This is a genomic window from Fibrobacter sp., assembly GCA_012523595.1.
In the GTDB taxonomy this organism is placed as follows: domain Bacteria; phylum Fibrobacterota; class Chitinivibrionia; order Chitinivibrionales; family Chitinispirillaceae; genus JAAYIG01.
The window spans coordinates 1-40,631 of sequence record JAAYIG010000241.1 but is presented as its reverse complement, the minus strand read 5'-3'; the positions used below and the strand labels follow the sequence as shown (position 1 = coordinate 40,631).

The window sequence follows — 40,631 nt, the reverse complement described above, 5'->3', positions numbered from 1 at the left end:
CAACACACCTGTCAGAGCAATTACACATGACAGGCTCCGGCAAGAAATCTTTTTTTTCTTCATATAACACCTGTTCCTTAATGTTAAAAGTGACTTGCCGTCGCCTGATATTGTATTTTAAAGCATGGAGACGGCAATGGCCTGACCTGAGCCGTTATTCTCTGACTGCCGGTTCCTCCTTGCCGGGAACGCAACCGGCAGCTCTTTTTCACAAATCCAAAACGACCATCACATTCCTGCTCTACCTGAACTCCACCAGCCTGTCCTCTTCTTTCTGGTTCATATAACAGAGTCGTATCCAATCGGGGCTTAAAGCGTTACTCATTACCCGTACCTCATCGATTTTCCCCCAGAAATGACACCATCCCTCGTTTCCAGGGATTGTCACCTGGCGCGCATGTTTTCCTATTGTGAAGTCATCGCTGCTGACCCTGGGGTAACTGCCGGCCATCAGCGAAGTCGAATCGTTAACCAATACGCCATTTATATAGAGATACTGCCTGGTTCCCGATCTTACCCCTGTCAGATACACCCATTCTTTTGCTCCAGGTGAAGGCGGAATAGAATCCTCGGAATACTCCCATCCCAACTGATCCTGAAACTCCACAAATTCCCAGGTCCCTTTCCCATTGGCAAAACATTTCATCTTCAGATAGTATTGTTCATGTCCTTTACCTGCTATTGCATGCCAGAGCGTATCAATTGTATCTGCGTATGCCCAGAGCGAGATTGAGTAATCACTGTTTTGCGGCATATCAAGTTTACCCGATGCACTGTTTGGTACTGTGATATAACTTGAACCCCCATCAAAATACCTCGCACTGCCAATTACACCTTCAATCTCCGTATCGGGATTCATATTGAAAGGGATACCATGATAACAGTTTTCAGTTGCATCGAAAGCAGTGTCAGTTCCGGAGAGATGCCATACTGACTGAAATCCAGACAGAGTATCAAACACCGGAGATCCATCTGTAACTGAGACATCAGGAACCGATGCGCCCCAGTGCATGACTATATATTGACTGTCATTATCACCCAAAACCACCGGCACCCGAACCCATACAGCAGCTCTTTTCTTTACCGCATCCCACTGTTCAATTTCATGGGCAATGCGGGTACCGTCTTTTACGGAAAAACCCAGATCTTTACCATCAGCCCGTGCCTGCGCAAAATCAAATGTGCTCCCCGACAGTCTTACCAAAACCGGAAAATCTTTAACATCCTCCGTTACACCAGCACCCGATGCGGTAGTGTTGAGATAAATCTTTTTTGAATACCGCAATTGAGGATAAGGAATAATTGTGGTATCCGCTGATGTAACCTCAACACCCGAGATAAGAACTCCGGAAACAGTTCCGGTGTTGTAATTAACCGAAGGTAAAACACCCGCAGGAACATTATTGAGAAGTATCATTCCGCTACTGTTTACTTCTGCAGCAATACCGGTACCCGGAATGTAAACATAACCGCCAGCCGCTGATTCCGGTACCACTACCATGATTGCCCCCGGTACTGAAAGTACCGCATCCGGAACACTTGTGGTATCTCCACTGACAACAATACCGCTGAGCATTGCCAGGTCCCCGGATTGCTGGCTTGTCGCGACAATGGATAATTCCTTTGCAGTATCAGGTGCAGCTATCCGGTAATATCCGCTGGAGTCGGTAGTATCCGCAGGTATTCTCAACAGTGAGCTGACAGCTATGGGATCATAATCTGCCGGATACAACGCCACTATTGCAGAACAGGCCGGAGACCCGTCGCTATTGACGACACGGCCTATCACTGTTTCCGAGCTGTTACCTTCTGTTAATTGAACAGGCGCCATGCAGAACATAAACGTCAAAAACAATGAACCCATCAGGGAAACCAAAAGGCAAACTCTATTTTTCACCCTCAGCCTCCTTGCCAGGGCATCTCTCTGACAGAGGAAAGAATTGCATATTGAGTTGAAAAACGCGGTCTGCCGCTGCGTCTTTTTCCGCAAGCGCAGCTATTTTATCCCTGAGAACTGCCAGTTCCTCTTTGATCACCTTTACAGAAGCCTCGGAAATCCCGAGCGTAAGGGTTGAAAGATTAATCAGTTCGGTGCCAAACCTGTCGAGAGATTCATTGGCCAGAGCAGTTACTTCTTTCTGAAAATTTATCACATTCAAAGCAGCTATTCTGGTATCCGGCTTCAGCACACCGGTGGTAACTGCCTGATCAGTCAGCACAAAAACACCCTCATTATTCTTATGAATAAAGCCCAATCGCTGGAGAACTGAAAGTGCCCGCCTGGCCTCATCTGAACGTATGCCGGGATTCAGAATTGACGCGATTCTCCGGTAATCACTCTCAGTATCCCTGAACTTTCCCAGAGAGATCAGTGACCGAACTGCACTGTAGTACCATTTCTGATAATACTCATATTTGGTGCTGTCAATTATGGATGCTTTTACTTTTTGGCAATTTATCATCCGTTCAAAATACAGAGTCCGCTCTTCAACAGTATTTGCTTCATTGAAGAAAACCATGTTTTCAAAGTACTCTGCCTCTTTTTTTGTATGCCCTATGGCAGCGGAGAATTTAAAAATCAGTGCTCTTCCGAGGCTCTGGCGCCCCTCGACCACATCTTTGTAAAGCCCGACGGAATTAATTCCGGCTTTTCTCGCAAAAAAACGGTAGGAAAACGCTTTGCTTTCACGCTTACGCGCCTTGTAATAATCAGAGAGATACCTACGGTAATCGGTATAGTTAAAAACAGAGACAGAAGAACTCTGCATATCTCCCTTTTTATTCATGAGAATTAATATAAGGTGAATCTAAGAAAAACCGGAACAAAAAGTGCGGTACCCGCTAAGAAAATGTTCCATTATAACGGAACACCTGATTTGCTGTATAATAGCTTTAACTCATTGATTTATAGCCTGTTACGCATTTTCCTGAATCGCATATATACCAGTAATGGTTGGTATTATACGGAACAGTACCGATCTAATGAATATGGACAGAACAGGCTGCTGGCACGCAGCCTTTCTGTCCGGAGGTTTTAATAATAATGGACCCGCTCCCGGGTTGAGAAAGAATTACAGATCATTGAATCAAATTAACCCTTGTCGAAAACAGCTTTTCTCCTGATATAACCTTTAGTATGTATATACCCGGTTTTATCTGATTATTGAGGGGGACTGTCAGATGTTGAGCAGAAGGATAGCCCTGGAACAGATTCATCATCAACTGTCCATTCATGCCATACAAACAAACATTCAGGCGATCATGCGGAGGCTGTCCGGAGAAGGACAAATGCAGAGCCCGGTCCCTGATGAAAATATCGGACACATTGATTGTGTTTTTATTTGTGAGCCCCTTACGTTCCGTTTCACCCGCTGCAGTCGGCTGATTAAATTTCCACCAGTTAAAATTGAACAAAAACCCGCTTTCTCCTGTAAACTTCAGGAACAGATCACGCTTTCCAGTTGCCCCACTGACCTCGCAGGTACTGGTAACCCAGTTCTGCCAGCCCCCGGTCCCCGTAACATCACAGGTACCAGCCAGTGTTCCTGTCAGACTGTCAAGGTGCAGTTCTATTTTCCCGCCATTTGTATTTGAAGCCACTCTGGCATCAAATGATGTTGCACCCGTACCGAAATCCACCCCTTTCACCTTTATAAAATCCCCGTTTTCTATGAACCCCACATTGAGTCCGCCTTCTGTACAGGCCTCTGTTTCGACCCCCTGTGACCAGCAGATCGTTTCTGCCTGAACTGTGTCATACGGGTTGAGGCTTCCCACCTGCTCAACTCCTGCAGAGGAGGGCATTTTCCCTCCCCACCATGGAAGCTTAGGAATTGTACCATCCTCCTTGAAAGTGATTTCTGCAACACAAATCGAGCGCCTCTCGCGATGAACCGTTGTCTCGGAAAAATTGATAGCATAATTGAAACCGAAGCAGTATGTTTTTCCCTTGTAATCAATTATTCCCGGATGATTTCCTGAGGAGCCCGGATTTCCATCCATAATTGATCCCTTGTAAGTCCATGGACCGGTGGGACTGCTGCTGGTTGCATATCCTATGCCCTCAGGGCAGCAGGTTGACGCAAATGCCATGTAGTAAATATTATTGCGTTTGTAAGCCCAGGGACCCTCCTGGTAGGTCTGGATCTTGGGGAATTTGACAATGCTGCCTGAATATGAAATCATGTCATTATTCAGTTTCACATAGTAGCAATCAGGATTTCCCCAGTAGAGGTAAGCCTGCCCGTCATCATCGATAAACGGTGAAGGATCGATATCAGCAATACTATTATTGATCAATGGTCTCCCGATGGGATCAGTAAAGGGACCATACGGACTGTCTGAAACAAGTACACCGATTCCTTTGAGCTGCACGGTACAGTAGAAATAAAACTTTCCATTACGATAAATACATTGAGCAGCCCAGGCGCCATTGTTGCCGGCCCATTTGAAATTTTCCAGTGATGCCACAACACCATGATCTCTCCAGTTAACCATATCAGTTGATGTATAAAGCATCCAGTTAAGCATCTTGAAACTGGTGGCATCATCTTCATCATGACTCGTGTAAAGAAACACAGTATCATTGTGAACCATCGGAGCCGGATCAGCGGTAAACTTTGTCTGTATGATCGGATTTTCGGCAAAACAGACAGATGATGCAAAAAAGAATATTAAATTCAGCACAAGAATCAGCAGGTCAGACACCTTCCTGTTCATTCTTTAACCTCCATTCAGTTAAAGCGCGGGTTTGCTGTGCCAAAGACAGAACCACAGCAGATTGAGAATTAATATAAGGTGAATCCGGGAAAAACCTGAACAAAAAGTGCGGTGTTACTATAAAAGTGTTCCATTTTATGGAACACTTTATCTGCCGAATTAAAGCGTTAACTCATTGATTTTCAGTATTTCGCATATTTTCCTCTATTGACAGATATGCCAGTATTGACTGGTCTTTTACGGAACAGTGCTGGTCTCCTGAATATGCGCAGAGCAGATCATAACATACGTACTTATCAGAAGAACTCAAAGACAGATGGAGAAAACAACTGTAATGATCAGGCAAAATAAAATTCACCTGATCAATTATTGAATGCAGGAACCCGTAAAATAATTTCCGGATATGTCAAAAGTTAAGGGCAGAATTCCACTATCTGGTTACCAGCACCTTTGACCTGAGGATAATGTCTCCGTCTTTGTCAACTTTCAGAATGTAAAATCCAGTCGGTATATCAGACAGATCATAAGACCTCGAATAAACTCCGCCCGCACGGGTCTGGATTACATTTGTCTTCACAATACTGCCGCTCAAGCTGTAGAGGTTAAGAGTGGCGGATCCGCTCCCGGCCACTGTGAATTCCACTTTCAGCAAAGATTTGCTGCAGTTGACTTTCACTTTGGAAGTCCGTGCAGCATACGAGGACACAGATCTCGCGGTTGGCCCGGCCAACAGAACTGCAGTTGTAGAAAGCGCAGGCACGGATATGGTAAAAGAATTTGAGTTTAATGAAATCTGGTTCTCCTTCAGTGCATTTTGCGTGTGTGACACAAAGGTTTCAGTTCCGGGAAGCGATGACAACTGCAAAGTCCTGTAATTTCCATCAGCAGCCGAAAAGTTGTCAAGGTTAACAGTCACATTCCGCGCAGAATTCATGTCGCGATTTACAATAATCACAGTCATCGAATCGGCTGACTGATTTACAGTAGTGTAAGCAGATACCGTGTTTTCAAGCGAAGAAGTACTTGCAACGCTGTAACCCTTTGCATACCGGCTGAACAGGTGCAGAGTTTCCCACATGCCTGTGAACCAATTCCATGGAGTAAAAAAGTCTACTCCGTTATTGCCGAAGAGGCCCAGATGTGATGCATATATTACTGAGGCAAGATTCGGATCTGAAGGGCCCGGACTCCATTCACTGAGCCCTAACTTAATACCATGATCTGCACCGAAATACTGATCGAGCCAATTGTTGATCCTCTTGAAAATGTACTCTTTTGTTTGTGTATTATCCCAGCCGCCATTAATAGTCTTCAGACCGTTAGCACCCGGATAATCGTACGTTTCATCGTAATAGACCCGATGGAGCTGCAGTGCCGCCTCATCCGAGGGATAATAAGGATAATTGTGAAGGTCAACAACATCCAGCACGCGGATACCTGTTGCTTTTTCCTCATCAGCACATCGCTTGATAAAATACTCAAGGAAACAGTAATATCTTCCATTTACAGTTATGTTTTCATCTCCCCATCTGAACCATTGCCATTCACTGGTCGTTACCGGTCCGCAAATTTTGATCTCCGGGAATTTGGCACGGGCTTTTTTTGCCAGATCGATGTACCTGTCCATGAATTCACTGACAGGTATCAACGACTTCATCACATCATCATGGGTTCCATTCCAGATATCCGGTTCATTATCCATGCTCCAGTATAGAAATTGATTCTTATTGAGCCCAAAGCCATCGGAACCAAACCAGTGATCTAAAATGGCAACAGATGAATCGGCCGGCCAGGGTTGAGTGTAAAGATTGGCATCGCCCTCCACCAGCGCCCCTTCCTTTGGATTTTCTGTATTCGGGACACCGCCTCCTGCTAGGTTCTGATTATAACCTTCCCAGTATTGGGACTGATTAAACTCCCAGTCATTAAAGTTGTATTCTGTAGTGGAAGCGACTCTACCGAGCAGTTGAAAAGCCCACATCACCTGCATCTCAGGATGATCAGCAGCGATTTTCTGCGAAATCTGATCCCAGTCATTTTCGTAAACATTGTTGTACCAGTCAGGGTGCGATGAGATCTTTTTCCGCCAGTTATATTTAGTTGCATTATTACCACCATTCATCCGCACAAAACGCAAGCCGGCGTCGTTATAAAATGATGCAGGCTTATCAAAAGTGTTGTTACGGCCGTAAAGATATGGCGATATGGGCTTTTTATCTTTTGCGGCATTGACTGTTACAGTGACATTCTGAGCAAACAGGGAATTTATTCCGAAGATACAGAGCAATACCACCCAAAACCAATTACATCTCATTCTTCAATCCTTTTATATTGTTTCTGCACCTGTACGAGGCAATTCCATAGACTGAGAACTGCCTGTATTGGTATATATATAACTTGAAAAGTTTAATCGGTTGTATTATCTGTTGTATTAGAGGATGATGGCAGAAAAAGTGTTCCAAAAACTCAGAACAATTTCGAACAGCACAATTTCCGGTTTAATTTTTTTTAAGAATTGAGCACTATCAATACAGGTATTTTCACCACATTCTATTTTGTTAATAATAATATTGACCATCGAGAATCGATGCCCTTTATGGAACCACTGTTCACAATATAATATCCATTGGTAAGATCATGTAAACCACGATTACTGAAAGCTGAATTCCTTATAAGATTCCCTCTCAGATCATACACTCTGGTGATACTCCGGTTTCCAACTGCCTGATCTCTGCTCCTTAGATTCATAACTATCTTTGTGCTGCCGCCTCCCTTGACCTTGGAAAATGCCCATTTTGGCAATAACGGGTTGTGATTTGCATTTAAGCGGGCGGATTCATGATCTCCACCGTTGAACATCTGAAAAATAAAGCGTTCACCGGATTCAATCGCTCTGACCAGAGAATCATAGGATGGTCTGGCATTCTTGAATATAATATCCTCTGGTTTTGTACCTTTCCGGATCTCATTTCGCCAGCCCGCCGGTGAGTTTACTACCTGATCAACTGTCACCCGAAGCACCGGGTAGCCATGATTTTCCAGTGCGGCGGACATCCTCTTGAGTGCTGCTCCATCCATATCGTTAGACCCATGATGATGCCATATAGGGGTCCGGGCCATTAATTCGATCTTGCTGCTGTCACCCCCGGCTGCGCAAGGCACTGCCGCAGCCCAGAAATCCGGTTTCATTTCTATCATATGATAAGTGCCAGACCCTCCAAGAGAAAAACCACCTATTATAAAACGATTGGTATCGAGAGAATACTGTTTCTTCAGATCCTCGATAGCCTCCAGCACTGCTTTTGCTGCATCAGAGATTTTTCCCGTAGAAGCACCCATTCCACCCCATGTGCCCGATGGGCACTGAGGAGCCATGATAAAATGAGGCCATTGCGCCTGGACATCATCTTCAATCCAGGGATGAGCCTGATCATTATTATCCACCTGATAAACATTGGTGGAGCCACTGCCATGTAAAGTAACTACCAGCGGATACTTCACTGATGCATTGTAGTTTTCAGGAACGAACAGAAGGTAATTAAGAGTAACTCCAAAGGAGGTGCGAAAGGAGAGGCTCTTCATCAGGTCACTGTCACGGGTTTGCTGTGCCGAAGACAGAACCACAACAGATAAAAGTAATATACATGTGAGATTTTTCATATTCAGTCCTTGAGATACGTATTCAGGAAACCTTCAATGTGTAAAACAGATCAATTCAGTGCAGCAGTGATTAGATTTCACACTTAAGAACTCCGCTGAGGAGGGTATTTCACCTCCTCAATCGGAAGCTCCGGGATTGTGCCGTCATCCCTGAGGGGTTGTTTTCAAGGCACTTATTAAACTATTGTGCAATCATTATATTTGACGAATACTGTAAATCTTTTCCATTGCCGATTCTGACAATGTAATACCCGTGAGGAATACCTGATAAATCGACAGTTCCTGACGCTCTTTCCAAAACTGCAGTTTTAACAAGCTGTCCTTTCATGCTGTAGACCTTAAGAAAATGTCTGCCCTGTAAAGAAACAGGAGATTCTATACTAAGGACAGAACCACTGAGATTCACTTTTACCATTGAGGAACGTTTTACCTGAGTCTTCTGGAAAACTGTTCCGGTCATGTCAAACAGCTTTACAGAAACATTGTCGATATAGACCGTGGGAGTACTGTTGCCCATATTAAAGCCCAGTCGCCCATTGACATCGGTTGTATTCTCCATGGTAAACGTGAAGGAGAATGTCTGTTTTTCAGTTGTGAGATTAAACTGCTTGAGTTCCGGAAGGTAGCTGGTCCATGGACTGTTCGCCATTTCCACATTAACTTCAATGCTCCTTTCCGATGAAGCATAAGCATCAAATGTCACCTTGTAGCTTTTTCCTTTTTCCAGATAAATACCCGGCTGAACAATCTGAATATCATGATTATTGGTAGCTGTGCTTGAGATCGATATCCTGTATTCCCCGCCTGTTACACCTCCGGTCGCACTTCCGCTCCATGTATTAAGAGTCCAGTTCGCCGTTCCTGAACTGAAATCCCCATTAACCACATAATTACCCTCACTGTCGGGACTGCGGATAAAAAGTGCCGACACCGTTTTGTCTGAATTCATAACTATTTTCAGTGGATTTGCCTTCCCGCTTATCCCATCTCCGCTCCAGCCATTAAACTCCCATCCCTGTGAGGGCACCGCGGTCAATGTAACCTCTGTGTTCTCCTCGTAACCGTAACTATTGGGACTGCGGGTTACTGAACCCTCTCCAGTAGTGTTTACTGTCAACCTGAAACCAGACATCCCGCTGATTGAATACCTGCTTACAAAAGCCCAGATCTCTTCACTCTCGTTGATATGAGATCCTGTGTTCGAAGTCGTATACCAGTGGTCCATTCCATCGATCGTTATCAGCTTTATTTCAGATGTCATTCCATTGACCTCACATGGTCCCCAGTGTTCCAGAGATGTCTTTGAACCGGTCCGTGTCGAAGGGTAAGGTTGTGTTTTCACCGGATTTGACGGACATCCATACGCTTTAACCTTACTCTCAAGAAACGGATGAAGCCCGGGATAGGTGACAACCCCATCTGAGCTGCCATGAATATGAATAATCGGCACCGGACGCGCATTATTGCATGTCGGAGTACCCCATAAAGGGTACCCGGAAGTTGGGCCGATAGCAGCAATTTTCTCGGGAATTTTACACGCCAGATGATAACTCATCATACCACCCATAGACCATCCGGTAGGATAAACCCTGCCAGGGTCTACATCATACCGTTTCACCATTGTGTCAATAATTGCCTCAATAAACCTGATGTCTCTGTCACCGCTTATATCCCATGCACCATCGATACCCATAGGATAAACGACCACGAACTTTTCGCGTTCCGCTATTGCATCAAATTTGGTGTCGTTCTGGTACCCTTTGTGCCAGCCATTCATCCCGTGCATCGCAATTACAAGAGCCGGTTTGTTAAGCCCTGACGGAGCAGTCACAACAATGTCACGATTAACACCGCCGGAATTGATCTTCCAGTCCTGCGATGCATTGACAGTTTGCTGAAAAGAAAACAGTATGATGGTCAGTAACAACAGGATACGCATACCGCCCCCCTTATCCAGGATACATTCAAACTCAGAACTGGTTGTCAGAAGATTCAGCAGATCGCTTATCTTGTGAGAATCACTTCCGAAGTATTGATCACTTCCCCTTCACTCACGATTTTTATCAGATAAAAGCCTCTGGAAAACCTTGACATATTGATACTACCGGTATTTATCTCCCCTGCCCTGATATGCAGTCTTTCGGTTTTTACTATCTTCCCTCTTAAATCATAGATCTCCAGCGCCGCCGTCCCACTCCTGTCAGGAGTAAAGCTTATGTGCAGAGATGAATTGCTGCAGTTTACTTTTACAGGTGACGCCTGTTTTCTCTGTGCTTTTCTGGAAACGGCATCCGTCGGATCAAAAAACTTTACTGAAACATTATCGATAAAGACCGAAGAAGTGCTGGTGCCCACATTGAAGCCCAGCCGGCCATTGACATCAGTGGGCTCCTCCATTGTGAACACAAATGAAAATGTCTGTTTTGTTGTTGTAAGTGAAAAATGTTTCAGTTCATCGAGGTAACTTGTCCATGGATCATCCGCCATCTCCACATTTACCTCCAGATCCCTGTCTGAAGAAGCATAAGCATCGAATGTCACCTTGTAACTCATCCCCTTCTCCAGAAATAACCCAGGCTGAACAAGCTGGATATCATAACTGTTATTAGCGATGCTCGAGATTGAAATCCTGTATTCTCCATCTGTTACACTTCCGGTCGCACTTCCGCTCCAGGTATTAAGAGTCCAGTTTTCCGTCCCTGAACTGAAATCACTGTTAATCACCATGTTTCCATCAATTGTAGCACGGGTAAAGCGAGCGGTGACAGCCTTGTCCGCATTCATGACAATTGATATTGGATTCTCACTGCCGCTTATTCCATCTCCGCTCCATCCGACAAACTCCCATCCATTCTCAGGCACCGCAGTCAGAGCTACCGTAGTTCCCTCTGCATAACGCGAACCAGAGGGCGAACGGGTAACAGAACCCAGCCCTGAGGTCTGCACTGACAAGCGATAACCCGTTCCACCATCAAAGATATACCAGTTAAGACGGAACGGTTCACCCGATCCTTTGAAAACCAGGAAAAGATCTTTTACACCACTGCAGTTATTTACTTCACACTCAAAGGTCTTCCACGTAGTCCATCCACCGGTATTGGATATGTTACAGGTACCCACAAGAGACCCTGTCTGGCTGCCCAGACGCAGTTCTATCGATCCGCCTGACGATCCACTGGCAGCCCGCACCTTGAAAGATGAGGCTCCATCTCCAAAATCTACACTCTTTACCTTTATGTAATCTCCGTTGGAGATATCAGTAACCATCATCCCGCCCTCACTGCAGACAGCGGTTTCAACACCGGATTCCCAGCAGATTGTCTCTGCCTGAACCGTATCATAGGGATCCAGATTTGCAACCGGTGCAGGACCATTTTTAGACATGTTTATGGTTGGGATTGTACCATCCGCATTGTATTTGAACTGCTCTATACACACAGAGCGTTTAAAACCACCGCCTCCCGGCAGAGCCGCATTATGATAGAACAGATAAGAGTTTCCCTTGAAATCAATCACTCCGGGATGGTTTGTAAAGCTCCCCCCCTGAGTGGGCATGATAACACCTCTGTAGGTCCAGGGTCCGGTAGGACTGCTGCTTGTTGAATATGCAATGTGTTCCGATATGGGACCACCGGCAAAGACCATGTAGTACAAGTCATTTCTCTTGTAAAACCAGGGGCCTTCCTCATATGATGTAGCCCTCTCGGTATTGGAACGCTTTCCAAAACTCGCGACAGTAAGATTTATCTCCTGTACTCCACCGGAATAGGAGGTCATATTCGCATTGAGCTTGACATATTTAAGATACGGATTTCCCCAGTAAAGGTATGCCTGTCCGTCATCATCAATAAAGACAGTAGGATCTATATCACCTCCGCCACCACTGATAAGAGGCCTTCCTATAGGATCTGTAAATGGTCCCCAGGGGTAATCTGAAACCAGGACACCTATCCCTTTCATGTGTATGGGACAATAAAGGTAAAACTTCCCATTACGGTAGATACCCTGAGGAGCCCAGGCGCCATTATCCCCTGTCCAGGAAAAAGACTTCAACGATGCAGCAACTCCATGATCGGTCCAGTTCACCATATCCGTCGATGAATAGCATTGCCACTCCTTCATCGTAAAAAAATTGTTTTCTAATACGTCCTCATCATGACTGGTGTAAAGGTAAACCCGGTCATTATGCACCATTGGAGCCGGATCTGCGGTATAAATAGTCTGTATGATGGGGTTATCCGCCTCAACCATTGTGAACAGAGTAATCATACCCAGAAATGTTATCATCATTTTAGCTCTTTTCATTACAGCATCCTTTCAGAAAGTCTGCAGCACTCAACGACCTTTATATACATTCATCAATAATTTAAGGCGCAGAATATCGGATTGTCGCGAATTTCGGAGAAAACAGGGAAAAAGTGTTCCATATTCTGGAACAGGACGAGGTGAGATTGAAAAGCCATCTGACATCAAACCTGAAAGGCTTTCAGGGTGTTTTTTTCCGGGAGTGTGAAAAGGAGAGGAATAGAATCTGGCACAGGAAGAAAGGAGTCTTGTCATTTCGATGGATCTTCAAGGACAAATTACAGTCTGGTTTGTCATCTCGATGAGTCATCAAAGAGAAATCTTTATCCTAATCAATTATTAAGATCAATGTCAAAACATTCCCGCATCTCACTTAAAAACCACCAGCGCGTCATCTCTCTTCTGATTCATATAGCACAATTTGATATAATCCTGCGATTTTACCCTGAATATTATTGAAATCTCATCCAATACACCTTCCCACTGGCAGTCATCATCTCCCTCAGCTCCAAATCTCAGAGGCAAAGAATTCACTATGTTGCCGACTTTTGCGATATCCCCACCGGTTGGATACGTACCAGTATCCTCTCCGTCAATGTAAATACGGCAATTATCCCTGCTGGAGCGGTCAACCACTGCTGCTACATGATGCCATGATGAATCTTTTATCGAGTCTTTTGATGTAAGGACAAATGACCCCGGATCACCCCATACTCCAGAATCCGATGCCAGGAAAATTGCCAATGCACCATCCCCATCGAGCTGGAAGAGCCAGCCGTATCCCTTTTTGGGGAGAGCACCTGTGCTTTTGGAAACAATATTCTGAATCTTTCCGGAACCACGCTTTTTGATCCAGGCACTCACTGTAAAGCTGGACATTTCGGGATTGCAAACATCACCAATCTCCGTAAAGTCTCCATCCCCGTCAAGTGACTGCCCAAAACCGATATTTCCATCTGCAACTGCCTGATCACCATTTTTCGAACCATTATACTTATTTGCAGTTGCATCAAGAATCGTTTTCCCGTCATCCGCAAGATGCCACACACCCCTGTAACCTGCAGCAGTATCGAACACTGCCGAACTGTTTGAGCTCCCTGCAGCATCAGGATCTCCCCAATACATCGAGATATACTGCGTACTGTTATTTCCATACACCGTATCTACCAACACCCAGATCTCCGCTTTCTGTCCTTTTGGATCCCACCTCTCGATTTCATGCGGAATTACCTTTTCGTCAGCTCCCCTGAAGCTCAGATCACTGCCGTCGGTTTTAGCCTGGATAAAGTTGAAATTGTCTGCATTAAGCCGGATAAGTACAGGAAAGTCAGTCACTGTACCGCTGACACCTGCTCCGCTTGAAGTGGTGTTAAGATAGATTTTACGGGAAAATGAAGGTCCCGATGATGTTATGATGGTTGTGATTTCCGGCTGAACATCGATATTTTCAGCCATTCTGCCGGACTTATCCTCATTGCTTGTATCCTTATAATAGATACTTGGAATAATCTGGGCCGGTACCGAATCCAATACAGCGTATCCGTTTTCCACATAAGAATAGTAACCCGTGCCCGGTATAAACACATACCCGTTTCCAGCCAGGCTGTCGGAAAGGATCACCCGGATACTTCCGGTTTTGTTAAGCGAGGTCACATCAACCAGAGTCGAATCTCCCGGTGCAGAGATATCAATATCTGAAATAATCGCCCGGGTACGCTTGGAAAGGTTATTTGCCTGCAATGTGTACACATCTGCTTTTGGTGAATTGAGAGTTATCTCATACGAGCCATTCTTATCTGTAGTATCTGTTGCAATAACAGATTTTTTACCTCCAGAGACCGGATCATAATCCGCCGGATACAGGGTAACAATAGTACCGGATGCCGGTGTCCCATCAGTATGCACCACCCGGCCAATGACTGTCTCAGATCCGGTACCTACACCAGTAACCTGCTGAGGTCCGCAATGCAGGACAGTAAAGATTATACAGGTAAGGAGAGAAACCGAGATTCCTCTGAAAAGTTCGTACATCTTTTAATCATCCTTCCCGGGGTCTGTCAGAGGAAAGAATTGACAATTAAGCTGATACAGACATTCAGGATTAGTGTCTTTTTCTGCAAGACTTAAAACCCTCTTCCGGAAAACAGCCGCTTCCTCCTTGATCATCTGCCTGGTTTTCTTCGAAATGCTCAGCGTTATGGTCGACATGTCCATCTGACGTTCCGAATACCGGTCATAAGCCTCAGATGCAAGGGATAAGAGATTTTTCTGAAAATTAACAATATTCATCGTATGAGCCTGCCTGTTGTTATTCAACTGCCCTGTAGTGATAATCTGGTCGCAGGGCTCAAAGAAGCCGTTTTCCTTCCTCTTTATCATACCAAGCCGCTCCAGAGTTTCAACTGCTTTTTTTGCCTGCTCAGCAGTGATCCGAGGAGAGAGCTGTTTCGCTAATGAATTATAATCTACTCCATCGAAAGAGTAAAATGAAAGAAGTGCCCGGATCGCACTGTAATACCACTGGGAATAGTACTCATATCTTGATGCCTCGATTACGCGTGCTTTTGATTCATGGCACTCCATCATCCTCTCGAAATAGCATTTGCGTTCCTCGACAGTCTCCGCATCTGTATAAAATACCATTGCCTCAAAGTATTCCGCCTCACGTTTTCCATGACCGATCGCTTCAGAAAACTTTGCAATGGCCCGACGGGAGAGCGACTGCTTTCCATCGACAACATCTTTGTAAAGACCAATCGATCTTATTCCTGCTTTATTCGCAAAATAGCGGTAAGAAAAGTAGGAATAGCGCTCCTTCTGCTCCTTGTAGTAATCACCAAGGTAGGCCCGGTAATCGGTATAATCGAAGATCCTGATTTGTGACTTAGGTCGAGCCATCGTGTTTCTCGTCCTTATCTTAATGTAAGTAAAAATTAATTATTTATCAGAAGAATCAGGTTAAACTTATCTGAATTATCCACTACTCCCCCCTGCCGGTCTTTTTCGGGACCATAACCGAACAGACATCGTTACCCCTTTACCCGAATACAGACTGCCGTTAACAAACACTCCCATCCATAATTATATAGGAAAATCGTATAATTGATTCAGTTTTCAGAGTTGAGGCCAAAGAAAGTGTTCCGGGAATTGGAACGAATCCCAGGATTAACTAAACAGGAAAATCAGATCTCACTGCTGTAATATTCAGTATGCACTTCGACTGCATTCAGTGAGCGACTGAAACCCCTGTGATGCTGACGGATCATCATTCATACCGGGAAAATGGTGTATGTACAGGAAAGTACCTGCGCTGCTGCTGATTTAAAACCTATGCGGCGTCGCCTGGGACAGCCTCAGTTCTGCATCAACTGTTACTTCATTACCTTCCACATTTACATTGCGTTGTGTAAACGTGCGGTATCACTCTGCACTGATTGTAACCCTGTAATTACCAGTCTGCAATTGCCCGACCTAAAAAGGTTCCGTCAGCCCCGGTTTTAACAGTGTCAGTACAGCAGTTCTGCCAGTCCCGATGATAACACAACTGTCGCACCGGAAACAGGATCTCCACACTCTGAATCGATGACTGTTCCTGAGAGTTACGGCGGGATAAACCGGAGTCTTCGAACGGGCCTGGACATAACGGGAGACTTCTCCTCAATTTACTCATCATTTGGTTAACAGTACTTCGTTGAACATCCCTTCAACACTTTTTATTTCCATTCAAAGTACTTCCTTCAGCTTTTCCTTATATTTGATCAATAGATGCTGCGGGATATAAGAATGGAGTTCCTCAGGGCTCCGGATAAATTTCAAGTGCCGGATATTCCGTGTACACAGAATATGTACAGAAATTGTCCCCTTAAAAGGGGTTTTTCAACAGACAACCCGAAAAAAACTTTATAATTAGTTGATATATCTTTAATGCCTGTTTTCATCTATGAGGGGTAAGTGTATGAAGTCACCTGGTTTTAAAGCAGCAGTTCTATTCTTCATTGGCATCCTGTTTTTCACCACCAGCAACACCACCGCACAGAATGTCACTGTTAACCTCAACAGCGAACAGCAGTTGATGCGGGGATTTGGGGGGATAAACCATCCCAACTGGTACAAAGATCTCAATGCCTCTGAACGGGAATTAGCCTTTGGAAATGGCCCCGGACAACTGGGACTTACAGTTCTGCGTACCTATGTGTCAGACAATAAAAACGAATGGTCTCAGGGTTTGGAAACAGCTAAAAGAGCCGTCGCGCTGGGGGCTTTAGTGTTCGCCTCACCATGGAATCCACCTGCCAGCATGACTACAACTGTCAATGGTGTGAAAAGAATCAATCCCAATTCCTTCGAGGCTTATGCAAAACACCTTAATGATTACGTAGTGCACATGAGAAATAACGGCATTGAACTCTATGCCATCTCTACACAGAACGAACCCGATTACGCCCACGATTGGACAGAATGGTCTCCAACTGAATCAGTAAATTTCATCAAGGGTTATGCAAAGCTTATCTCATGTCCACTGATGACACCTGAGTCTTTTCAGTACCGGAAAAATGTTTACGATCCGATTTTAAATGACCCGCAGGCACTTGCTAATGTCAAAGTTTTCGGAGCACATCTTTACGGAACTCAAGTCAGGGATTTCCCCTATCCTCTCTTCCAGCAAAAGGGTGCGGGAAAAGAACTATGGATGACTGAGGTGTATTATCCAAACAGTAATAATGATGCTAATATATGGAGTCAAGCCGTTGAAATGGGAGTGCATATCCACAACGCACTCGTTGAAGGAAGATTCCAGACTTACGTCTATTGGCCGCTGCGCCGTTATTATGCTCTGATCCATGATGGAGAGGGCGGGCATGGAAGCAGCACTGTTGCAGCAGCAGGAACAGCTACAAAACGCGGTTATGTGATGGCACAATTCTCCAAGTATATACGAAACGGTTACATAAGGGTTGATGCCACAAAGAACCCAACCACCAATGTATATGTTTCAGCATATAAAGGTAAAGACAGTGTTGTCATTGTACTGGTTAATTCCAATACATCTTCCAAGACAATAAACATCTCCATTCCCAATACAACCGTTAAATCTTTCTCAAAAATATCGACAACAGCAAGCAAGAACATCAGCAATGACGGTACAGTTACTGTCAACAACGGCTCATGCAGTGTGACTCTGGATGCACAGAGTGTAACCACACTGGCCGGCACAGGCTCAACCACTCCTCCGCCGCCTCAAACCCCTTATAAAGAAAATCCTCATCAGATTCCGGGACGTATCGAGGCAGAAGAGTATGATAATGGTGGTGAAGGGCAGGCTTTCCATGAGGCAGATGCCAATGGGAATCAGGGTGATGCCACTTTCCGAAATGATGAGGTCGATATTGAAAACACATCCGACAACTCCGGGCAGTACAATATCTGCTACATTCGTAATGGTGAATGGCTGGAATACACGGTTAACGTTGCTGCCACTGGCGCATACGATATTGACCTGCGTGTAGCCGCTGATGGTAACGGGAAGACACTTCATATAGAGATGGACGGTACAGATGTAACCGGTCCCGTCAATCTCCCCAACACCGGAGGATGGCAGACATGGGAAACTATGACAGTCAAAAATGTCAACCTCACAGAGGGTAAGCACGTAATGCGGATTGCCTTTGATTCTGACTACATGAACCTGAACTATGTCGAGTTTAAAGTTCCGACCAGCATTAATGGGAGCAGACTGGCGGATGGCAGTCTGAGTCCATGCATCATCGATGGTTTCAGGATTAAGCTTGACGGGCAATTCAGTTACCGCATTACAGATATGAAAGGCTCTGTTATGGAAGCGGGGAAAGGTGTTGATGAATATTTAGCGGGCAAAAACCTTGTCCCCGGCATATACTTGATCTCTGTAAAGAACAGAAACGGTAATTTTGCCAAAAGAATCCTGAAACAGTACTGAAAAAGAAACACCCCTCTGAAAAAGACCGGGAGTCCGATTTGTTCCACAATCGACTTCCGGCCTTTGTTTTTAAATGCAACCGTAATCGCAACCATGATCCCAGGCTGAAGGCCTGGGTTGAAAGAGCAATATCAGGCAAATTCAATTCCATATTTATAAATACCATAGATTTTGGAATAATATTCCACCCCTTCATCCATAAAAACTGTGATAAAAAATGGATTCTCTCACACTTTTTGTTGAACAGATATTCAACATTTTCTTCACACCCACTATAGTAAAAAACCTTCTTTAAGTCTATATTATTATGCAGAAACGCATTCGTAATCATGCATTGATACAATTCCAAATCAACTACAGGAAGAATATCATGAAAAAAGATTTAGCAAAAAAGGCTGTTTTTACCCTGTTCTTCGGACTCTTCCTTATCTCCACCGTTTATGCCGCCACTGTGACAAACCCCATTATCTGGGCTGATGTTCCCGATGTATCGATGATCCGGGTTGGCGACAAATACTACATGAGCAGTACAACAATGCACATGAATCCCGGTGTACCGATTATGGAATCAGATGACATGGTACACTGGAAAACCGTCTCCTATTGCTATTCTACACTTGTAAATAACGACAAGATGAATCTCAACAACGGGCAGAACGCCTACGGTGCCGGATCATGGGCAAGCAGCATAAGGTACAAGGATGGAACCTTTTATGTTTTGACATTCTCATCGACATCCGGAAGCTCCCATCTTTACAGAAGCACCAGTCCAGCCGGCCCCTGGACAGAAACCAAACTGCCGCAATGGCATGACCCGTCACTGCTGCTCGATGATGACGGACGTAATTATGTTCTCCACGGCGGCGGTGATATACGTATCATCGAACTTAACTCAGATCTTACCGGTGTAAAGAACGGCGGATTAAATAAAGTCCTGCTCACAGATCCTGCTTCAGTTGCCGGTTCAGGCGGGCTCAGGGCCGAGGGCACACAGGTTTACAAACATAACGGCTATTACTACATATTCAATATCTGCTGGCCAAGCGGAAGTATGAGAACACAAATATGCTCCAGAGGCCAGTCACTTAACGGATCATTTGAGAAAAAAGTTGTTCTGCGAAGCAGCGGAGTGGCTCAGGGATCTATCCTGCAGATGAAGGATAACAACTGGATGGGTTATCTGTTTCAGGATAATGGATCAGTTGGACGCTGCCCCTGGCTTGTTCCAGTAACATGGCAGGACAACTGGCCTGTTTTCAATAACGGTGTCGCGCCAAGCAGCTTCAACATGCCTTATGTCTCCTCCGCTGCAGGAACAGGCGTTGTGACATCCGATGATTTCTCGGGAAGCACACTCAAACTGGAATGGCAGTGGAACCATAATCCGGTTAACACCCACTGGTCCCTTACGGAGCGACCCGGCTTTTTCAGGATCAAAACCAGCCGTGCCAGTGACAATTTCGTTTCCGCACGTAACCTCCTGACTCAAAGGACATTTGGACCTAAGAGTTCAGCCAGGACCTGCCTCGATGTCAGCGGGCTCAAGGATGGTGATTGCGCGGGTCTGGGAGCCTTGCAGGCAAAATACGGCTTTGTAGGAGTAAAGAAAAACGGTACTACAAATACAATAGTCATGCACAATGGAGCGACACAGGTTGCAACTGCCGCACTCAATCAGAACACTGTCTACCTGCGGATCGATATGGACTTTACAAACAGAACCGATAAGGCCACTTTCTTCTACAGCCTCAACGGTACCTCCTGGACCCAGATCGGCAACACACTTCAGATGAGCTACGATATGCCTCATTTCATGGGTTATCGTTTTGCTCTTTTCATCTACGCGACCAAAAGCACCGGCGGTATAGCAGATTTTGACTGGTACAAGGTCGGAAGTTCATATACTGATGAAATCAGCCTTGAGAGCGGATACAGGCTCAGTGTCAATATTACAGGTAAAGGAACTGTCAGCCGTTCTCCTGATAAATCCGGCTATGAGGAAAATACTCCTGTTACTCTCACTGCTCAGGCTGAAGATGGATACGTGTTTAAAGGTTGGAGCGGAGATGGTATAAGCAGCAGTGAAAATCCGCTCACTATCACCATGAACAGTGATAAGACAGTGAATGCACTCTTTGCCCGTAGTACTGCTGACGGTAATCTGGTGCTGAACGGGGATTTCAGTTCCGGAACTGAAGAGTGGACACTGAATGTCTGGGACGGAGCTGCGACAGCAAGCGTGGTTAGCGGAGAATGCCGCATAAATATCACAGAAACCTCTGAGATCAACTATCAGATTCAGCTCGTTCAGCCTGGACTGTTCCTTGAACAAGGGAAATCATATCGGGTGTCATTTGACGCATTCGCGTCAGCAGACCGTGACCTGGAGGTAAATGTTGAGATGGCGGTTAATCCATGGACAAGCTACCTGGATGAGCTGAAACGTTTTTCTCTTACTACCACAAAACAGACATTCTCCTTTGTGTTTACCATGGAGGCTCCAACAGATGCCAATGGTCGGCTGGGTTTCAATTTCGGGACCTCTTCTCCGGCAGTAACTCTGGACAATATCTCGGTAAAGGAGTACGATCCCACAAACAGCACCGCAAAAATAAAGAGTTTCAACTCTTCTGTCGCGGATATTAAATGCAAAAACTCAGTGTTGCAGATCAGGTTACCCGCATATAAAAACAAGTCTGTAAGGATCGATCTTTACGACATGAAAGGAAACCTTGTCCGTTCAGTAACCCACATAATCGGTGGTGCCGGGGTCTGTGTCCAGAACCTTTCGAATCTGCCCGATGGTTCTTATATTCTCAATATCACAAGCGGAAACAGCATTATTAAGACATCCAGTGTCATTTTGACAAAATAACAGCATCAAATCCCCCTGTCAGGGGGATTTTAAGCACCACTATATGTTCTTCAAATCAGAGCCGGTATCGGAATCGGCATCGATTGTTCTCTGTCCATTTTTCTCTACAAAGTGATCCAACAAGACTTTTGTTTCTGAACAAAAGTCTTAATGACTCCTTTCGCGTTCAGCGAAGCAGTACTCGCAATCGCAAATTAAAAAAAACCGTCAGATAATCATAAGTTGACAAAGCAAATCCCATCGTACTGTCGTATTGTCGTTCTGTCATACAGTCGCATCCTCGTGTCGTCGTGTTGTCGTTCCGTCGCGCCCTCGTACACTCGTAATGTCGTGTTATCGTATTTCTTCAATGACTTACAAGCACCTTCGAAGAGTTAAAAACACTCTCCCTGTCACCGATTTTAACGATGTAAAAACCACTGGGAATTCCTGAAATATCACACCTGTAGATGCGGTTATTGGAACCGGTTTGTAAAACTTCTGATCGCACAACTTCACCCATCATATTATAAAACTTCAGAGTCACTGGTTTCCCTTCCGATGCCGCAAATTTTACAAATAATGTTGTGCCTTTCACGTTCAATTCCACACCGGATGAAAAGTTCAGGTTTCCTGATACATGTTTCCAGGGGTCATTTCCATCCTGAGATACGGAGGTTGCTTCCCTTCTGAATCTGTACCAGTTAAGACGATATGGCTCACCGTAACCTCTGAAAACCAGAAAAAAATCTTTTATACCGATACAGTTGGTAATATCGCACTGAAAAGTCTTCCATGTATTCCATCCGCCGGTACCGGTGATAGTACAGGTGCCGACAAGTGTTCCTGTCTGGCTTCCGGTACGAAGTTCAATAGTTCCGCCTGAGGAACCGCTTGCTGCACGGACTTCAAATCCTGATACGCCGATACCGAAATCGACACCCTTTACCTTGATATAATCACCATCTGAAATCGAGGTGACCATTATTCCGCCATCACTGCAGGGCTTTGTTTCGATACCCGATCCCCAGCAGATCGTTTCAGCCTGAATTGTATCATAAGAATCAAGATTACCGACCCCATTTATCACCCCTTCACTTGTTTCACTGATAAGAGGTATCGTACCGTCTTCATTGTAAACAAATTGCTCTATGCATACCGAACGTCTGTAACTACTTCCTCCCGGCAGACCGGCATTATGGAAAAAGAAATAGGAGTTCCCCTGGAAATCGACCACCCCCGGGTGAATAGTGTTGCTTACCCCACCGGGTTGAGTTTTCATTATCTGCCCTTTGTAAGTCCAGGGCCCTGTTGGACTTGAACTCATCGAATAATGAATGCTTTCCGGAAATCCCGATGCATAAACCAGGTAGTATTTACCATACCGCTTGTAAACCCATGGTGCTTCCTCGAAATCAGGACCAAAAGCCGCATTCTTCGCATCCAGACAACTTATCGTACCGCTTGTAGATACCATATTCTCATTGAGTTTTACCCAGTAAAGGACATTGTTTCCCCAGTAAAGATAAGCCTGCCCGTCATCATCAATAAATACAGCCGGATCGAGGCCGCGCCAACTGTGGGTAGCATTGCACCCGTTCATCTGACTGGCAGTAATCAGCGGATGTCCGATGTCGGTAAACGGCCCCAGAGGACTTTTGGATACTGCGACACCTATTGCAATTCCACCTGTGGCATTAGTTGACGTATAGAAATAAAAACTGCCGTTGCGGTAAGCGACTTGAGCTGCATTTGCCTCCCCTCCGGACCAGGATACTGACTTCATGTTGAGAACGATCCCATGATCTGTCCAGTTCACCATGTCCTTTGAGGAATAACACTTGTAATAGCGCATCAAATAGCTGTTATTGGGAGCAGCCGATGAATCATGGCCGACATACAGATATACAACACCATCATGTACCAGCGGAGCCGGATCGGCAGTATAACATGTCTGTACGACTGGGTTTTCCGCAAAACACGGCAGAATGCAGATGTATAATACCAGCAAGCAGAATATTAAGCGCATCACATTTTTCATATTTAGACCCTGCCTTTCCATATCCGGTGCCCTGGCTGCAAGACACCCACTATCATTATACTTTTCTTTTCCTGTCTACATTATCAGGACAAAAACCCTCTTATCCACAGATAAATCAAACGCCGTTATCCCCGTAAAGGAGATCCCGGCGTTTGGTCAAATCAAAAAGCTATAAAAACGACTCTGTTTACACATTTAACCGGGTCAGAATCAGAACCGGTTAAAGAAATCCCATGTCTCTTTTGGAATCCAGGAATTCCATTGGTTAGGGTCTTTGTGCACGTCAGTATGTCCATCGTTAAAGGTACAAATCCTGACCGGATATCCCTCACTGCACCCCTGGAATTCATAGCAATAATGGCCTGAGGCGCCTTGCTGTATCGTCGGGACATTGGTGGGATTATTACACTGGTTATCCTGTGCATGAGTGATTACACAGTATTTCCCGCCCTGGCCATTCCGGTCCCAGGGACAGGTACCGTCAGACAAACCATGTGTCTGCAGATAGGCAATCTTTCCATGGGTATTTTGCGGGAGATAAATATTGTAGTTGGCCGGAGCATAGGTGGCTATCGCCCGGAAAACATTCTGATGATTCAAAGAAAGAGAGTAGGACTCCATGGCACCGAAGCTGAACCCGCAGGCAAAGATTCTTGTAGTGTCAATACAGAGTTTTTCTTTGAAAATCTTGAGCATATCATCGAAGAATGTGTGATCCTTGTTATCCCTTGTTCTCCATGGCATTCCATCAGTGTAACCCTGGGGTGCAACCCAGATGTAGTTTTTCTCTGTATCAAAGTCTTTCATACGGTAAAACTTATCATTGCTGACTGCCTGTGCACTGGCACCCATACAGTGTATTCCAAAAAGCAGCCTGTATGGCTTGTTTGGATTATAATTGTCAGGAATGCTTATAATGTATTCCCTTTCCAGACCGGCACTTGAAATCTTGTAGGTACCGCTCTTGAGATCACTGAGCGCTTTTCCACATCCGATACTGCCGTTTTCAGGCCCGGAAACATCCGATTCGAGTTTGATATTGACTTCCTGATCATACGATGTGATCGGTACTTTTTTCTCCTTATAGCCATCAGCTGCGACTTTAAGTGTATCATCAACAGCCGCTATCTTCTGCAAACCATTTACTTCTGCAGGTGTCCCGTATGATGATAGCTGATTGATAGTATAGCTGCCATTCTGCAGTGGAACATAACGGAATGTTGTGACATCACCACCGATTGCTGCCCGGATAATAAGTACCTTTGCCGCCATGGAATTTTCTGCAATATTGAACCTGTAGAACCCTGCCTTTACACTGGGCTTTGATTCCCGCTTAAGCAGCTTTCCCTTGACATCAAACATCTCGATATTAAGCGGCGATGCCTGAGGAAGGCTTAACACCAGATAACCCCTGTCCACAAAGACATTTTTGAACTGAGGCTGCAGTTCCCTGAAAACCGCCACATCGGCACGCTTGATCTCCCAGGAACCATCCTGCGAAGTAGTAGCATTTAAATTCTGGCCAATAAGGGTTACAGTTGCCCCGGTCACAGGCGCGTTGCTGTTGTCAGTCACTTTACCGCGTAAATTGATGGTCTGACCATTCACCACAAAGGCGACCAGCATACAGAAACACAATACTAATCGACCCGACATAGGTCCTCCTTCTTAAGGTTTAGAATATTTCCCGAATCTAATCCGGATTCTGATAAGAGAAAAAAAACTTTACTTTACAATTACTTTTTCAAATTGCCTGATCTTTCCACAATTGATTCTTACCAGATATATTCCTCTTTTCAGTTGTGGAGTATGCACATTTAGCTCCGATCCAGATGCTTTTTCAAGGCTGTAAACCACTCTTCCGGAAAGGTTGTACACCTGCATAGACAGATCCGGTACTTCTCCATATGCTTTTATATAAATTTTTCCACTATTATTGACAATACGTAGATCAGAAAAAGTTTTTCCTTCAAGACCAGTCCTGCTGTCCTGCACAGCCCGCCTCACACCAGTCACACCCTTTCTGTAACTGTCTGTAACCTTCAGTGACCCATCAAGCACATAGGTCATCCCCGGTTCTGTCTCAAATGAACTGGTGATGTTCTTATGCCGCAGGTTACAGTCACCACCGGCATTTGATGTGATAACCGCCCTGGTCACTGCCTTGTTACTCCATGTTACAGTGTCAATCAGGAATCCTCCCCTCGCAAGCAATCCTCTGAATGATCCGCTGCTCCATCTGTCCGGAAGAGCCGGCAGGAAATTGATCTCATTATTATGACTCTGCAGCAGCATCTCATTTACACCTGAAACCGCGCCGAAATTACCGTCGATCTGAAACGGCGGATGAGCATCAAAGAGATTTGGGTAGGTACGGTCGGGTGTAAGAAGCATCTGGATCAGTTTGTAAGCATGATTTCCATCTTCAAGCCTGGCCCACAGATTCATCTTCCACGCCAGTGACCAGCCGGTAGCCATATCTCCCCGCTGATTCAATGAGGTTTTTGCGGCATTAGCCAGCTCCGGAGTCCCGCGGACACTGATCTGCGCAGAAGGAAACAGCCCGTATAAATGTGATACATGCCTGTGCTGATCATTTGGATTATCCCAGTCCTTGAACCACTCCTGCAACTGACCATGCTTGCCAATCATGCTGGGAGGCAATCTGTTCAATGCAGTTTCAGCCTGCACCCGGAAATCTGAATCGAGCCCAAGAATTCTCGATGCTTCGATTGTATAGTTCAGGATATCACGAGTGATCTGTATATCCATCGTTGGAGCAAAACTCACATCACAGTTCCATGCTCCGGGCTTGTTTTCCGGTGATGCACTGGGGCAGGTACCCAGGTATTTCTTACCGGAAAAGGGCTCTTCAACCAAAGTGGCAAGTAAAAACTCCGCTGCTCCCTTTATAGTCGGATAAACATCAGCCAGAAAATCCTTATCAAGAGTAAAAAGATAGTGTTCCCAGAGATGAGTAGCGAGCCATGCGCCGCCAGTGGGCCAAAAGCCCCATGCACCATCGATCGGAGCAGTCCGGTTCCACAAATCTGTATTATGATGAGCCACCCAGCCTTTGTCAGTACCCCAGTGCTCTCTGGCAGTCTCCTTCCCGGGTGCTGCCATCTGCTTTATCTTCCTCACAAGCGGTTCCAGACACTCCTGAAGATTAGCAGATTCCACCATCCAGTAGTTCATCTCTGTATTGATATTTATGGTGTATTTGCTTCCCCAGGGAGGATTTGTCGACTCATTCCATACTCCCTGCAGATTTGCAGGCTGTGATTCTCCTCTCGATGAGGAAATCATCAGATAACGTCCGAACTGATAATGCAGACGGACCAGTTGAGGATCATTGGATACCGAAAATCTCCTGATCTGCTCGTCAGTTGTAAGCGTGGAATCATTTGTCGGTGTACCCAGGTTTACATCTGCTCTGTCAAACAGCTCCTTGTAAGAGCGGAGGTGGTCCTCAAGAATATTATTGTATGTTTTCTGGTTGACATTATTTATGTACGACTCAGCACGGGTTACCTGATTTGCAGTTACATCATTATAGCTTTTAAAGTTGGTACCTACAGCGACAAGAACTGTAGCGCTGTTTGCCCCGTTGATGTTTATTTTATTGTTTGCCGCTGAAACTGTACCCCCGTCAGTTTTGACTTTTACACGGGTCTGGAATCTGATACCGCTGGAATTGACAGTCACATTCAGCAACAGTAAATCATTGCCGGATGTGGAAAAATTCTTGTTGCCATGAGGGCTGTCCATGGAAACCGCACAGGAAATCTTACCAGGCTGATTTGCCGATAATCTGATGACTATTACCTGATCAGTAAAACTGGCAAAATACTCCCGGGTATAGGTTACCCCTCCCGATGAATACGTAGTTTTAGCTATCGCAGTCTTCAAATCCAGTTCACGGCGATAATTTGACGCGGTGTGTCCGGAAAACTCCAGATAAAGATTCCCAACCGGTTGAAACGCAGCCTGTCCGCCTCCGATCATCGCGTTTACCGCGTTACATGCTCCGGTAGCATCATTGGAAAAAATCTTCTGCCGTGCTTCAGCAAGACGATTGGCGGCACCACTCTTGTTATTGTTTCCGGGAGACATATTCCAGACAGTCGATTCATTCAAACTGATCCTGTCTTTTGCTACGTTTCCATATACCATGCCACCAAGGCGGCCGTTTCCAATCGGCAGAGCTTCCTCGAATTTTGACGCAGCCTCGTCATACCAGAGCGTCAAGTCAGAAAAAGCAGCCACAGACAGGAGCAAAGCCAGTATTATTCCTTTAACAATCATCATGCACACACTCTCCCATTGTGACTACATTTCAGTTCAATCGCAACCGCTATTCAGATTTGGAGATAAAAACTCTGTATCTGAATTATCACCCCGGATAATTCAGATACAGATAAGAACTTTCTGGTTTGAATCAGAATAATTGCTTTCTGATTTTACTCTTAACGGTTTAAAAGTATGAAAGCATTTTCTTTTCAACCTGCCCGTTACATTCGATATTAACCAGATAAATTCCCTTGCTTTTTACAGGAATTGTGATGACGCCGTTGATATTGTTTCTGCTGGTAACCAGCCGTCCATCCGGCATGTATACAGATGCATTGAATCTGACGCGGCTTGCAGATGGGCTGATCGCTATATTGCCGTTTGACATCTCTGCTTTAAACCTGTTGATTTCCGGCTGTCTGACAAGATTCCTTTCTCCGGTACTTACAGTAAACTGGAACCAGTTGAGATTCAACAGGTACGATTCTCCTCCGGTAAATCGCAGGTACAGATTGTGCTTTCCGCTTATTTCCGTCAGATTACAACTGACTTCGGTCCATGTCTGCCACCCGCCCGTGCCTTCAACAGTGCAGGAACCAGCAAGTGTGCCATCAGGTTTGTCAAGCCGTATTTCGATGGTACCGCCATTATCGTTGGCGCTTGCCACTCTGGCAACAAAGACGTCTGCGCCCTCTTCAAAATCGACATTGTTGAATGCCACATAATCGCCATTCTCAATAAAACCAATATTTTCTCCGCCCTCAGAACAGGTTTCCGTCTGAACCCCGGACTGAAGAGAGTAGTGCTCCGCTTCTATTTTTGAAAAAGCGGATATTGGCTTCGCAGGACCGCTTGAGAGCTTAAGCAAGCCGGTTCCGTGAGAAGGTACCGACATGGTATATGAACCGGTAAAACTGCCCCTGTCAGCCTTGGCCCAGAGGTCACGCACAGTTATCTCTCCTGAAAGACCCACATCGGCAAACCTGACAGTAATATCCCTCGTATTACTGTTTCTGTTTAATAATGCAACTGCCTTTGTAGTCCCGTTTCTGGAGCCAAGCGGTTTGCACCAGACCTCAAGGCCATCATTCCGACTTATCCTGGTTCCCTGAATACCCGCGGAGTCCTGGTTTATAGCAATCACTTCTCTGTTAAGCAGGATATCTTTTGTAGCCTGTGACATTTTCCTGACATCATGGCCGGCAATCAGCGGAGAAGCCATGATACACCACATGCTCATCTGGCTCCGGTATTCCTCCGTAGTACACCCGCCATTACCAATTTCAAGCATATCCGGATCATTCCAGCCACCCGGTCCGGCATGCTGCGCAAGGTCTGCATTTCCATCAACGGCATTGATTATCCCTCTGAACCAATCATTACCATTGTCCCATTTATCGGTAATATCACCTGTAGAACGCCATAAATTGCCGGTTTTAGGCATCCAGGACGCAAAACCCCAGGCACAGATACTGAAAACGATATCCCTGCCGCTCTTTGCAAGAGCATCTCTCATCCTTTCGTAATCCTGCTGCTGATCTGAACCGGGGGCAGGCTCACAATTATCATACTTTAAATAGTCAACACCCCATTCTGCAAAAGTCCTGGCGTCCAGTTCCTCTTTCATGTAACTTCCGCTTTGTGATCCCGCTATCCCCCAATTATAGTGATGGCATGTTCTGAGACCGCGATCTCCATAAATACCAAACTTGAGCCCTTTTGAGTGAATGTAATCCCCAAGCGCCTTCATTCCGCTTGGAAAACGGTTCGGATCAGCCCTCAGCTTTCCATTTGCATCCCGTGATGAAGCCATCCAGTTGTCGTCAAGATTGAGGTATATATAACCGGCATCTTTCATTCCCGATTCAACAATGGCATCGGCAATCTGCTTTATCAGATTCTCGTTTATATTTTCATGAAATATGTTCCAACTGTTCCATCCCATCGGAGGCGTCCTGGCCAGCCCGTTATCCAGAGCCGATACCAGGGAAACAGGACAGGCTCCCAGAAAAACAATTAAACTCATGATACCCGAAACTTTTCTCATCATACTATTCTCCCCCATATTGTCGAAAAGACATATTGAGCGTTGAACATTTTCCGTTTCAAATCTATAATATAAAGCGCATTATAGAAGATTTTGCTTATTTAGAAGGGATTCTATGCATTTTCCGTTGAACATTACTTCAACATTCTTCTCTTTCCCATTCCCCTCTCCTCTGCGTGTTCTCTGTGGCTGTTTCAATGGTTTTTCCTGCAGCTCAACTGTTCGCAAATTTTTTTGTTCGCTCATAGCTGTTTCTTTTATCTCCTTTTAAATCATCGTGTTAGTATTTTTTTTGTTCGCAATATTTATAATCTTACCAGCATTTTTCCTCCCAGCACAGCACTTTTTTGCTTATATTATCCCATATATGAAAACCGGAAAATTCAACATCTTCCTATACACCGATTATCACTCTCTTCTGAAAGACTACTACTCTTTTCAGAAAAAATCATCTAAATCATTCTCCTTCCGTTCCTTTGCCGCAAAAGCCGGTGTTTCTCAAAGCATGTTCAAAGACATCATTTCCGGCAGACGACGGCTCAGCCTGGCAGTGATGAAAAAGTATGCTGCAGCCATGAATCTGACACAAAGGGAAACGGAATACTTCGGCGCCATCGTACAGTTTGTCAATTGTAAAACAAACTACGAAAAAAACCTGCATTTCACCCGTATGCAGCGTCTGCGGCGGGATTGCGATATAAAAATTCTGGATGAGAGCCGGTATGAGTTTTTCCGGAACTGGTATCACAGCGCGATACGGGAACTTGTGACACTGCCGGATTTCAGGGAAGATTATGACTGGATCGCCAAAAAATGTATCCCGGGTATAACTGCCTCACAGGCCAGAAAATCGATTGAAACGATGCTGAGACTGGGAATCCTGCGCCGCGATCCTGACAGGAAACTTCAGCCTGCCGACCCGATGATCTCCTCTGAATATGAAATGAGATCTCTTATCCTGAGGAATTTCCACTCCGAGATGCTCTCTCTTGCGAAAGATGCACTGGAGCGTTTTGAACCCCGGCAAAGAGAAATCAGCTCTCTTACATTTGGCTTATCACATAAGTGTTATGAACGCATAAAGGAGCGGATCAGATCGTTTAAAGAGGAATTGATGGCTATGGTCCTGGAGGATACCGACATTTCTGAAATGGTTTGTCAATGCAACTTTCAGCTCTTTCCTTTGACAGAGAAAACAGAAGAAAAAGAGGAGACTCAATGATAAAGATTCTTGCGCTGCGGAAGAATTCATCGGGAGTATCCTTTCTGGCAAATCTCTGCTGTATTTCTGCAGCGCTTCTTTTTCTGCAGTGCGCCTCAAATAATATCGCAGGGACCGGATCGCATGCCGGGAACGGGCGTATTGTATGTACACTCTACAACAGTGACGGCAGTTTTGCCTCTGAGGCTGCAGTTTATCTGCGTCCCAGCAATTACACACCCTCTCTCTCAGGTTCTGCTCTCAGAAAATCAACAATCACACGTGTTGACACCAGAACTGATTCCCTTGGAATCTTTTCTATCGATTCACTCGAGCCTGGCGCCTATTCTATCGAGGTCAATGATGGTTCAAGGAACGCAGTTCTTCTGAACTGTACAATCAATGCCGAGGACTCCACAGTTTATCTCCCGTCAGATACTCTTCGTCCTTCAGGAGCCATTAAGGGATCTCTCGCTTCATCTGACAGAAACGTGTTTATCCAGATCTATGGCTTGGAACGAACAGTGACTTGTGATACGGCGACAGGGGAATTTGTTATCGATGATCTCCCGCATGGAACTTACACTTTACGTGCAGTGTCATCCGCGGACACTTCATCCTCCGTTGGAATCGATAGCATTACCGTAAAGTCCGGTGAAACGACAAAAGCCGGTACAATCGATTTTTACCATCTTGCCAGTTTTAATTACTCCAGGCGAATCTACCTGAATACAACTGAATCAGGGGCCGGTGTAGACAGCGACATCACTGATTTCCCGGTACTTATCCGCTTGCACGGGGATAATTTCGATTTCAGCCAGTCGAGACTGGATGGTGGAGATTTGAGATTTGTAAAAGAAAATGGTAAACCGCTTCCTTACGAAATTGAAAAGTGGGATGCAAAAGGCCGGAAAGCGGAGATCTGGGTCAAAGTTGACACTGTATATGGAAATGACAATTTACAGGTTATCATCATGTACTGGGGAAATCCCGATGCGGAAAGTGAATCCGATGGTTGCGCTGTGTTTGATACGGCATATGCTTTTCAGGGAGTATGGCATCTCTCAGGTAAAGGGACCGATCCAGCCCTCGATGCAACACCAAACCACTACCACGGATTACCTGTGGGCACATCAGAAGAATCCAGAGTTGACGGAGCAATAGGCGGGGCGAGGTCATTTGACGGAACCTCTTCCTATATCACAATGCCCAATACAGCAGACAGCCGCTTGAATTTTTCTGAGGATGGATTCTACTCGATATCCTGCTGGGTGAAGGCTGACACTATCGACTCCATTTTCCGCGCTATCGCGAGTAAAGGCCACGAACAGTACTACCTGCAATTCAAATGTCTTAAGAATAACCGGGCAACCTGGGAATTTGTAGAGTTCCAGAACCAGTTGGGCTGGGAGTATTCCGAAGATTCAGTTCCGCCTGCGCCCGGAGCAAAAGAATGGGTGTACTTGACAGGTGTGCGGAATGGCACGAATCAAAGTCTGTACATAAACGGGAGACTGGTAGTTGACAAAGCTGCATTGATGCCGGGTGAGTATGAAAGAAATTCAACTGACAATTTCACCATCGGCAGCCATGGCAGATCTGTGGAAATCCCATTCATTCAGGGATGGTCGATTTTTAACGGGTTGATCGATGAAGTTCGGGTGTCAAGCATTGCCCATAGTGAGGACTGGGTAAAACTGTGCTTTATGAATCAGAAGGCGGATGATGCACTGGTGGAGTTCAGAAAGTAGATATCTGCCTCATATATCAAACCGATACCTTTTGTTTTCGGGGTCGGTATCGGAATCGATATTTTGTAATCACATATTTACAACCGATCCTTGAATTTTCGATACAGATACCGATACCGAAAAGAAGAGTGAGAAAACTGTTACAAGGACATAAATCATTAACCGAAAGATACATCGTCTTAAAAAAGGAGGACAGGCATTATGAACAGGTTTTTTCTTTACTTGACTGCTGTGATGCTCTTGACAATCAACGCGTCTGCACAGGACAAACTTTATACCAATGAGTTTCCGCTCGGTGATGTCACGCTTCTGGATGGCCCGTTTAAACACTCCATGGATCTCAACATAAGCCATTTAATGAAATACAATGTCGACCGTCTGCTTTACTGTTATCGTGCTGATGCCGGTCTTTCGACCAAAGGAGTGTCAAACTATTCCAACTGGGCCGGTCTGGACGGGCATGTCGGGGGACATTATCTCTCCGCTCTTGCGATACATTATGCTGCGACAGGTGATGCACAATGTAAAGAGCGTATGGATTATATGATTGATGAACTTAAGAAGTGTCAGGATGCAAATGGTAAAGATGCCGATTTTGTGGGATATGTCAGCGGCATCCCCAACGGAAAACCACTGTGGCGGGAGATAAAAAAAGGTAATACAGGGAAGGTCTGGGATTACTGGGTACCCTGGTATAATATCCACAAAACCTATGCAGGGCTCAGGGATGCCTGGCTTTACGGTGGCAGCGAAACTGCAAGGCAGGTGTTTTTAAAGCTCTGTGACTGGGGGATCAAAATCCTCTCCGGGCTATCCGATAACCAGATTCAGGGGATGCTCGGGAATGAACACGGTGGCATCAATGAGGTCTACGCCGATGCATACCAGATGACCAAGGATACCAAATATCTCACCATGGCAAAAAAGCTCTCTCACAGGACAATTCTCACCCCTATGTCATCGGGAACCGACAATCTTGACAACCTGCATGCAAACACCCAGGTACCAAAGGCTGTTGGATTTCAGCGCATAGCTGAAATGGATAACGATAACACATACTTCAAAGCTGCAAGATTTTTCTGGGAAACAGTGACGGGAAAAAGAAGCCTTGCCTTCGGCGGCAACAGCAGAAGAGAGCATTTTCCCCCAGCTGCAGACTGCATCGATTACACAACAGAACGGGAGGGGCCGGAAACCTGTAATTCTCATAACATGCTCAAGCTCTCGGAAGGGCTCTTTCGCATGACAAATGATGCGAGATACGTCGATTTCTATGAACGCACGATGTTCAACCATATTCTCTCATCTCAGCACCCCACCCATGGAGGATACGTTTATTTTACTCCAGCCCGTCCGCGTCATTACAGAGTCTATTCTGCTCCAGATGTAGCGATGTGGTGCTGTGTGGGTACAGGAATGGAAAATCACGGCAAGTACAGCCAGCTTATCTATTCCCGCAAGAGCGACTCTCTTTTTGTTAATCTGTTTGTCGCATCCGAGCTTAACTGGAAAGATAAAGGGGTAAAGATCAGGCAGGAGACCCGTTTTCCCGATGAGGAACGCACCCAGTTGACCATAAGCACTGCTTCTTCATCCAGGTTCAAGCTGCTTATCCGTCATCCCTTCTGGGTTCCTGCAGGTTCCCTGAAAATTATCATAGGAACAGACACACTCCCTTCAACTTCACAGCCTTCATCCTATTATGAAATCGACAGGACATGGAGCAATGGTGAGGTCGTAACTGTGATTCTACCAATGCACACCAGAATTGAGGAGATGCCCAATGTCCCCTCTTATGTGGCTTTGATGCACGGTCCGATTCTTCTGGGAGCAAAAACCGAAAACCGGGACCTCAATGGCCTTATAGCAGATGCAGGCAGATGGGGACACATTGCCAGCGGAGCTCTTTACTCTCTGAACTCAGCACCTAAACTTCTCGGCAGCCGGACATCAATTCCATCCAAACTTGTTCGCGGTAACGGTCAGCAGATGACCTTTACCTCTCAGGGACTGATCGGAAACTGGACCGGCTCTCAGCTTGTTCTTGAGCCGTTTTTCCGCATTCACGATTCCCGCTATATGATTTACTGGCTAACGGAGGGTGGCAGCGTTGAAGACGAAGAAGAGTTACTCATACTTGACAGGCGAACAATAGATAAGGTCGCTCCAGGTGAGCAGCAGCCTGAAGTAGATCACAATTTGCAATCTGAAAACTCCCAGACCGGCAGCCACAATGGTGAATTTTACCGTGATGCCGGGAGTTGCAGCGGTGGAAACGGCGGATTTTTCAGTTATAACCTGCTTACAAATGGAGAAAAAGATCTCTCTCTTATGGTAAGGTACTGGGGAAATGAGGGATGTACCCGTACATTCGATATCCTTATCGATGGAGAGAAGCTTGTCACCGAAAACATTGTCGGTAAATGGAACAAAGATCAGTTCATCAATCAGGAGTATCCCATTCCCAACAGCATGGTATCCGGTAAAGATGAGATCACTGTCAAATTCCAGGCATCTACCGGTATGGTAGGAGGAGTCTTCTATGTGCGGTTATTGAGAAAAGACGCGGTGAATACGCCTGAAAGTGTGCAGAAAAAACTACCTGCCGGTTTTTCCATAAACAGCCAAAATGGTATCCTGAAATTGTCATTCGGGGCAAAAGATCCCTCACGCAGAATTGCAATATATTCGTTGTCAGGAAAACGGATAACGGAGATGAAGGCAGTTTCTGAAAACCTGGTTATTAACAACATACCTGCAATAACACAAAAGGGTGTTTACACCATACAGATCAAGTCCAGAAATCAGACGATTTCGAAGAAACTCTTCCAGGTCTATTGAGCCTGATCAGAACCGGTATCGCAAGCCGGTTTTGTTTCCTAAGCCCGGTTCACCGGGCTTTTTTTTCGCTAGAGGCGGCACTTATGCCGCCTCAGAAAAAATGTTGAACTAAAGTTCAACAGAAAATGCACAAGACCGGCAAAATTAACAGGATTCCGGTGATTACTCTCCTTATATTAGAATTAATCAACTTTTTGTTCAACACCATCGTTCCGATCGAAAGGTAAAAAAGGGGGGCGGAATGAAACCAAATCGAGTTAAACAAAAATTCATTAAACCCACACTGGCAGTGGGAAGATCCAATTCTATGCCAGTCAAAGCGTTAGCGGTTCCGATCGCCTGCTTTGTTTTCACGTTTGTGTTCCTTTTTACGGGTATCTCAGAAGCCCAGCTTGCCAAAGGAGCCAATAAGTTTTTGGGGAATATCACTACAAACGGCCGGGTACGGGACGATTTCATCTCTATGTGGAACCAGATCACTGGTGAAAACGAGCACAAATGGGGGTCTGTGGAAAGAACCCGTGACCAGATGAACTGGAGTGGTGGAGACAATATTGCCAACTATGCAAAACAGCATGGTATCCCCTGGAAATTCCACACTCTTATATGGGGAAGCCAGTACCCCGATTGGATGAACAATCTCTCTACTTCAGAGCAGAAGGCAGAAATTATCGAATGGTTTGACGCCGCAGCGGCAAGATATCCTGATGTTCAAATGATCGACGTGGTAAATGAAGCGTACATGTCAGATCCCAACAACTGGAATGCCGGTAAACATGCTCCTATTCCTTTCCGTGAGGCTCTTGGAGGAACAGGTTCCACCGGATATGAGTGGATTGTTCAATCCTTCAAAATGGCCCGGGAGCGCTGGCCCAATGCTATTCTTATTTACAACGACTACAACACTCTTGAGTGGAATAATGAAATCCAATGGATAAAGCAGATCATACCCAAGCTTATACAAGCCGGAGCGCCGATTGACGCTGTGGGTTTCCAGGCACATGGTCTGAAAAATACTTCTGCAAGTACTCTCAAATCACGCCTGGATGATATCTGGAATTCAATAAAGGTTCCGATGCTTATCTCAGAATATGATATAGGCGAAGGAGATGATCAGGCTCAGCTTAATAACTACAAAAATCATATCACAGAGATGTGGAATCACCCCAAGGTTGTTGGTATCACGATCTGGGGTTACATTCTTGGTTCTACATGGGTTGAAAACACGGGTATAATAAGAACCAACGGGCAAGATCGTCCGGCCATGACCTGGCTCAGGGAGTTCATCAAAAACAACCCCAATCCACCAAACGATTACCCGAATTTTCTTAAGGGTGGCGGCTCAAGCTACAGCCTCACAGTCAGCACAAGAGGAAGAGGCTCTGTGACACGCAACCCGGATAATACCACTTATGAGAAAGACGCCCAGGTTATACTCACTGCTACGCCATCTGAAGGCTGGGTATTCAGTGGCTGGACCGGAAGTGCTACCGGGAATCAGAACCCTCTGACAGTCAAGATGGATGCCACGAAAGAAATCACGGCTAATTTTACTACTACGGATGGCAAGCAGGATCTTGTTGTGAATGGATCTTTTTCAGCAGGAACAAAAAACTGGACATTCAACAATTGGAGCGGATCCGGTTCAGGCGATGTGGTTAACGGAGAGTATCGTCTGACAGTTACTACTACAGCTAATAACTACTACGACCTGCAGGTGGTCCAGCCGGGTATTCGGCTTGAACAGGGTAAGGCCTACCGTCTGATTTACGATGCTCGTGCAGCTTCTAACAGAACCCTTTTTGTTAATGTCGGTATGCCGGTCAGCCCCTATACTTCTTTTTTTGGAGAAGAAGGTGAGAATATTTTGAATGGATCACGAGAGGTTAATCTCACAACTACAAAGCAGACTTTCACACTTGATTTTATCATGAGAGATCCTACGTATGAGGATTCAAGAGTGGAGTTCAGTGTGGGATTGAGCACCCCGACAGTATTTGTCGACAACGTCTCACTTTATGAAATTGAGGCAGTTAACGCTTCTTTACCGGTAAAAGCATCAAAAGCAAACAACATAACTGTCCGTCAGAACGGAAACGCTGTAAATATCAGTCTTAACAATTCACAAAACAGCAGATCAGTTCTGAATGTTTATGATCTGAGAGGTAATGTTGTGCGTTCGGCGACATTCAATAAAAACTGCAGTATCAACACTGCAGGGCTGCCAAAAGGCTATTATGTTGTTAAGGTTAACAGTTCCGATCTGGTTCACAAATCAGGATTTGTATTAAAATAAAGGGACAGGTCTTATTTGTGTCAGTAAGCCGAAGGCATTCAGCCTTCGGCTTTTTTTTTGACAGGAACCATACTGACCCTGGTAAACTTCACCGGGTTTGCGATCTTTACCCGGAATATTTCCAGTGTTCTTTTCGTATATTAATTTATAAATTGTACATTATTCATTGTATAAATGAGTGAATTTACTGTATAATGATTTAACTTCATTTATTGCTTATAAATCACCTTTAACCACTTTCATTGAAAGGTAACCTCTTATGAAAGGTAATGAAAAGCTTGTTAGTGCGCTGAATGCGCTTCTGGCCGACGAACTCACAGCTATCAACCAGTATATGGTTCACTCAGAAATGTGCGAAGACTGGGGATATGAAAAGCTGCATAAACATTTCGAAAAAAGAGCCATCGATGAAATGAAGCATGCAGAAAAGCTGATCGGACGGATTCTTTTTCTGGAAGGTGTTCCGGTTGTCTCATCGCTCAACAAGATTCATATCGGGTCCGATGTCGCGAAGCAGTTGGAAAACGACCGTGTTGCGGAAACCGATGCTATCGCAGCCTACAACAATGCAATTGCTCTTGCGGGTGAAGTGAAAGACTTTGCCACACGTGATCTTCTTCAGGAGATTTTGAATGACGAAGACGCTCACATGGATGATATCGAAGGACTTCAGAGTCAGATTGAACAGATGACTTTACAGGTTTTTCTGACAACACAGGTTTAATTTTTTCGGCGGTATAAACGGCGGCATAAGAGGCGGCATAAATGCCACCTCTAACCAAATAAAGCCCGGTAAACCGGGCTAGAAAACCGGATCATATTGTTTACATTCACCGTCCCCGCGCATGCTCTATTGTGTCCGGGTCGACCACATTTTTAAACGGCATTCTCTTGGCTGCAGTACCTTTTTCACTCACAACAATCAGATAATTCCACCATTTGGAGATCGCATTTGACATATCAGATTCGCGGTAATGACGGTTTTTGCCTTTTTGAGAATTGTCTGAATATTTTGCATTCCAGTTATTGGGATCATAGACCTCAAAAAGAGCGGAATCATTTACAATTCTATATCCTTTAATGACAAGAAAATGCCCGTCCCCGTAACTGTAAAACCGGTCAACACGATGAGCATTGTTTGTATTTCGACGCAATTCCGCGGTGGTTAGACATGAAATAAGAATGTTTCCCTGGTCGATCAACTCCCGGATATTGGAAGTATTGTCAAAACGTACCGTGTGATTCGGGATATTATGCAGAGTCAGATAGCTGATAACATCACTTGTATACCACCACCCGCCTTCAGGCCTGAACAGGCTTCTTGCTTCTTCAGCAGAGCCGGTATACAAACTATCCGCCCATCTGGAGGCCATTTCTGCTGATGACGGACCGCAGTTACTGTTGGAGTGAGTCCCGGTATTTGCCTGATCAACATACCAGTTATATTTCCTGTCATTGCTTCTGTATGCCTGTTCTGTATTACCAAATCCCCATGTAACCAGGCTATCCCTGGAATAATACACCCAGTCGTACCATATACGGCCATTTGTCTGAGCGGTAAATTTGAATTCCAGAAGTTCACCATCGTAAACAGATCTTCTCGCTATAGTATCGTTTTCATAACCATCTGCGAATCCGACAAACAAAAAAGAATCACTGGCTGAAAATTCGGCTCTTTTACCCACCGGATCTCTGAATTCCCGGCTGATTTTTTCCAATTGTCCGGGCACAGTGAATTGATTCTTATCAACTGCCACTATTCTCCTTTGAAACCCATCTCTCTTTTCAATTAAAACCTGAACTGTGAATGGTTCAATTCTTTTATCTGATCTAATGCCAGGGACTCTGCATCCCTGAAGATTGTAAAACACGCCCGGAGTTTCAAGTGCAGCTTTAAATGAGGGAAAAAGACGGGGTTGGGATGCTCCGGATGACGGGATAACAAAGGCAAGTTCCATCGGGCCATAAATCGTCGTATCTTCCCCGGTATCGCAATTGTATATATAAACGCTGTCAAGTTCTACAGGCAGATTATCTGAACTTGAATAGCCGCAAAAGGTCACAGTGATACTCTGCGCGAAGAGTTTCAGTACAGATGTCAGTAATACCAGACAAGCGAAGGAATTTCCATTTTCTTTCATGATTTTTTCCCATCAGGTTTTTCACTGTATACTTTCAAAATATATTTCTTCCAGGTATCAAATAGTTCAACGGCACAATTCGGCAGCATAAATGCCGACTCTATGCCTCTGGCATCTCCATCAAAAAAATGGGCTATATCCGGAACTCCCAATATGAAAATGGCTTGAATTCGTTGTATTTATTGTGTTTCTGCCCATATTTATACCATACGAAATTGATCAGGAATTTGCGCAGGAATATCTACATCTCCAACAGTCAGAAAAATCATATCGGTAAACGCCCCTAAATTCGCAAAACCACTTGCTCTATTCTTGACAATTTTAATGATCCGATTGATGCCTTCAGACATGGCATTAGTAAGTTTAGTTTTAACAAACGGCAATATATGAACTGCATGGCGACGAAGCATTAAAGCGAAATTTTTGATCGCTTGAAGCCTGCTTTTCAAAGCGGCAGTTATCCAACCATTAAAGAACGATTCTGCCGACTGCGTATATGCATATTCCCAAAAAGCTTCGAACTCAT

Annotated in this window: 23 protein-coding genes; 7 read left to right on the top strand and 16 right to left on the bottom strand. The window is 45.1% G+C overall.

The features are described from left to right. Nucleotides 1-241 precede the first annotated feature (241 nt). From GX089_16755 to GX089_16710, 10 genes are all read right to left on the bottom strand, one after another. Nucleotides 242-1,897, bottom strand: coding sequence for a DUF2341 domain-containing protein (locus GX089_16755; protein NLP04147.1), 1,656 nt, complete (start codon nucleotides 1,895-1,897; stop codon nucleotides 242-244). Further along, entirely contained in the window at nucleotides 1,887-2,768 is an 882-nt protein-coding gene (locus GX089_16750) for a TIGR02147 family protein (protein ID NLP04146.1), read from the bottom strand. Before GX089_16750 ends, GX089_16755 begins: the two co-directional genes overlap by 11 nt. Before the next feature lie 310 nt (nucleotides 2,769-3,078). Beyond that, nucleotides 3,079-4,719, bottom strand: a complete 1,641-nt coding sequence (locus tag GX089_16745; protein NLP04145.1) for a family 43 glycosylhydrolase — start codon at nucleotides 4,717-4,719, stop codon at nucleotides 3,079-3,081. A gap of 430 nt (nucleotides 4,720-5,149) precedes the next feature. Next, entirely contained in the window at nucleotides 5,150-7,033 is a 1,884-nt protein-coding gene (locus GX089_16740) for a secretion protein Por (GenBank protein ID NLP04144.1), read from the bottom strand. Nucleotides 7,034-7,269: 236 nt separating this feature from the next. Then, entirely contained in the window at nucleotides 7,270-8,379 is a 1,110-nt protein-coding gene (locus GX089_16735; GenBank protein ID NLP04143.1) for a prolyl oligopeptidase family serine peptidase, read from the bottom strand. Between the two features lie 181 nt (nucleotides 8,380-8,560). Next, a complete protein-coding gene (locus GX089_16730; GenBank protein NLP04142.1) occupies nucleotides 8,561-10,318 on the bottom strand; it encodes a T9SS type A sorting domain-containing protein in 1,758 nt (585 codons plus the stop codon). Nucleotides 10,319-10,383: 65 nt separating this feature from the next. Further along, nucleotides 10,384-12,684, bottom strand: coding sequence for a family 43 glycosylhydrolase (locus GX089_16725; protein NLP04141.1), 2,301 nt, complete (start codon nucleotides 12,682-12,684; stop codon nucleotides 10,384-10,386). 369 nt (nucleotides 12,685-13,053) lie between these two features. After that, on the bottom strand, nucleotides 13,054-14,715 hold the full coding sequence (locus GX089_16720) for a DUF2341 domain-containing protein (protein NLP04140.1): 1,662 nt from the start codon (nucleotides 14,713-14,715) through the stop codon (nucleotides 13,054-13,056). 3 nt (nucleotides 14,716-14,718) lie between these two features. Further along, the gene (locus tag GX089_16715; protein NLP04139.1) at nucleotides 14,719-15,582 is read right to left on the bottom strand and encodes a TIGR02147 family protein; all 864 of its coding nucleotides are present in this window, start codon (nucleotides 15,580-15,582) and stop codon (nucleotides 14,719-14,721) included. A gap of 550 nt (nucleotides 15,583-16,132) precedes the next feature. Then, nucleotides 16,133-16,357: a hypothetical protein gene (locus GX089_16710; protein NLP04138.1), complete on the bottom strand. Its 225-nt coding sequence runs from the start codon at nucleotides 16,355-16,357 to the stop codon at nucleotides 16,133-16,135. 282 nt (nucleotides 16,358-16,639) lie between these two features. Between GX089_16710 and GX089_16705 the strand changes: the two genes are divergently transcribed. Beyond that, a complete protein-coding gene (locus GX089_16705; GenBank protein ID NLP04137.1) occupies nucleotides 16,640-18,640 on the top strand; it encodes a carbohydrate-binding protein in 2,001 nt (666 codons plus the stop codon). A gap of 307 nt (nucleotides 18,641-18,947) precedes the next feature. Then, the gene (locus GX089_16700) at nucleotides 18,948-21,515 is read left to right on the top strand and encodes a family 43 glycosylhydrolase (protein ID NLP04136.1); all 2,568 of its coding nucleotides are present in this window, start codon (nucleotides 18,948-18,950) and stop codon (nucleotides 21,513-21,515) included. Nucleotides 21,516-21,861: 346 nt separating this feature from the next. On the opposite strand, the gene GX089_16695 is transcribed toward GX089_16700, so the two are convergent. The 4 genes from GX089_16695 to GX089_16680 form a co-directional block, all read right to left on the bottom strand. Further along, nucleotides 21,862-23,535, bottom strand: coding sequence for a family 43 glycosylhydrolase (locus GX089_16695; GenBank protein NLP04135.1), 1,674 nt, complete (start codon nucleotides 23,533-23,535; stop codon nucleotides 21,862-21,864). A gap of 210 nt (nucleotides 23,536-23,745) precedes the next feature. Beyond that, nucleotides 23,746-25,191, bottom strand: a complete 1,446-nt coding sequence (locus GX089_16690; GenBank protein ID NLP04134.1) for a hypothetical protein — start codon at nucleotides 25,189-25,191, stop codon at nucleotides 23,746-23,748. 69 nt (nucleotides 25,192-25,260) lie between these two features. Beyond that, nucleotides 25,261-27,846: a T9SS type A sorting domain-containing protein gene (locus GX089_16685; GenBank protein NLP04133.1), complete on the bottom strand. Its 2,586-nt coding sequence runs from the start codon at nucleotides 27,844-27,846 to the stop codon at nucleotides 25,261-25,263. A 166-nt stretch (nucleotides 27,847-28,012) separates the two neighbouring features. Then, nucleotides 28,013-29,875: a carbohydrate-binding protein gene (locus tag GX089_16680; protein NLP04132.1), complete on the bottom strand. Its 1,863-nt coding sequence runs from the start codon at nucleotides 29,873-29,875 to the stop codon at nucleotides 28,013-28,015. A gap of 367 nt (nucleotides 29,876-30,242) precedes the next feature. Here GX089_16680 and GX089_16675 point away from each other — a divergent pair, with 367 nt between their 5' ends. The 5 genes from GX089_16675 (at nucleotide 30,243) to bfr (ending at nucleotide 38,688) form a co-directional block, all read left to right on the top strand. Beyond that, complete coding sequence (locus GX089_16675; protein NLP04131.1) at nucleotides 30,243-31,097, top strand: TIGR02147 family protein; 855 nt, start codon at nucleotides 30,243-30,245, stop codon at nucleotides 31,095-31,097. Beyond that, nucleotides 31,094-32,827 (top strand): DUF2341 domain-containing protein, encoded by a 1,734-nt coding sequence (locus GX089_16670; GenBank protein NLP04130.1) that lies wholly within the window; start codon nucleotides 31,094-31,096, stop codon nucleotides 32,825-32,827. The genes GX089_16675 and GX089_16670 overlap by 4 nt, the downstream gene beginning before the upstream one ends. Before the next feature lie 201 nt (nucleotides 32,828-33,028). Further along, the gene (locus GX089_16665; protein ID NLP04129.1) at nucleotides 33,029-35,668 is read left to right on the top strand and encodes a T9SS type A sorting domain-containing protein; all 2,640 of its coding nucleotides are present in this window, start codon (nucleotides 33,029-33,031) and stop codon (nucleotides 35,666-35,668) included. 241 nt (nucleotides 35,669-35,909) lie between these two features. Continuing rightward, complete coding sequence (locus GX089_16660; protein NLP04128.1) at nucleotides 35,910-37,964, top strand: T9SS type A sorting domain-containing protein; 2,055 nt, start codon at nucleotides 35,910-35,912, stop codon at nucleotides 37,962-37,964. A gap of 259 nt (nucleotides 37,965-38,223) precedes the next feature. After that, nucleotides 38,224-38,688 carry a bacterioferritin gene (gene bfr, locus GX089_16655; protein ID NLP04127.1) on the top strand — a complete coding sequence of 155 codons (465 nt, stop codon included), beginning with the start codon at nucleotides 38,224-38,226 and terminating at the stop codon, nucleotides 38,686-38,688. A gap of 106 nt (nucleotides 38,689-38,794) precedes the next feature. On the opposite strand, the gene GX089_16650 is transcribed toward bfr, so the two are convergent. After that, nucleotides 38,795-40,105 (bottom strand): hypothetical protein, encoded by a 1,311-nt coding sequence (locus GX089_16650; GenBank protein NLP04126.1) that lies wholly within the window; start codon nucleotides 40,103-40,105, stop codon nucleotides 38,795-38,797. A 200-nt stretch (nucleotides 40,106-40,305) separates the two neighbouring features. Then, on the bottom strand, nucleotides 40,306-40,631 hold a 326-nt coding region (locus GX089_16645), incomplete at its 5' end, for a transposase (protein ID NLP04125.1).

Excerpts from the sequence above, each read along its gene's own strand:
- GX089_16750 (NLP04146.1), bottom strand. The coding sequence starts at position 2,768 with ATGCAGAGTTCTTCTGTCTCTGTTTTTAACTATACCGATTACCGTAGG.
- GX089_16745 (NLP04145.1), bottom strand. The coding sequence starts at position 4,719 with ATGAACAGGAAGGTGTCTGACCTGCTGATTCTTGTGCTGAATTTAATA.
- GX089_16740 (NLP04144.1), bottom strand. The coding sequence starts at position 7,033 with ATGAGATGTAATTGGTTTTGGGTGGTATTGCTCTGTATCTTCGGAATA.
- GX089_16735 (NLP04143.1), bottom strand. The coding sequence starts at position 8,379 with ATGAAAAATCTCACATGTATATTACTTTTATCTGTTGTGGTTCTGTCT.
- GX089_16730 (NLP04142.1), bottom strand. The coding sequence starts at position 10,318 with ATGCGTATCCTGTTGTTACTGACCATCATACTGTTTTCTTTTCAGCAA.
- GX089_16725 (NLP04141.1), bottom strand. The coding sequence starts at position 12,684 with ATGAAAAGAGCTAAAATGATGATAACATTTCTGGGTATGATTACTCTG.
- GX089_16720 (NLP04140.1), bottom strand. The coding sequence starts at position 14,715 with ATGTACGAACTTTTCAGAGGAATCTCGGTTTCTCTCCTTACCTGTATA.
- GX089_16715 (NLP04139.1), bottom strand. The coding sequence starts at position 15,582 with ATGGCTCGACCTAAGTCACAAATCAGGATCTTCGATTATACCGATTAC.
- GX089_16710 (NLP04138.1), bottom strand. The coding sequence starts at position 16,357 with ATGATGAGTAAATTGAGGAGAAGTCTCCCGTTATGTCCAGGCCCGTTC.
- GX089_16705 (NLP04137.1), top strand. The coding sequence starts at position 16,640 with ATGAAGTCACCTGGTTTTAAAGCAGCAGTTCTATTCTTCATTGGCATC.
- GX089_16700 (NLP04136.1), top strand. The coding sequence starts at position 18,948 with ATGCAGAAACGCATTCGTAATCATGCATTGATACAATTCCAAATCAAC.
- GX089_16695 (NLP04135.1), bottom strand. The coding sequence starts at position 23,535 with ATGAAAAATGTGATGCGCTTAATATTCTGCTTGCTGGTATTATACATC.
- GX089_16690 (NLP04134.1), bottom strand. The coding sequence starts at position 25,191 with ATGTCGGGTCGATTAGTATTGTGTTTCTGTATGCTGGTCGCCTTTGTG.
- GX089_16685 (NLP04133.1), bottom strand. The coding sequence starts at position 27,846 with ATGATGATTGTTAAAGGAATAATACTGGCTTTGCTCCTGTCTGTGGCT.
- GX089_16680 (NLP04132.1), bottom strand. The coding sequence starts at position 29,875 with ATGAGAAAAGTTTCGGGTATCATGAGTTTAATTGTTTTTCTGGGAGCC.
- GX089_16675 (NLP04131.1), top strand. The coding sequence starts at position 30,243 with ATGAAAACCGGAAAATTCAACATCTTCCTATACACCGATTATCACTCT.
- GX089_16670 (NLP04130.1), top strand. The coding sequence starts at position 31,094 with ATGATAAAGATTCTTGCGCTGCGGAAGAATTCATCGGGAGTATCCTTT.
- GX089_16665 (NLP04129.1), top strand. The coding sequence starts at position 33,029 with ATGAACAGGTTTTTTCTTTACTTGACTGCTGTGATGCTCTTGACAATC.
- GX089_16660 (NLP04128.1), top strand. The coding sequence starts at position 35,910 with ATGAAACCAAATCGAGTTAAACAAAAATTCATTAAACCCACACTGGCA.
- bfr (NLP04127.1), top strand. The coding sequence starts at position 38,224 with ATGAAAGGTAATGAAAAGCTTGTTAGTGCGCTGAATGCGCTTCTGGCC.
- GX089_16650 (NLP04126.1), bottom strand. The coding sequence starts at position 40,105 with ATGAAAGAAAATGGAAATTCCTTCGCTTGTCTGGTATTACTGACATCT.